This is a genomic window from Rubellimicrobium thermophilum DSM 16684 (genome assembly GCF_000442315.1).
Classification (GTDB): Bacteria; Pseudomonadota; Alphaproteobacteria; order Rhodobacterales; family Rhodobacteraceae; genus Rubellimicrobium; species Rubellimicrobium thermophilum.
Genome location: NZ_KE557321.1, coordinates 80,130 through 135,103 on the forward strand (window position 1 = coordinate 80,130; position 54,974 = coordinate 135,103).

The window sequence follows — 54,974 nt, forward strand, 5'->3', positions numbered from 1 at the left end:
GCATGAAGGGGGCCGTCACCCCGAATCGAATCAGGATATGCCCGATGTCTCCGGCCCCCCGGCCTCCGCTTCCGTCCCGCCCGTCCCGCGCCCTGGCTGCGCGCGGCTGCGGCCTGGGGCTGTCAGACTTCGGGAAGTCCCGCCTCCAGCCGCTCCAGCAGACGGTCGAGCATCGCGTCGCAGCGTGCGATCTGGTCCTCGGTGACGAACTCGTCTGCCTTGTGCCCCTGCGCCATGGAGCCGGGTCCGCAGATCACCACCGGCACGCCCAGCCCCTCGGCGAACAGGCCGCCCTCGGTGCCGAAGGCCACCTTGATCGTTCCGTTCGCCCCGGTCAGGGCCTGCACGAACCGCACCGCCGCGGCATTCGTCGGCGTGCCGAGGCCGGGATAGCGGAACCGTTCCTCGATGACGATCGCGGCCCCCTCGCCGGTCTCCTGCGCGATCCGGTCTGCCTGCTGCCGCAGCTCCGCCACCAGGGCGGACAGGTCGTCTTCCACGACATTGCGGATCTCGAAATCCATCACGCAGTGATTCGGCACGATGTTGAGCGCCACCCCCCCCGCGATCGTGCCGGCATGCACCGTGGTATAGGGGATGTCGTAATCGGCATCGCGCGGCCCCTCGCGTTCGAGACGGGCCTGCATGGCGCGCAGCACGGAGAGAAGATCGGCTGCCAGATGGATTGCATTGAGGCCGAGGGGGGCGAGGGCCGAATGCGCCTCGCGTCCGTGGCAGATCGCGCGCAGGGCGACCTTGCCCTTGTGCCCGGTGGCGACCTGCATGCCCGTCGGCTCTCCCACGATCACGAGGCGCGGCCGCACCGGCGCAGCGGCCAGCATGGCGATGAGCGACGGCACGCCGAGGCAGCCCAGCTCCTCATCGTAGGACAGGGCCAGATGCAGCGGCAGGGCGAGCGGGCGGCGGCTTGCCGCGAGCATGGCCCGCAGCGCACAGGCGACAAAGCCCTTCATGTCGGCCGTGCCCCGCCCGTAGAGCCGGCCATCCCGCCGCGTCAGCACGAAGGGGGGCAGGGTCCAGTCCTGCCCCTCTGTCGGGACGACATCGGTATGGCCCGAGAGCATCACACCCCCGCGGTCGCGCGGTCCGGCGGTGACGAAGAGATTGGCCTTGCCGCCTTCTGCATCGGGCAGCAGCACCGGATCGAGCCCGGCCCCGCGCAGAAGCGTGGCGACATCCTCGATCAGGGCCCGGTTCGGGTTCCGGCTGACCGTCTGATGGGCGATGAGGCGGTCCAGAAGGGTGATGCTGTCCAAGGCTCTGCGTCCCCCGGGGAGCGGGATGTTCCCGGTTCCGGTCTAGCGGCATCGGCGGCGGGGCGACAGGGCCTTGGCAGGCGGTCTGTTCCGCAGGACAGGGGGACCCCGCCCCCTGGCAGGGGGACGGGGCCGGATGACTCGCGCGGCTCAGGCGTGCAGGTCGAAGCGGTCGAGCTCCATGACCTTCGTCCAGGCGGCGACGAAATCGGCGACGAACTTGCCGGCATTGTCGTCCTGGGCATAGACCTCGGCCAGGGCGCGCAGCTGCGAGTTGGAGCCGAAGATCAGATCGACCCGCGTGCCGGTCCAGCGCAGGGCGCCGGTCTGGCGGTCGCGCCCCTCGTAGAGGCCGTCCGCATTGGCCATCGGCGCCCAGACGGTGCCCATGTCGAGCAGGTTGACGAAGAAGTCCGGGGTGAGCTGGCCGGGCCGGTCGGTCAGGATGCCATGGGTGTTGTCTTCGGCATTGGCCCCGAGCGCCCGCATCCCGCCGACGAGGACGGTCATCTCCGGCGCCGACAGCGTCAGGAGCTGGGCACGGTCGATCAGCATCTCCTCCGGCTCGACGGAGAGCGGCCCCTTCTGCCAGTTGCGGAAGCCGTCCGCCTCGGGCTCGAGCGCGGCAAAGGAATGGGCATCGGTCTGGGCTTCGGTGGCGTCGGTGCGGCCGGGGGTGAAGGGCACCTCGATGTCATGGCCGGCCGCGCGCGCGGCGGCCTCGACCGCTGCCGAACCGGCCAGCACGATCAGATCGGCCAGGGAGATCTTCTTGCCGCCTTCGGCCCTGGCGTCGAACTCCGCCTTGATGCCCTCGAGAACCGACAGCACCCGGGCGAGCTCCTCGGGCCGGTTGACGGGCCAGTCCTTCTGCGGGGCCAGGCGGATGCGCGCGCCGTTGGCGCCCCCGCGCTTGTCCGATCCCCGGAAGGTCGATGCCGAGGCCCAGGCCGTGCGCACCAGTTCGGCCGTGGTGAGGCCGGATTGCAGGATGCGCGCCTTGAGGGCGGCGATATCGGCGGCATCGACCAGGGGGTGGTCCACCTCGGGCACCGGATCCTGCCAGATGAGGTCTTCTGCCGGCACCTCGGGGCCGAGATAGAGCCGCTTCGGCCCCACTGTCGCGATGGGTGAGCTTGAACCAGGCCCGCGCGAAGGCATCCGCGAACTCGTCCGGGTTGGCGTGATAGCGCCGGGCGATGGGTTCGTAGATGGGATCGTAGCGCAGCGAGAGGTCGGCCGTCGTCATCATGGGCCGATGCCGGATCGACGGGTCATGGGCATCGGGGATCATGTGCTCGGGCCGGACATCCTTGGCCAGCCACTGCCAGGCCCCGGCGGGAGACTTCACCAGCTCCCATTCATAGCCGAAGAGCATGTCGAAATAGCCCATGTCCCAGGTGGTCGGATTGGGCTTCCAGGCGCCTTCGATGCCGGAGGTGATGGTGTCCTTGCCATGGCCTGTGCCATGCGTGGACAGCCAGCCCAGTCCCATCGCATGCAGCGGGGCGGCTTCGGGCTCGGGACCGACGGCGGTGGCGGGGCCATTGCCATGGGCCTTGCCGAAGGTGTGCCCGCCGGCCACGAGGGCGACGGTCTCCTCGTCGTTCATGGCCATGCGCGCAAAGGTTTCGCGCACGTCGCGGCCCGAGGCGACGGGATCGGGCTTGCCGTCCGGTCCTTCGGGGTTGACATAGATCAGGCCCATCTGCACCGCCGCGAGGGGATTGGCGAGCTGGCGGTCACCGAAATAGCGGCTGTGCTCCTTCTCCGAGGTGGCGAGCCATTCGCCCTCGTCGCCCCAGTAGATGTCCTCCTCGGGCTGCCAGACATCGACGCGGCCGCCGCCGAAGCCGAAGGTCTTGAAGCCCATGGACTCGAGCGCGACATTTCCGGCCAGGATCATCAGATCCGCCCAGGAGATGCGGTTGCCGTATTTCTTCTTGATCGGCCACAGCAGGCGCCGCGCCTTGTCGAGATTGCCGTTGTCCGGCCAGGAGTTGAGCGGCGCGAAGCGCTGGGTGCCCGATCCCGCCCCGCCCCGGCCGTCAGCGGTGCGGTAGGTGCCCGCACTGTGCCAGGCCATGCGGATGAAGAGGGGGCCGTAATGTCCCCAGTCGGCCGGCCACCAGGGCTGGCTGTCGGTCATCAGGGCGCGCAGATCAGCCTTGAGCGCCTCGTAGTCGAGCTTCTGGAATTCGGCCCGGTAATCGAAGGCCGGCCCCATCGGATTGCCGCGGGGATGGTGCTGATGAAGGATGTTCAGGTTGAGCGCCCGCGGCCACCAGTCGCGATTCGTCCGGCCGGAAAAGCGCGCCCGCCGGTGGCCTTCATGCGCCACCGGGCATTGCGCGGCGTCCTTGATGTTTCCGTCCATGCGGTCCTCCATCGTCCAGTCCCTGATTCCGCGGCCGGGAATGGGCCAATCCCGCAAGGGGCCGTCCCGGCCGTCGCCCGCCCTCTAGCAGATCTGTTCCATCGGGTTTAGTTCTATTTTCTGATCCTCTTCATAAGACCAACTGATGATAAACCTCTCGCTTCGCCAGCTGCGCTATTTCGATGCGCTGGTCCGTCATCGCCATTTCGGTCGCGCCGCCGATGCGGCGGCCGTCTCGCAGCCGGCGCTGTCCATGCAGATCCGCGAGCTGGAGGCGGCGCTCGGTTCGCCCCTGTTCGAACGCGGGGCCCGGACCGTCCGTTTGACCCCGCTGGCCGAGACGCTGATACCGCGCGTGCGCGACATCCTGCGGGCCGTGGACGAGATCGGCGAGGTGGCACGCGCCTCGCGCGAGGGGCGGCTCGGCCGGCTGCGGCTTGGCGTGATCCCGACCGTGGCGCCCTATCTTCTGCCGGCGCTGGTGCCCCGCCTCATGCGGATCGAGGCCGGGCTGGATCTCAATCTGCGCGAGACCGTGACACCCCGCCTTCTCGAGGAGGTTCTGGAGGGGCGTCTGGATGCCGCGCTGGTCGCCCTGCCCGTCTCGGAGCCCGAGCTGGAGGAAGTCCCCCTGCTGCATGAGGATTTCCTGCTCGTGCGGCCTGCACGCGATGCCGGCAAGCCGGTGCCGGCCCCGGACCGGCTGCGGGAAATGCGCTTGCTTCTTCTGGAGGAGGGGCATTGCTTCCGCGATCAGGCGCTGGCCTTCTGCGGGATCGAGGGCGGACGGCCTCGCGAATGGCTCGATGGCAGCGCCTTGTCCACACTGGTGCAGATGGTGGGGGCGGGGATCGGTGTCACCCTCCTGCCCGAGATGGCCGTTGCGGTGGAGACCCGATCGGCCAATGTGGCCCTCTCCCGCTTCCAGGGCGTCCCGCCCTCGCGCAGGCTGGGCCTCGTCTGGCGGAGGACGACCCCTCTGGCCCCGGCCCTGACCCGCGTGGCCGAAGCCGTGCGCGAGGCAGGCGAGGCCGTTCTGGCCGCGGTTCGCGAGGGCTAGGGACATCGCCGGGGCACGTGCTCCTTCCTCGGGACGGTCCGGGCGGGGACGGTCTGGGCGCCCGGCTCAAGGGCAGGTCGGATCAGGGCCATTGCGCCGGCTCCGGGCAGAGCCGCGCAGGACCAGAGGAGCCGGCAGGCGCAGACGGACGGCTTCGCGCGCCCCCTCTTCGATCTGACGGATCAGGACATCCACCGTGGCGTCGACCATGGCCTCCACGGGCTGGCGGATGGTCGTGAGGTCATAGGCCGGCCAGGCGGCAAGGGGCACATCGTCGAAGCCCACGACCGAGACATCCTCCGGCACGCGCAGCCCCCGCTCGAACCGCAGCGCGTCCATGACGCCGAAGGCCATGTAGTCGTTGCCGACAAAGATCGCATCGGGCGGATCGGGCCGGTCCATGAGGCGGTGTGCGGCCCGGGCGGCCTCGTCGCGGTCGTAGAAGCCGTCGATGACGGCAAGCGGCTCCTGTCCGGCCTCGGCAAGACCCCGGCGAAAGCCTTCGGCCCGGTCCCGGCCCGTGGAGGACCCCTGCCAGCCGGCGACATGGGCGATGCGGCGATGCCCCCCGGCGAGCAGGAAACGCGCCACGATGCGCCCGCCTTCGAGATTGTCCGAGGTCACCTCGGCATGGGCCTCGCCCTCCTGACCGCGGTTGAAGAGGACGACCGGAATGCCCGCGGATTCGCAGCGGCTGGCGATGTCGCTGGTCAGTGCCACCGAGGCGAAGACGATGCCGTCCACCTGGTAGTCGAGAAGCTCCTGCACCACCTCGGCGGTGCGGCCGCTGTCGGTTCCGGCCAGGAAGACCAGGATGTGATAGCCGCGCGCCTGCAGGGCTCGGGAGAGATGCTCGATGGCCACCGGGTAGAACTGGTTCTCCAGATGGGCGACGACGAGGCCGATCATGCGGCTGCGCCCCGTGATGACTGCGCGGGCCAGGACATTCGGCCGGTAGCCGAGCTGTTCGGCCGCGGCGCGCACCTTCTCGGCCATCCTGCGCGAGACCGGGGCGCCGGGGGTGAAGACGCGGCTGACAGCCGACTGCGAGACCCCTGCGAGGCGTGCCACATCCATGGCCGTGACCCTGACAGGCTGATCGGTCATCCTGCCGTCCACCCCCCGTCGATCAGAAGCGATGCCCCCGTCATCAGCGCCGAGGCGTCCGAGGCTAGGAACAGCACCGGTCCCATGAGATCCTCCGGTTCCCCCAGACGGCCAAGGCGGATCCTCGACAGGATCCAGTCCCGGCGCCGGGGATCGGCAAGCGTCCGTTCGGCCAGGGGCGTCCGGATGAAGGTGGGGCAGAGCGTGTTCACCCGGATGCCATGCGCCCCCATTCGATCGCCATCGCCCGGGTCATCCCCTCGAGCGCATGCTTGGAGGCGCAATAGGCGGCACGGTCGGGGCCGCCCACATGGCCCATCTGGCTCGAGACATTGATCAGGCTGCCGGGGCGACCGGATGCGATCAGCCCTCGTGCGACCTCCCGGCACAGGAAGAAGGCCGCGCGCAGGTTCACGTCCAGCGTGGCATCGAGATCGGCCGGCGAGACCTCGATCGCGGGGGCATGGCGGGCGATGCCGGCGGCATTGACAAGGATGTCGAAGGGGCCCCGCCCTGCCACGAAGGCGGCCGCGGCCTCGCGATCCGTCACATCGAGGGGATGCGCCTCGGCCTGCCCGCCCGCGGCGCGGATCGCGTCGCGCACCCTCTCCAGTTCGGGACGGCGCCGGGCGATCAGCGCCACCTCGGCCCCCGCTTCGGCCAGCGCGGCGGCCGCCGCCAGACCGATGCCGGAGGAGGCGCCCGTGACAAGGGCGCGGCGGCCGTCGAGCCGGAAGGACGGCGTGCGGGGCAGCCTCATGGGCCTACTCCGCCATGTCCTGCACGGGGGCCGGCGCGCCGTAGGGGATGTCGATCCCCCCATGGCGGCGGACGCGCAGGTTGCATTGTTCGGCATGGCCCACGAAGCCTTCGAGAAGGCACAGGCGCGAGCCATGGCTGCTGACCAGGGCGGCGGCCCGGTCCGTGGTGATCCGCTGATAGCTATGGGTCTTGAGGAACTTGCCGACCCACAGCCCGCCGGTATAACGGCCCGCCCGCCGGGTGGGCAGGGTGTGGTTGGTGCCGATCACCTTGTCGCCGTTGGCCACATGCGTTCGCGGGCCAAGGAACAGCGCCCCATAGCTGTGCATGTTCTCCAGATACCAGTCGTCGCGGTCGGTGATCACCTGCACATGTTCATAGGCCAGGTCATTGGCCAGCCCCAGCATCTCCTCGTGGCTGTCGCAGACATAGATGTCGCCATGGTCCCGCCAGCTGGCTGCGGCGGTCTCGCGCGTGGGCAGGATGGAGAGAAGCCGGTCGATCTCGGCCAGCGTGGCTTCGGCCAGGGGAAGGGAATTCGTGATCAGGCAGGCGGGCGAGTTGGGGCCGTGTTCGGCCTGGCCCAGAAGATCGGTCGCGGCCATCTCGGCATCGCAGGCATCCTCGGTGGCGATGACCATGGTCTCGGTCGGGCCGGCGAGGAGATCGATGCCGACGCGCCCGAACAGCTGGCGCTTGGCCTCGGCCACATGGGCATTGCCGGGACCCACCACCATGTCCACCGGCCGGATGGTCTCGGTGCCCAGCGCCATGGCGCCCACGGCCTGGATGCCGCCCAGCACATAGATCTCGTGCGCGCCGGCCAGATGCATCGCGGCCACGATCGCCGGATGGGGCGCGCCGTTCACCGGCGGGGCGCTTGCCACGATCCGGGGCACGCCCGCGACCTGGGCCGTCAGCACCGACATATGCGCCGAGGCCACCATCGGGAACCTTCCCGCGGGAACGTAGCAGCCGACCGACTGCACCGGGATATTGCGATGGCCGAGGATCACGCCGGGCAGCGTCTCGACCTCGATGTCGCGCAGCGCCGCCTTCTGGGCCTCGGCAAAGCGGCGGATCTGGGCCTGGGCGAAGCGGATATCGGCCATGTCCCGAGCCGGGACCTTCTGCATCGCCGCCTCGATTTCGGAAGGGGAGAGGCGGAAGGAGGGCGGGTCATGGCGGTCGAAACGCCACGCCATCTCGCGCACGGCGGCATCCCCGCGGGCCGCAATATCGGCCAGAGCCTGTTCGACGGTCGCCCGCACCCTGGCATCATCCGCTGCCCGTTCGGATTCGGACTTGCCGGTCTTGAGATGGCGGATGGTCATGCGACACCCTCCGAGGTCGCAGCGCCAACAGGCCGTGCCGCGGGGGCACGGGACAGGGGGGGCATCGCGGTCATGGTCGGTCCTCCGGCAGGTCAGATCCTGGGGCATGGCGCCCGCGATCCGATCCTGCGCCTTGTTGCATACGATTGCAACAGACGATCATGATCCGTTGCCCAAGGGGGCAGGGCCCTTGCGCCCTCTTCCGGAATCGGTCCTGCGCCCCGGCGCGATGGCCGGACGCTTCGGCATCGGGGAGGATGGCCATGGCTGTTCTGTCTGCTCCGTCTTTTGCGTCTGCTGCGGCGGGACCGGAATGGCCCTGTCCGTCTGGGGCCATCCTGTGACAGAACGGTTAAGAAAGCGTAGCCGCAACGCGCGCTCTGCAGGAGAATCGGCAACGCCTCCCCAGGGGGGCGAATCGCCCGCGCAAGGGCCTGGCCGGGCCGGGTGCGGCCGCAGGCTGCGCGTTTCGGTCGCGGGCTGCAGGGGCTGTCGGCGTTTGGTCGGGCGGTCCACCCATGCTATTGCCAATGCATCGGAGGGTCGCAACCCTCGCACCGAAGGGGGTCTCTTCGTGCCGATCGATCTCGATGCGGTGATGCTGGCGCGCATCCAGTTCGCCTTCACCGTCTCCTTTCACTTCCTGTTTCCCGCCTTCACGATCGGGCTGGCCAGTTATCTGGCGGTGCTCAACGGGCTGTGGCTGTGGACGCGCGAACACCGCTATCTCGAGCTGTTCCGCTACTGGGTGAAGGTCTTCGCGCTGGCCTTCGCGATGGGCGTCGTGTCCGGGCTCGTGATGTCCTACCAGTTCGGCACCAACTGGTCGGTCTTTGCCGACCGCGCCGGGCCGGTGATCGGCGCGCCGATGGCCTATGAGGTGCTGTCGGCCTTCTTCCTCGAGGCGGGGTTCCTCGGCATCATGCTGTTCGGCCGCGACCGGGTGGGCGAAGGGCTGCACATGGCCGCCTGCGTTGCAGTCGCCCTGGGCACGATCTTTTCGGCCTTCTGGATCCTGTCGGTCAATTCCTGGATGCACACGCCCGCCGGCTACCGGATCGACGAGGCTACCGGCCAGTTCCTGCCCGAGGACTGGTGGGCCATCATCTTCAACCCGTCCTTTCCCTACCGTCTCGCCCATACCGTCACGGCAGCCTATCTGACCACCGCCTTCATCGTCGGCGGAGTGGGGGGCTGGCATCTGCTGCGCGCCCGCCGCCGCGGGGAGATCCCCAGTCAGGCGACGCGCACGATGTTCTCGATGGCGATGTGGATGGCCGCGCTGGTCGCCCCTGTCCAGCTCGTGCTGGGCGACCTGCACGGGATCAACACCCTCCACCACCAGCCTGCCAAGGTCATGGCGATGGAGGGTCATTTCGAATCCCATCCCGAAGGCTGTGCGCCGCTCTATCTCTTTGGCCTGCCCGATCAGGAGGCGCAGCGGCTCGACTACGCCCTGGGCATCCCCTGCCTGTCGAACCTGATCCTCAAGCACGACCTCACCTCGCCCCTGCCGGGTCTCGACACCGTGCCCCGCGACGAGCAGCCGCCCGTTGCCATCGTCTTCTGGTCCTTCCGCGTGATGGTCGGGCTCGGGCTGCTGATGGTCGGCCTCGGGGTCTGGTCGCTCTGGGCACGCTGGCGGGGGCGGCTGTTCGATTCGCCGGCGCTGCACCGCGCCGCCGTTGCGATGGGGCCGTCCGGCCTCGTGGCGGTGCTTGCCGGCTGGATCACCACCGAGGTGGGACGCCAGCCCTATACCGTCTATGGCCTGCTGCGCACCGCCGACAGTGCCAGCCCGCTGGCCGCGCCGGCCGTGGCCTGGTCGCTGGTCGCCTTTGTCGTGATCTATTTCGCGGTGTTCGGAGCGGGGACCTGGTATATCCTGCGCCTGTTGTCGCGCCCGCCGCGCGCCGACGAGCCGCGCCTGCATGATGTGGTCGAGGGGCCGATCCGCTCGGCCGGCATCACCCCCGCCCCCGCCGAGGCCGCCCGTCAGGGCCGGCCGCAGACCATCGGAGGCTGATCCATGCCGCTTGTCGCGGGCCTCTCCTTCGATCTCACCGTGATCTGGGCCTTCCTGATCGCCTTCGCGGTGTTCGTCTATGTCGTGCTCGATGGCTTCGATCTCGGCCTGGGGATCCTCTTCGCCGTCGAGCCGGACCGGCGCGACCGCGACGTCATGATGAATTCGGTCGCCCCGGTCTGGGACGGCAACGAGACCTGGCTCGTTCTTGGCGGTGGCGGCCTCTTTGCCGCCTTCCCCCTGGCCTATGCGGTGGTGCTGCCGGCGCTCTATGTGCCGATCCTCGCCATGCTGCTCGCCCTCGTGTTCCGCGGCGTGGCCTTCGAGTTCCGCTGGCGCACCGAACGCTGGCGGGGCGTGTGGGACATGGCCTTCATCGGCGGCTCGGCGCTTGCGGCGTTGTCGCAGGGGATCGCGCTGGGGGCGCTGCTGCAGGGGATCGCGGTCGATCCGGCGGCGCGGGCCTATGGCGGCGGCTGGTGGGACTGGCTCACGCCCTTCTCGCTCTTCGTGGGCGTGGCCGTCGTCGTGGGCTATGCGCTGCTTGGGGCCTGCTGGCTGGTGATGAAGACCACGGGCCCCCTGCAGGAGCGGATGCGCACCCGCGCCCGCTGGCTCGGCCTGGCCACGGTGGGGTTCATCGGCGCGGTGAGCCTGTGGACCCCCTTCCTGCAGGAGGGCTATTATGCCCGCTGGTTCTCGGGCTGGGGGCTGGTGGCGGCCGGGGGCGTCGCGGCGGCGGTGCTGCTCCTGGCCGCTCTGCTGGAGCGCTCGCTGTCGCTGCACCGGCACGAATACCGGCCTTTCCTGTATGCGCTGGGGCTGTTTGCGGTCTGCTTTGTCGGTCTGGGGGTGGCGATGTGGCCCTATGTCATTCCCCGCAGCGTCACCATCTGGGAGGCGGCTGCGCCGGAGACGAGCCAGCTCTTCATGCTGATCGGGGCGGCGGTGCTGATCCCGATCATCCTGGCCTATACCGCCTATGCCTACTGGGTGTTCCGCGGCAAGGTGGATCCGCAGGCGGGTTATCACTGATGGCGGCGCGGCGACGGCCCGGCCGGCGCGAGATCCTGTGGTTCCTCGGTCTGTGGGCCGCGGGTGTGGGGACGGTCGCGGTGGCGGGCCTGCTGATCCGCGCCATGCTGGCGGGCTGAGGCATCCGCTCAGTCGGCGGGGCGGAAGCCCAGCACAAGCTGGCGCAGGCCGATCACGGCGCCGATCCAGATCGACAGCAGCACCACCGGCGCCGTCACGGCAAGGGCAGCGAAGGCCGACAGGCCCTGGCCCACGCTGCATCCCCCGGCCAGAACCGCCCCCATGCCCATCAGTGCCGCGCCCGCGATCTGGCGGCGCAGCTCGCGCGGGTCCTCGCAGGCCTCCCAGCGGAAACGCCGACGGCGCAGGCAGCCCGCAAGGGATCCGGCCAGCACGCCGGCCACCGATCCCACGGCAAAGGAGGGGCGCGAGCCGCTGGCGGTCATCAGATACAGGAGGCTTTCGCCGACCGGCGCGGCAAAGCTGTGGGAGGCGAGGGGGGCCGCGGCCAGGCCATGGGTGATCACCGCCTGGCTGCCCACGAAGCCCGACGCGATGGCAAGCCCCACGACCATTCCCCAGGCGGTCTGGGCCGGATTCGGACGGTCGCGGGGAGGCAACAGGGCGACGGCAAGGACAACAAGCCCCGCCAGCAGGCCGATCACCTCGGCCGGCAGGCCCAGCAGCCCATCGGCCCTTTGGGCAAGGCCCAGCGGGACCGCGGGCGGATCCGTCACGAACAGCATCACGCGCAAGCGGGCCAGCGGGCCGGAGAGCGTGGCATAGGCCGCAACCCCGAGCACGAGCACGATCATCAGCGCACGCAGATCGCCCCCGCCGAGCCGTGCCAGAGCTCCGAAGCCGCAATTGCCGGCCAGCGCCATGCCATAGCCGAAGATCAGCCCGCCCAGCGCCGCTCCGATCAGCGTGGGTGTTCCCGCGCCGAGATAGGCCACGGCATCGATCTCCAGCAGGCCCGCTGCCGCGGCCGCGAAGGTGGCCAGGATCGCCATGCCAAGGGCCACGGCCCACATCCGCATCCGCGCGGCGTTACCGCCGTAATGCAGATCCTCGATCGCCCCCAGCGTGCAGAAGCGTCCGAGTCGCGCGGCAAGGCCCAGCACGATTCCGCCCCCTGCCCCGACAGCGAACAGGGACCAGTCGACTCCCAGGATATCCAGCATGGCCCCCCCCCCCTCCCGGCCGGCGCCGCGGGGCGCCGTCACGCCTTGCAGTAGAGTTCGTAGATGAGCTCGAGGATGCGCCGGGGGCGGTCGTCGGTCAAACTGTAATAGATCGTCTTGCCGTCGCGTCGCGGACGGACAAGCCCCTCGAGCCGCAGCCGCGCGAGCTGCTGCGAGACGGCCGCCTGTCGTGCCGAAAGCAGACGTTCGAGTTCGCCGACCGATTTCTCGCCGGTCACAAGATGGCACAGGATCAGCAGGCGCCCTTCGTGGCTCAGGGCCTTGAGCACGTCGGAGGCCTGCTGGGCCTTTTCCATCATCTGCTCGAGCTCGGCCTCGGGCAGGGAGTGGTCGAAGGCAGGAAGGGACAGGGCTGTCTCCATCGGGCGGATACGGCGCAACCAACCTATATCAACGATGTGCGCCTCTCAATCCTGTCCGTCCCGCTCCGGCTCGGCCCGGTCGAGCAGGATCCCGAGCAGTCCCCAGAAGAAGTCTTCGCCCGGATAGCCCTCGATCCGGCCCAGTTCGCGACCGGCATCGTCCACCAGGATGAAGGTGGGGGTGAGGCGTGGCCGGCTGTCCAGGATCAGATCCTCCGGCAGGGGGGCATGAAGGTCGATGCGCCGCAGGGGCGCTGCACGCCCCTCTGCGGTCAGGGGATACTCGGGGCCCACCTCGGCATCCCAGCGGGCACACCACGGACAGCCCGCCTGCTCGACCATGACCAGCTCGAGCGCCGGCGCGGGCCGACCCGGGAGGCCGGACAGGACCAGCAGCAGAAGGGCAGACAGGACAGGGCGAGACATGCGCGGGCATCCGGCGGTTGACGGAGCCAGAATAATAAACACAATATAAGATTTGAATACGAAAGGGGTGGAGCCCGTCCATGTTCGACGTGACGCTCACTGCGGCGGCGCTGGCGGGTCTGCTGTCCTTCCTGTCGCCCTGCGTGCTGCCGATGGTCCCCTTCTATCTGGGCTATCTGGCCGGGACGGGCGCGCGCAGCGTGGCGGCCGGCGGGATGGCCACGCGGGCCGTGCAGAGGCGCGCGGTGCTGGGCGCCACAGCCTTTGCTGCGGGTATCCTCGTGGTTTTCGTGTCGCTGGGGGCCACGGCCTCGCTGGCCGGTCAGCTGGTTCGCGAATGGTTCGATGTCCTGCGCTGGCTGGCGGCGGGAATCATCATCGTGATGGGGCTGCATTTTCTGGGACTGCTGCGGATTCCGCTCCTCTACCGGCAGTTCCGGGTCGAACCGGGCGATGTGCGGGACCTCTCGCCCGGCGGGGCCTTCGTGCTGGGTCTGGCCTTCGCCTTTGGCTGGACGCCCTGCGTGGGGCCCGTCCTCGCCGCGATCCTGTTCACGGCGGCCGGCACCGAAACGGCCACGCGCGGTGCCGTCCTGCTGCTGGCCTATGGCATCGGCATGACGCTGCCCTTTGTGCTGGCGGCACTCTTCGTGGGGCCCTTCATGCGGCTGATGGCGCGATTCCGCCGCCATCTGGGCGCTGTCGAGAAGGCGATGGGCCTGCTGCTCGTGACCTTCGGCCTGCTGATCGCGACCAATTCGGTCAACCGGATCGCGCAATGGATGATCGAAACCTTTCCCGCCTTCACGCGGATCGGATGACTCAGGGAGACCGGACCCATGCGCCTTCTGCTGACTGCCCTTGCCTTTCTGGCTGCAACAGCTGCCGTCGCCGAGATCCCCGCCCCCATCCTGGGCGATGACGGCCTGCACAAGGCCTCCTGGCTGCGCGAAACCTTTCGCGACCTGCGCGAGGACCTGGCCGAGGCGGGCGCAGAGGAGCGGCGGATGATGCTGCTGATCGAGCAGCGCGGCTGCATCTACTGCGCGCGGATGCATGAGGAGGTCTTCGTCGCCCCGGAAATCTTCGAACTGCTCAGCGAACGCTACTTCGTCATTCAGATCAACATGTTCGGTGATGTTCCGGTGACCGATTTCGACGGTGTGACCCTGCCCGAGAAGGAGGCGGTGCGCCGCTGGGGGGTGCTGTTCACGCCCACCATGATCTTCCTGCCGCCATCGGTTCCCGAAGGGCAGACCGCGGCCCAGGCGGCGGTGGCCACCATGCCCGGCGCCTTCGACCGCCAGACCACGCAGAACCTGCTGACCTGGGTTCTGGAGGAAGGCTATGCCGGGGACGAATCCTTTCAAGCCTATCACGCGCGCCGCCTGGCCGCGCAGGACAATTGATATTCAAGAAACAAAATCTGTTGTTGCATGAAGGCGTCCCCCCGGTCTAGTCTCGGGACAGGGGCGGGATGACTGCCACGGGAGGAGACATGACAGGACCTTGGTGCCTGGCCGCCGGGATCGCCGCCGCCGCGATCCTTGCAATGGCCCCTCTTGCATCGGCTCAGGGCGTGGTCGCCCCGGGTGACGTCGTCTTCGACGACTATGGCGAGGTGGCCCAGTCCCTGACCGGCGTGCCGGGCAATCCCGAAGCCGGCCGGACCGTGATGGCAACCCGTAGCCTCGGCAACTGCGTGGCCTGCCATCAGGTCAGCGCCATGGCCGATGTGCCCTTCCAGGGCAATGTGGGGCCGTCGCTCGACGGGGTGGCGGATCGCTGGAGCGAGGCTCAGCTGCGTGGCATCCTTGTCGATGCCGACCGCACCTTTCCCGACAGCATCATGCCGGCCTTCTACAAGACCGACGGCTTCATCCGTCCCGGGGATGGCTACACCGGCAAGGCCGCCCCCCCCGATCTGCCGCCCATCCTGACCGCCCAGCAGATCGAGGATGTCCTGGCCTATCTGCTGACCCTGCACGAGAACTGACGAGGGAGGATCCGATGACCCATACCCGCCGAGAGACCCTCCTGATCGGCCTGGGGGCCTTCGCTGCGGCCACAGGTCTGGCCGGGCCGTCGCTGGCCGCCACGCTCGAGGAGCGGATCGACGCCTTCACGGGCGGGGCCGCTATGGCCGAGGGCGGCATCACCCTGACCGCCCCCGAGATCGCCGAGAACGGCAACACCGTTCCCATCTCGGTCGAGGCGCCGGGGGCCGTGGCGATCATGCTGCTGGCGAGCGGCAACCCGAACCCCGATGTCGGCACCTTCCATTTCGGCCCGCTGGCCGCTTCGCAGAGGGCGGCCACACGGATCCGCCTGGCCGCCACGCAGGAGGTGATCGCGATCGCGCAGATGGCGGATGGTTCGTTCCTGCGCACCTCGCGCGAGGTCAAGGTCACGATCGGCGGCTGCGGCGGCTGAGGACGGCGACGAAGCAAGGAGAACAGCCATGGCAGAGAATGTCACCCCGCGCGTTCGCGTGCCCGAGACCGCCACGGCGGGCGAGGCCGTGCTCATCAAGACGCTGATCAGCCATCCGATGGAATCGGGCCAGCGCAAGGATGCCCAGGGCAACACCATCCCGCGATCGATCATCAACCGCTTCACCTGCGACTTCAACGGCCAGAACGTCATCGACGTGACGCTGGAGCCCGCGATCTCGACCAATCCCTATTTCGAGTTCGAGGCGCAGGTGAACGAATCCGGCACCTTCGTCTTCACCTGGTATGACGACGACGGCTCCGTCTACGAGGAGCGCAAGGAGATCGCTGTCTCCTGAACGGGGGGTGATCAGGCGACAGACCGGGAGGGGCGCATGCGACAGGCAGCACGACTGTTCGGCAGCGGGGCCTTGCTGGCCCTTCTGATGGCCGGGTCGGGATCGGCCGATCCGGACCATGATGATCTGATCGTCAATGGCGAGATCGACATGATCGAGCGCGCCCCGGCGCCGCCTTATGTCGAGGCTTTCGACGAGATCATCAGCGGCTGGTCCTTCCGCAGCGACGAGACCCAGGCGCTCCAGATGGACGATTTCGACAATCCCGGCATGTTGGGGGTCGAACGCGCGCGCGTCATGTTCGACACGCCCATGGGCAGCGGCGGGCAGGCCTGCTCCTCCTGCCATGAAACCCCCGAAGCCCTGCGGGGGGTGCGGGCCACCTATCCAAAATGGGACGAGGAGCGGCAGACCGTCCAGACGGTCGAGATGCAGGTCAATGAATGCCTGACCGAACGGATGGGGGCCGAGCCGCTGGGCTATGACAGCCCCGAGATGGTGGACATGGCGGCGCTCATCGCCTCGGTCTCGCGCGGGATGGTGGTGAATGTGGCCATCGACGGCCCCGCCCGGCCCGTCTGGGAGCAGGGACGCGAGCTCTACTATACCCGCTTCGGCCAGCTCGAGCTGGCCTGCGCCAATTGCCACGAGGACAATGCCGGCCGCATGATCCGCGCCGACCATCTGAGCCAGGGCCAGATCAACGGCTTTCCCACCTACCGCCTCAACAATGCCGCCCTGATCTCGGTCCACAACCGTTTCCGCGGCTGCATCCGCGATACCCGGGCGGAAACCTTTCCCGTCGGCAGCCCCGAGCTGGTCGCACTCGAACTCTATGTCGCCTCGCGCGGGAACGGCCTGACGGTCGAAGGACCGGCAGTCCGCAACTGATCCTCCCCGGCCCCGCGTCCCCCCGGGATGCGGGCCGTTCTGCCTCTGGAGACATTCACGAATATGCATAGGTTAGCCCCGTGATCCCGCGTCGCCAGTTCCTTCAGGCCGGTCTTGCGGCCTCTGCCCTCTGGGGCGCCTCGGGCTTTGGCGCCTGGAGCCGGCTTGCCGCCCAGCAGCGCCTGACGCAGGAGGATCTGATCGGACCGCCGGGTCCTGGCAACCTGACCCTGATCCACATCACCGATATTCATGCCCAGACCCAACCCGTCTGGTTCCGCGAGCCCGAGATCAACCTCGGCGTGGGCGAGGCGAGGGGGCAGCCGCCCCATCTGACGGCAGAGGAATTCCGTGCCGCCTTCGGTATCGCGAAGGGATCGGCGCTCGACTATGCCCTGACCTGGGAGGACTTCGTCGCGCTGGGCCGGGAATACGGGCGGATGGGCGGGCTCGACCGCATCGCCACCGTGGTCAAGGCCATCCGCGCCGATCGGCCCGATGCGCTGCTGCTCGATGGGGGGGACACATGGCAGGGCTCGCTCCCGGCGCTGCGCACGGCAGGGCAGGACATGGTCGAGCTGCTGGGCGCCCTGGGCGTCGATGCGATGACCGCGCATTGGGAGTTCACGCTCGGCTCCGACAGGGTGCGGGAGATTGTCGAGACCCAGCTTGCCTGTCCCTTCCTCGGCGCCAACATCTTCGATGCCGAATGGGATGAACCCGCCTTCGCGCCGATGGCCGTTTTTGAACGGGGGGGCACGAAGGTCGCGGTGATCGGGCAGGCCTTTCCCTATCTGCCCGTTGCCAATCCGCGCTGGCTGTTCCCCGACTATTCCTTCGGCCTTCGCCTGGAACGGCTGGCGGAACTTGTCGCACAGGCCCGGGAGGACGGCGCCGGGATCGTCGTCCTGCTCAGCCACAACGGTTTTGACGTGGACCGCAAGGTGGCCCGGGATGTGCCGGGCATCGACGTGATCCTGACCGGCCACACCCATGACGCCATTCCCGAACCGGTGCAGGTGGAGCAGACCTTCCTCATCGCCTCGGGCAGCCATGGCAAGTTCGTCAGCCGGCTGGATCTCGATGTGCGCGACGGACGCATGCAGGGCCTGACCCACCGGCTGATCCCGGTCTTCTCGGATGTGATTGCCCCCGACCCCGAGATGGCCGCCCGGGTCGAGGCCACGCGCGTGCCCTTTGCCGAGGAGATGGCCGAGGTCCTGGGCCATGCCGAATCGCTGCTCTACCGGCGGGGGAATTTCAACGGCACCTGGGACGACGTGATCTGCGATGCCCTGCTGGCCCAGCGGGATGCCGAGATCGCCCTGTCGCCCGGTTTCCGCTGGGGGGCGAGCGTGATGCCCGGCGAGGCGATCACGCGCGAGGATGTCTTCAACGTCACCGCGATGACCTATCCGGCCGCCTACCGGACCGAGATGACGGGCGAGATGCTCAAGGCGGTGCTCGAGGATGTGGCCGACAATCTCTTCAACCCCGATCCCTATTACCAGCAGGGCGGCGACATGGTCCGTGTCGGCGGGCTGGCCTACCGGATCGATGTGGGCGCGCCGATGGGATCGCGCATCTCCGATCTGACCCTGCTGGCCAGCGGCGAGCCGGTCGATCCGGCGCGCACCTATGTCGTGGCCGGCTGGGCCAGCGTCAACGAAGGCACGGAGGGACCGCCCATCTGGGAGGTCGTCGAAGCCCATATCCGGTCCCTGGGCACCATAAGGGCCGAACCGAGAACCCATGTGACCGTCACCGGCATCTGAGAAAGGAGCAAGGCATGAGCGACAGGGATCCGCCCTTCCGCCCCGACCGGCGCCGCCTGCTGACGGGCGCGGCCGCCGCCGGCGGGGCCCTGATCGGGGCCCGGATGGCCATGGCCCAGACTGCGGCCGGAACGCCCGATCCAGCCATCGTGAACCTTCCGCCCTGGACGCGGTATCTGGGGGACGGGGTCGATGCCCGCCCCTATGGCATGCCCTCGCAATACGAGGCCCATGTCGTGCGCCGCCATGTCCCCTGGCTGACGGCCGACCCCATCTCCTCGGTGAACTTCACACCGCTGCATGAACTCGACGGGATCATCACCCCCAACGGGCTGTGCTTCGAGCGCCATCATGGCGGCATCGCCGAGATCGACCCTGCCCAGCACCGGCTGATGATCAACGGCCTCGTGCACAGGCCTCTGGTCTTCACCATGCAGGACATCCTGCGCTTTCCGCGCGAGAACCGCATCTATTTCCTCGAATGCGCGGCCAATACGGGGATGGAATGGGCCGGGGCCCAGCTCAACGGCTGCCAGTACACGCATGGCATGATCCACAATGTCATGTACACGGGCGTGCCGCTGCGCCTGCTGCTCGAGGAGGCGGGGCTGAAGGGATCCGCCACATGGATCCTCGCCGAAGGGGCGGATGCGGCGGCGATGACCCGGTCCATCCCGATCGAGAAGGCGATGGACGACTGCCTCGTGGCCTTCAGGATGAATGGTGAGGCCCTGCGCCCCGAACAGGGCTATCCGCTGCGGCTCGTGGTGCCGGGCTGGGAGGGCAACATGTGGATCAAGTGGCTGCGCCGGATCGAGGTCGGCGATCAGCCCTGGGGCCAGCGCGAGGAGACATCGAAATACACCGACACGCTCGCCGATGGGCGTTCGCGCCGGCACACTTGGGTGATGGATGCCAAATCCGTCATCACCAACCCTTCGCCGCAGGCGCCGATCCGCACCGGTCCGGGGCCGGTGGTGCTGACTGGCGTCGCCTGGTCGGGGCGCGGCACCATCCCGCGGGTGGATGTCACGCTGGATGGCGGCATCAACTGGCACCGGGCCCGCATCTCCGGCCCCAGCCTCGACAAGTCGATGCACCGCTTCTACTTCGAGTTCGACTGGGACGGGCGGCCGCTGCTTCTGCAGAGCCGCGCCCATGACTCCACGGGCTATGTCCAGCCGACCAAGGAGGCCCTGCGGGCCATCCGGGGCGAGAATTCGATCTATCACAACAACGGCATCCAGACCTGGGCCGTGAACGAGGCGGGGGAGGCCGAGAATGTCGAGATTTCCTGAGCCCCTGACCCTGTTCGGACTGGCCGCGGCGGGGACGGGGGCCCTGCTGGGATCGGCTCTTCTGGTGGCCAATGCCCTGCATGACCCGGGGCCGGACCCGGCGGAATTCCCGCCTCTTTCCGGCGCAGCCTGGGCCCAGGATGCCGCCGGCGCCCCGGCGGAACGCCAGGAAGACGTCGCCTCGGCGGACATGACTGCATCCCCCCTTCCGGCAGAAAATCCCGCCCCCTCTCGCGAGGGGGGCTATGGTCTGGGACGCGAAGCCCTGCCCGAAGAGATCGCCGCATGGGACATCGATGTGCGCCCCGACGGACAGGGGCTGCCGCCGGGCTCGGGCGATGTCATGACGGGCGAGGCGCTCTTTGTCGAACGCTGCGCCACCTGTCATGGCGATTTCGGCGAAGGGGCAGGCCGCTGGCCGCAGCTTGCGGGGGGGTTCGGCACGCTTGACAGCGAGGACCCCGTCAAGACTGTCGGGTCCTTCTGGCCCTATCTCTCCACGGCCATCGACTACATCCACCGGGCCATGCCCTTCGGCGATGCGCAGTCCCTCACCGCGGACGAGACCTATGCCATCACCGCCTACATCCTCTATCTCAACGATCTGGTGGATGAGGACTTCGCCCTGAGTCCGGAGACCTTCGCCTCCGTGCGGATGCCCAATGCGGAAGGCTTCTTCGACGATGATCGCGACGTGACAGAGCTGGCGCTCTTCTCCGGCGAACCCTGCATGGAAGCCTGCAAGGATTCGGTCGAGATCACGATGCGGGCGACGGTTCTCGATGTGACGCCGGATGACGGCCTTGCCCCAGCCGAAGCCACGGCAGGCGGGGCCGAGGCCAGTGCCGCCGCCGAAGCGGCCCCCGCGACAGAACCCGCAACTGAACCTGCGGCCGAGCCTGCGGCCGAGGCCGCGGCCGACCCCGCGGCCGAGCCCGTGGCCGAGCCCCCGTCGGTCGAGGCCGATGCCCCGGCCTCTGCTCCCGACATGGCGCTGGTTGCGGCCGGTGAGCAGCTCTTCCGCCGCCGCTGTGCCTCCTGTCATGAGGTGGGCGAGGGGGCGCGGACGCGCACGGGACCTGTGCTCAATGGCGTGGTCGGCCGCCCCATCGCCTCTGCGGAGGGCTTCGGCTATTCGCGTGTGCTCGAGGATGCGGGAGCCGCGGGCCGGGTCTGGTCGGTGGAGGAGCTTGCGGCCTATCTGGCCGATCCTCGCGGGGCCATGCCGGGAACCCGGATGGCCTTCCAGGGGCTGCGCTCCGAGGAGGAGATCGCGGCCGTCATCGCCTTCCTGCAGAGCCATCCCGAGTGAACCGGATTCCGGCGGCTGTCCCCGGCCGCCCCCAGCCAGGAGAACCCTCAGGCAGCCTGCAAGCCTGATTCTGACCTTCGGCCTGATGGGGGCCTCTGCCGCGCTGGCGCAGGAGACGGCCGTCGCCTATGCCTTCGACGGAACCTTCGAGGATGCCGCCTTCGCCGTTGAAACCGCGATCACCAACCGGGGGCTGGTGATCGACTACATCAGCCATGTCGGCGAGATGCTCAACCGCACCGGCGCCGATGTGGGCAGCGACATCGTCCTGTTCGACGAGGCCGATATCTATGTGTTCTGTTCGGCCGTCCTGTCGCGTCGTGCCATGGAGGCCGATCCCCTGAACATCGCCTTCTGCCCCTATGGCATCTTCGTGGCCGAGCGGGACGGCCAGGTGACGATCGGCTACCGCACCTATCCGGACGGCCCGATGGATGAGGTGGAGGCGCTGCTTGATGACATCGCGCGCGAGGCGGCGGGGTCCTGATCGCCGGTCTCAGCCGGCGGGAACAAAGGTATAACCTTCTCCTGATTCCGTGATGCGGCCGATGCCGCCTTGCGGGAAATGGAAGCCGATCACCATCCGGCCCGGCGCGGCCAGATCGGCCAGGAGAGCACTGCGCGTCGCCGCCGCCAGGGCCCTGTCCTGATCCGATGGCAGATGCCAGTCCGGCCGCGCCAGCGCGATGGCGGCATTGGGAACGGCATCGCCCAGCACGATCAGCGCATCCTCTTCTTCGCCCAGGCGGAAGCTCATGTGGCCCGGTGTATGCCCGGGGGTCGCCAGGGCCACCACTCCCGGCAGCAGGCTGTCGCCTGCCTCGAAGGTCTCCAGCATGTCGCCCAGGATCCCGATGCGGCGCAGGGCGCCGGCCGCAAAGGACTGGCGATCGGCGCCGATGCGGTCGATGGTGGCCGGATCGCTCCAGAAGTCGCGCTCGGCCCGGCCCATCAGATGACGGGCGGCGGGAAAGCGTGGCTCGTCGAACTCGTCCAGAACGCCCCAGAGATGGTCGGGATGACCGTGGGTGAAGACCACATGGGTGATGGCAGAGGGATCAACCCCCGCGGCGGCGAGCGCATCGGGCAGATGACCGGTGGTGGTCATGAAATCGGCCCCGGCCCCGGCATCGAAGAGCACCGTCGCTCCGTTGCCCTGCCAGAGCGTGATGTTGCACGGCATGCGCAGTTCGGGCCCGCTCTGGCCTGCGGCGGCGAGCAGGGTCCGGGCCTCTTCTGTCGGCAGACCGTCGAGGACCAGGGCTTCGGGCAGGACAAGATGCCCATCGCTCAGGCTGAGAAGGCGGCCCCCGGCAAGGGGGATCTCCGTCGCGGCCCAGGCGTGGCGCAGGGCGAGGCCCCCCGCAAGGGAGACGATACCGGTGCCGAGCAGGCGGCGGCGGGTGATGGCCATGTCCGCTTCTCCTATTTTGATCCGTGAATGTTATGATATGATGAAGGCGTTGTCATGAGTTCCGCTTTGCCGGCCCGTCCGGTGCGGGCGGGCCGGAACGGAAAGGGCCGGATCGTGCCGGATCAGGCCGGGCTTCCGGCGGACAGCAGATCGATGATCATGCGGATCGCCGTCGCGGCCAGGAACAGGCCGAAACAGATCCGCAAGGCGCGCATCGGGATCGCATGGGCGATGCGGGCGCCCCAGACGGCGAACCCTGTCGTGAAGGGCACGATGAGGGCCAGCGCCGGCAGGTTCACATAGCCGAGCGAGAAGGGCGGCAGCCCCTCCTGCCCGAGTCCGGCCAGGATGTAGACCAGCGTTCCCGGCAGGCCGATCACGAGGCCCAGCGCCGAGGAGGTCCCGACGGCACGGCGGATGTCATAGCCCAGATGACTCAGCACCGGGACGCAGACGGTGCCGCCCCCGATGCCCATCAGGGCCGAGACGCCCCCCGCGAAAAGACCCGTGACGGCCCAGGCGAAGGGCGAGGCATGGCGTGGCGCGGTGGTCGGCATGCCGCGGCCGAAGAGCATCGTTGCCGACACCGCAAGGGCGACCGCGGCAAAGACCGCGATCATCGCACGGCCGTCCAGGACAGCGCCCAGCAGCGAGCCCAGCACGACGCCCATGGCCAGCCAGGGTGTCCAGCGCCGCAGCAGGGCCATGTCCACGGCGCCGCGGCGGTGATGGGCGCGGCTCGAGGATAGCGCGGTGAAGACGATCGTGGCGAGCGACGTGGCCACGGCCACCTGCATGGCTGACGTGCCGCCGAGCCCGGTGGCGGTGAAGGCCAGATAGAGGGCCGGCACGATGACGATGCCCCCGCCGACGCCCAGAAGACCGGCCAGCAGCCCGCCCACAATCCCGGCCGCCACACCCGCTGCGCCAAGCAGCGCAAGGCTGCCGAGGGTCAGTTGCGCGGTCATCGTGTCGCCATCGCACGGAACAGGGCATGCAGACGGAAGACAGGGGGCAGGCGGAACGGAACAGCCGCCATGGGGAGCCTCCCGGCGGGGGACGAGAAGAAATCCGGCGGCCGCGGGGTCGGGCCGGGAGGCGATGATGCCGGGAATCGCGGCCGGGGTGAAGGGGCTTTGCCCGGCCGCTCGACTGCAGGGACGGGGCATGGCAGGGTAGGACGCGGTCCCTGTCCGGAGTCTGCCCATGCATCGCCTTCTGCCTCTTGCTGCCCTGCCGCTTCTGGCGGCCTGTGCCGATGACGGGCTGCGGGTCTATGTCGGCGACCGTCTGATCTATGCCGAGCCCCGGGCCGGGACGGCCGAAGCGACCGCCGCCGAGGACGCCCCGGAGGCCGCCGGAACGCCCGGGGCCGGACAGGGCTGGCGCTTTCCGACCTTCACCACCAACATTCCGGTCTATGTCGGCGACCGGATGGTCTCTCCCGGTACGGGGAGCCCCGCGCGCGAGGAGGGCTGAGGGCGTCCGCCGCCGCGCGGCCGCAGGGCGGCGGGGCCGGGCGGGGACATGCTGTCAGGACAGCGCCTCGACCGCGACGGCCGTCGCCTCTCCTCCGCCGATGCAGAGCGCTGCGATGCCCCGTCGCAGACCCTGCGTCCGCAGCGCATGGACCAGGGTGACGAGGATCCGGGCCCCCGTGGCGCCGATCGGATGGCCCAGCGCGCAGGCCCCCCCATTGACGTTCAGCCGTTCGCGCGGGATGCGCAGCTCCCGCATCGCGGCCATTGCGACCACGGCGAAGGCCTCGTTGATCTCCCACAGATCCACCGTCTCTGCCCCCCATCCGAGCCGATCGAGCAGCTTGCGGACGGCGCCGGCGGGGGCGGTGGTGAACTGGGCCGGGGCCTGGGCATGGGTAGCATGGCCCAGGATCCGGGCAAGCGGCGCGGCACCGGTCGCGGCGGCGATGTCTTCGGCCATCAGCACAAGGGCAGCGGCCCCATCGGCGATCGAGGAGCTGTTGGCCGCCGTGAGCGTGCCCCCTTCGCGGAAGGCCGGGGGAAGGCGGGCGATGCGCTCGGGGCGGGCGCGGGCGGGGCCTTCGTCCTGCGCCAGCTCCTCCAGCGGGACGGTTTCGGCCAGAAAGCGGCCTTCGGCCAGCGCCTCCTGCGCGCGGGAGAGGGATTCAAGGGCATAGCCGTCCTGATCGGCGCGGGAAAAGCCGAAGGCCGTCGCGCAGTCCTCGGCGAAGTCGCCCATCGCGCGGCCCCGCTCATAGGCGTCCTCGAGCCCGTCAAGCACCATGTGATCATGGAGCCGGCCATGGCCGAAGCGATAGCCGCCGCGCGCATGATCGAGCAGATAGGGCGCGTTGCTCATGCTCTCCATGCCGCCCGCGATGACGATGGCCGCGCTGCCGGCGCGGATCATGTCATGCCCGAGCATCACCGCCTTCATGCCCGATCCGCAAACCTTGCCCACCGTGGTGCAGGGAACGGATTGGGGCAGCCCCGCGCCCAGCGCGGCCTGGCGGGCCGGCGCCTGGCCCAGACCGGCCGTCAGCACGCAACCCATCAGCAGCTCGTCCACGCGCTCTGCCGGCAGGGCGGCCCGCTCGAGGGCCCCTCGGATTGCCGCAGCCCCCAGCGAGGGGGCAGAGCGCGAACGCAGCGCACCCTGGAAGCTGCCGATCGGCGTCCGTGCCGCCCCTGCGATGATGACCCCGGTCATGGCCGTCAGCCCTCGCCTGCCTGTTCCCCGATGGGGACGGTAGCCCCCTGGCTCTGGCGGGGACAAGCCCGACAGGACGCATGCCGCGCACATGGATGGCGGATCGCCCTGTCCTGACGGGGCAGGGCCGTCGCCCGTCAGGGCGGCCGCTGTGGCAGGCCCGACGGACCGGAGCCGCCGCAACGCAGCGTCACGGGGGCGTTGACAGCTGCATCCTCTCCGGCAGAGCCTGTGCGACGAAGGGGGCGGGCGGCAGACCCGCAGGGGGGAGGCGATGGCATGAAACTCGGGATCCTGACGGTGCCCTTTGCCGATCTGGCGCTGATGGAGGTGGCGGACTGGGCGGCCGGGGCGGGGTTCGAGTGCCTCGAGATCGCCTGCTGGCCACGGACCGGCGGAGAGGCCCGCCGCTATGCGGGGACAAGCCATCTGGACGTGACGGACCTGCCGCAGACGCAGGCGGACGAGATCATGGCCGCTCTGCGCGAGCGCGGCCTCGCCGTGTCGGCGCTGGGCTATTACCCGAACCCGCTGCATCCCGATGCGGACCGGCGCGAACAGGCCTTCACCCATCTGCGCGCCCTCATCGCGGCGGCCGCGCGGATGGGGGTGGGGGTGGTCAACACCTTCCTCGGCGGAGACCGCAACCTTCACTGGGAAGACAACTGGAGACGAGCCGAGGCTCTCTTTCCCCCGCTCATCGCCGAGGCGCGAGACCACGGGGTGACGCTCGCCTTCGAGAACTGTCCGATGATCTTCTCGCGCGATGAATGGCCGGGCGGACACAACATCGCCTATTCCCCCCGCATCTGGCGGCGCATTCTCGAATGGGACGGTGTGGGGATGAACTTCGACCCCTCGCATCTCGTCTGGCAGATGATCGACATTCCCCGTTTCGTGCGCGAGTTCGGCCCGCGCATGGTCCATGTCCATGCCAAGGACGTGATGATCGACCGCGATGGCCTCTACGAAAACGGGGTGATGAGCCTCGGCATGGGCTGGCAGGTGCCGCGGATGCCGGGGCTGGGGGATGTGGACTGGGCGGCGCTGTTCTCGGCGCTGTGGCAGACGGGCTATGATGGGCCGGTGGTGATCGAGCACGAGGACCGGGTCTTCGAGGGGACCCGGGACAAGCTGCAGCGCGGATTCCTGCTGGCGCGGGATATGCTTCGCCCTTACGTAAGGTGACAGGGCCGGGAACCGGCCAATCCAGGGAGGAACGGCATGACGGAATTCCATCGGGGTGTGGCGCTGGCCGCGCTGTTGTCCGGGCTGGGCGGGATGGCGGCCGCCCAGGAGATGTATACGATCGGCATCTCCAACACCGTGCAGGGCAATGGCTGGCGCGAGGAGATGATCTGCGCGATGAAGGCGCAGGCGCTCGACAGCGGCATGGTCGAAAGTCTCAATATCGCCCATCGCAACACCGATGCGGCGGGCCAGTCCGAGGACATCCGCAACCTCATCCAGGCCGGGGTGGACGCCATCGTGGTCAACCCCGCCAGCCCCGACGGCATCAACGATGCCATCCGGGAGGCGACCGAGGCCGGCATCGTCGTCGTCGCCGTGGACCAGGCGGTGACCGAGCCCTCGGCCTATGTCATCTCCAACAACCAGGAGGAATATGCCTATCTCGGCGCCAAATGGCTGTTCGAACAGCTCGGCGGCGAGGGCGATGTGGTCTACATGCGGGGGGCCGCCGGGGCCTCGGCCGATGATGACCGCCACCGCGGTTTCCAGCGCGCGCTCGAGGAATATCCCGGCATCAACGTGGTCCACGAGGTCTTTACCGGCTGGCAGCAGGACCAGGGCAAGCAGCAGATCCTGGACTTCATCGCCTCTGGCATCCCCTTCGACGGCATCTGGACCAGCGGGATCGACAATGTCATCGTTGATGCCCTGATCGAGTCCGGATCCGAACTTGTGCCCGTGGTGGGGGCGGACAATGCCGGCTTCGTGGGCCAGCTCGCCTCGGTCGAGGGGCTGACGGGTGCGGCCGTGACCAATCCCGGCTCCATCGGGGGCGCGGGCGTGACGCTCGCCCTGCAGATCCTTCAGGGTCAGGCCCCGGCCGAACGCATCGTCCTTGTCGAACCCGAGGTCTGGGACAATGTCACCGAGGAGGGGCGCGCCCGGATCGCCGCGGCGCAGAACCCCGATCTGGATCCCGAATGGCCTGTCAGCGTGTCGATTCCCGGCTGGACGACCTACGACATGGACGAGATCATCGCCTGCCGCGGGCCGGGCGAGTGAGGCGCCCGGACTGAGCGAAGGGGTTCTGCGGCTGCTGCCGGAGAACCCCCACAGGGGAATGCAGGGCCGGTCATGACGGAGAGCGGAGCGGACACGCCGATTCTCGACGCACAGGGCGTGTCCAGACGGTTCGGCGCCGTGCAGGCGCTGCGCGATGCCTCGCTGCGCGTGGGGCGGGGCGAAATCGTCGCCCTGATGGGGGCCAACGGGGCGGGCAAGTCCACGCTGGTCAAGATCCTGACCGGCGCGCTGCGGCCCGATGGGGGATCCATCCGCATCCGGGGGCAGAGGCTCGCATTCGCCTCGCCGGCCGCGGCACGGCGAGCCGGCCTCGTGCCGGTCTATCAGGAACCCGCGCTGATCCCCGATCTCGACATCGCCGACAACCTGCGCCTTGGGGGCACCCCGCGCGAGCCTTTCCTGCATTGGGTGCGTGAGCTGGGGCTGGCGGATCTGCGGCTCGATGCGCCGGTGCGGGGCATGCCGCTTGCCAGCTTGCGCATCCTCGACCTGGCCCGCGCCCTCGCGGCCGAACCGGACCTGCTGCTCCTCGACGAGATGACGGCCGCACTGCCCACCGATCTCGTGGAGCGGGTCCTGGCCGTCGTGCGTGCGCAGGCGCAGGCAGGGCGATCGGTGATCTACATCTCGCATCGCTTTGCCGAGATCGCGGCACTGTGCGACCGGGCCACCGTCCTGCGCGACGGCACGACCGTGGGCGACCTGCCCATCGAGCCCGGCGTCGAGGACCGGATCGGTCTCGCTGATGCTGGGCGAGGGGTTCTCCGCCCCTGTCCCCGTCGCGGCACCGGCGGCCGCTGCCCGCCCTGTCGCGAAGACGCCGCGGCTGCGTGTGCGGAACCTCGCGGCCGGGACCAAGCTGACGGATGTCTCCTTGGACCTCCATGCCGGCGAGGTTTTGGGTCTTGTTGCGCTCGAAGGGCAGGGACAGGACGAGCTGTTCGACGTGCTGGGCGGGTTCCGGCGCCCCCGGGCGGGGGGGATCGAGGTCGAGGGCCGGCCCGCCGCCTTCCGCCATCCCGCCGATGCCATCGCCGCCGGCCTGACCCTCGTGCCGGGGGATCGGGCCCAGGCGCTTCTGATGTCGCGCTCGGTGCGCGAGAATATCGCCCTGCCGCTGTCGGCCCGACCGCGCCGCTGGGGCATCCTGCCGATGCGCGAAGAGGCGCGGCGCGTCGGCACGGCCATCGAGCGGCTCCAGATCGACACCCGCGCCCAGGGCGAGGTGCGGCGCCTCTCGGGGGGCAACCAGCAGAAGGTGACCATTGCCCGCTGGCTGGCCGCCGGGGTGCGGACTCTCCTGCTCTTCGACCCCACGCGCGGCATCGATGTGCGCACCAAGCGGCAGATCTATGCGCTGGTGCGGGACCTGGCAGGGCAGGGCGCCGCGGTGCTGTTCTACACCTCCGAACTCGACGAGATCCGTCTGGCCTGCGATCGCGCGGTCGTCGTCTTCGGCGGACGCGTCGTGGACGAGATCGAGGCCGCCCGTGCCGACCAGGCAACCCTTCTGCGCGCGGCCTATGGGCTGACGGCGCGTGAGCGAGAGACGGCCGATGCCACAGCGAACCGGATGGAGGCGCGGGCATGAAGCGCCTGCTCGAGCGGCACGGCTGGGACATGGCGCTGGCGGCGCTGCTTGCGCTGCTGCTGCTGGCCACCAGGCTGATCCAGCCGAATTTTGGCGCCTCGGGGATCGAGGCCCTGGCGCGCGCTGCCCTGCCCTTCGCCTTTGCCGCCGCGGGGATGGCGGTTGTCGTCATCGCGGGGGGCATCGATCTCTCGATCGCCTCCATGATGGCTGTCGCAGGCGTCACGGCCGCCCGCCTGATGCAGGGCGCCTCGGCCGGCGAGGCCGGGCTGGTGCTTGTCCTCGTGCTCCTGATCGGGGTGGCGATGGGGACGATCAACGGGCTGCTGATCGTGCTCACCCGGCTGCCCGACATCGTCGTGACGCTGGGCATGCTGTTCGTCTGGGAGGGCACCGCCCTCCTGATCCTCAATGCCCCCGGTGGGGCCGCGGCGCCCTGGCTGCGCGCCCTCGTCACCGGGCCGGCCCTTCCGGCCCTGACCCCCATGATCCCCAAGGCCCTCGTCCTTCTGGTCGTCTGCCTCGCGGCCATCTGGATTCCCCTGCGGCGCTCGCGCCTCGGCCTGTCCCTCTATGCCATCGGCAGCGATGCCACGGCGGCCTTCCGGTCCGGCGTCGCCATCGGACGGACGCGCATCGCAGCCTATGCCCTTGCAGGGCTGTTCGCCGCGCTGGGCGGATTGTCCCTGACGGCCAGTGTCGGCATCGGAGAGCCCATCCCCGGCCCCTATCTGCTGGCCTCGGTGGCGGCGGTGGTCCTGGGCGGCGTCGCCCTGACAGGCGGACGCGGGGGACTCCTGGGACCGATCCTCGCGGTCTTCATCCTGCGGGTCATCCGGCTCGACCTCACGCTTCTGGCCATCGACCCGAATGTGACAGCCATCCTGGAGGGCACAATCATGGCTGTGGTGGTGATGCTGGGCGGCCTGCTGCTGATGCGGAGGCGACAGGCATGACCCCCACAACGCAGGACAGACCCTCGATCACGCTCCGCACGGGACGATTCCTCCGCGACTGGCCCGTGGTGACGCTGATCATCCTGCTGCTCGCGCTGGTCGGCCTCCTCGAGCTCATGCGCCCCGGCATCGTCAACGAACGCTGGATCGGCAACACGGTGCGCATCGCCATCCCCCTGGCGATGCTCGCCGCCTGCCAGACCATGACGATGCTGACAGGGAGCATCGACCTCTCGGCCGGGGCGGTCGCCACGATCAGCGCCTTCGTCGTCGCCACCCAGACCCCGCTGCTCGGACCCCATGCCGCCATCGCCATCGCCCTGCTGCCGGCGGTGCTCCTCGGCCTGCTGAACGGCATCGGCGTGGGACTGTTCCGCGTCCACCCCCTCATCATGACGCTGGCCACGGGCCTCATCGGCATCGGATGCCTGCAGGTCTATCAGCGTGGCGTCATCGCCACGGGTTCGGTCATCCCGCCGCTCCTCGAATGGCTGGGCACGGGCCGGACAGCCGGCCTGCCGCATGCGCTCCTCGTCTTCATCCCCTTTGCGGCGCTGCTGCTCTGGGCCGAGAGACGGTCAGGCTTCGGCCGGCTCCTCTATGCCATCGGCGCCAACGAACAGGCCGCGCGGCTATCAGGCGTGCGGGTCTGGCAGGTCCATCTCGCGCTCTATGCCCTGTCGGGCCTTGTCGCGGGACTGGCAGGGCTGCTGTATGTGGGCTTCATCAAGGCCCCTTCGCTCTCGCTCGCGATGCCGCTGCTGCTCCCCTCGGTTGCCGCGGCGGTGATCGGGGGCACCTCGATCTTCGGCGGGCGGGGCAGCTTTGCCGGAACCATCGTCGGGGCGCTGATCCTGCGCGTCCTCGAGACGCTGCTGCAGCTCCTGAGAATGCCCGAAGGGGTGCGCGGTATCCTCTTCGGCCTCATCATCATCCTGGTCACCGCCATCCATGTCCGCCTGACCGGGCGCGACTGAAGCCAGCCACAGGGCCCGATCCATGGGCCCGCCGAAGCGGCGGCCCCGCGGGACAGCAAGACGAACGGGGGAACATGGCGATTCTCTCCTTCGATTCGTGATGCGGAGAGAATCGCATGAAAGGGTTAAGATCCGGTTAATGCCAAAAGAGAAAACCGGATCGGCTCATGCGCCCCCCCCCGTGCCGGGGGGGCGGGCCGAAGGCAATCAGCGGCCCGGCGCCGGACAGGCCCGGCGCCGATGATGCGCGAACGGCGGATCAGCGGTAGGGATAACCGGCTGCCTCCATGGTCGCGGCATACTGCTTGAAGGCCTCGACGACCTTGGCCGCACGCGGCGAGGAGGCCGAGACCTCGTCCCAGAAGCTTTCGGCGTCGTGGACGACCTGGTTCCACTCCTCGGGCGGGATGGCGGTCAGCTCCATCTTCTCGCCCTCCACGCGCAGCTTGGCCTCTCCGCCCCAGTACCAGACGGCGCGGTAGTAATGCGACTGGTCGATCGTCGTCCGGTAGAGCTGCTGCAGATGCGGCGGCACGCGGTTCCAGCTTTCGGTGTTGACGAAATAGGACCCGAACCAGGCCCCCGTCACGGAGTTGGTGAGCGCGTAGTTGCACACATCCGCCCAGCCTACCTCATAGGCTTCGGTGAAGCCGCACCAGGCCACCCCGTCGAGTTCGCCCGTGCGCATCGCCACCTCGACATCGTCCCAGGGAACGGTCACGGGGATGAGGCCGTAGCGCGACAGGAAGCGCCCCGCCGTGGGCACGCCGAAGACGCGCAGACCGTTCATGTCCGCCAGCGAGCGGATGGGCTTGTTCACGGTGAAGATATGGAGCGGGTCCCAGGCGCCGGTGGACAGCCAGGTGACATTCTCGACCTCGGAATAGGCCTCTTCCCAGATCTCCTGCAGGCCGTAGTAGCGGAACAGCGCCGGCACATCGAGCGGATAGCGCGTCGCGAAGGGGAAATAGCCTCCGAACACGGCGATATCGACGGGCGAGGCCATCGTCGCCTCGTCCGACTGCACGGCATCGAGCGTGCCGTTCTGCAGGGCGCGGAACAGCTCGCCCGTGGGTACGAGCTGATCGGCATAATAGAGTTCGATCTCCATCTCGCCATTGGCGGCGGCGTTGAAGGCATCGATCTGCGGCTTGATGACATGGGCGCCGAGAGGCGCGCCCGAATAGGTCTGAAGCCGCCAGCGGATCGGCGCCTGGGCGCGCACGATGGCCGGGGCGGCGAGGGCCGCGGGGGCCGCAAGCCCTGCGGCGGCGAGGAACTTGCGGCGGCTTGCCAGGATGCGCTGCGAAGGGGTCTGGTCGGTCATCGGAGTCTCCCTGTCTGTTGTGATTTTTGCGGTTCGGTCCGTCATCGTCCCGTGACCATGCCGGGCAGCCAGAGCGCGATCTGGGGAAAGAGCATCACCAGCAGGATCGTCGCCGCCATCATGATCACGAAGGGCCAGATCGAGCGGTAGATGTCCACGAGCGTGATCTCCTTCGGGGCCAGACCGCGCATCAGGAACAGGTTATAGCCGAAGGGCGGCGTGATGTAGGCGATCTGGCAGGTCATCGTGTAGAGCACGCCGAACCAGATCATCTGCCCCTCTAAGCCGAGATCGAGCATCTTCACAAGCGGGATGTAGAGCGGCGCCACGATCACCAGCATCGCCGTGTCGTCGAGGAACATCCCCATGACGATGAAGCTGGCCATCATCAGCATGACCGTCTGCCACGGCGTCAGATGCCAGTTGTGGATGAAGAGATTCTCCACCGCGCGCACGGCGCCGATGCCGTCGAACACCGCCGAGAAGGCCAGCGCGGCCAGGATCAGCCACAGGAACATGCAGGAGATGGCCAGCGTCTTGCGCGCCGTCTCGCGCAGGACGCGCCAGCTCAGCCGACGCCTGACCGCCGCCGCCACCGTCGCCGCCGTGGCCCCCACGGCCGAGCTTTCGACCAGGCTCGTGTAGCCGAGGACGAACAGCCCGGTCATGAAGAAGAAGATCAGGAAGGGAAGGATCCCCGCCCGCAGGAGCGCGAGCTTCTCGCGCAGGGGCATCGCCAGATCCGCGTCCGACAGGGTGGGGGCCAGCGACGGGTTGAGCCGCACGCGGGCCCAGACATAGAGGGCGAACATCGTCGCCATGAGCAGGCCCGGCACGACCCCCGCAAGCCAGAGCTGCGAGACGGGTTCGCGCGCGATGACGCCATAGAGCACCATCACCACGGACGGGGGGATCAGGATGCCCAGGGCGGATCCCCCCTGCACCACGCCGGTGATCAGCACCTTGTCGTAGCCGCGGCGGAGCATCTCGGGCAGGGCGATGGCCGAGCCGATGGCCATGCCGGCCACCGACAGCCCGTTCATGGCCGAGATGATCACCATCAGCAGGATCGTCCCGATGGCGAGCCCCCCCGCCATGCGCCCCAGCCAGACATGGAGCATGCGGTAGAGATCCTCGGCGATGCCCGATTCCGACAGGATGTAGCCCATGTAGATGAACAGGGGCAGCGTCAGCATCGGGAACCAGTTGAAGAGCTTGAAGGTGGCGTTGAAGGGCATCTCCACCCCGCCCGTGCCGTAGAGCAGGAGCGCCGCCCCCGCCGCCACGAAGCCCACCGCCGCGAATACCCTCTGCCCGGTCAGCATCAGCCCCAGCATCGAGGCGAACATCAGGAGAGCGATCGCCTCGTAGCTCATCGGCGGGAATCCTCATGATGGGCAAGGGGGTTCTCGGCTGGATCCGGGGGCTGGCCCAGGGGCTCGCCGCGCAGGGCGGCCCAGTGCTTGAAGAACAGCGACAGCGTCTGCAGCAGCATCAGCACGATGCAGGCCACCATCAGCGCCTTGATGGGGATCATGGACGGGTTCCAGATCGAGAAGCGCCGTTCGTCGGTGGCGATCGCATAGCGCAGGCTCGAGATGGAGCCGATCAGCATCACCACGAGATAGAAGCCGAGACAGGCCACGGTCACCAGATCGAGCCGGTGCTTTCCGCGCGGCGACAGATTGGCATAGATCAGATCCATGCGGACATGATCGTCGTTCTTCAGGGTGACGGCCCCGCCCAGGAAATAGTAGGCGGCCAGGGTGAACTGGGCGAATTCCACACACCAGTGCAGCGGCACGCGGATCACGTTGCGCGTCACCGCATCGAGCAGCAGAACCCCGATCATGACGAAGATCAGCCACATCGCGATCCAGCCTGTCGCATCGGCCGCCGCATCCGCCCAGCGGACATAGGTCCGGACCAGCTTCGGCATTCCTCGACCCCCCTTGTCGTTCTCAGGCCAGCTCGACCCGCGCCTGCCCAAGCGGTGCGGTCATCTCCGCAGGCGGCGGGCTGTCGCAGATCAGCATCCCCACCTCGCCGAGGTTGCAGACGCGGAAGGCCGCGCGCCGGCCGAGCTTGGCCGCATGGGCAACGATGACGATGCTACCGGCCCGGCCGATCATGGCACGGGCGATCTGCGCCTCGTCAAAGCTCGAATCCGTCGCCCCCGCCACGGCATCGAGCCCCGCCACCGTCAGAATCGCCCGGTCCGCCTGAAAGCGGGCGATCTGCTCGATCACGAGGGGGCCCACCGTCTCGGCGTCGGAGGCGCGGAAGGCACCGCCCAGCAGGAAGACCGCCGCCGTCGCATTGCGGCCGATCGCCTGGGCGATGTCGAGCGAATTGGTGATCACCGTCAGGCCGTCCGTGGCGCTCAGCGCCTCGGCGCAGGCCAGCGTCGTGGTCCCCGCATCGATGAACAGCGTCTCGCCAGGCTCGATGATCTCGGCCAGACGCCGGGCGATGCGGGCCTTGGCCTCGGCCCCTTCGGCGGCGCGCTCGGCCCGGCTGCCTTCGGCGAAGAGGCGGAAGGGGCGGGCCCCCCCGTGAACCTTCTGCACCGAGCCTTCGCGCGCAAGACGGGCCAGATCACGGCGGATCGTCTCGGCCGACACGCCGAAGCGCAGGGCCAGGGCATCCACCCGTGTCTCGCCGTCGCGGGCGATGATCTCGCGGATCTGGGCCTGTCTCTGATCCGGTCTCACGCCAGCCTCCCTGACCGGAAGGAAACAGAAGCAGCACAGGGGATGTCAACGCCCTTCTTGCATCGATCTGCGCGAATCGGTCACAGCAGCACGGCTATATTGACCGATCGGTCATGAATCGGTCATGATTCGGAAAGAGGAGGGTCCGCCGTGACCGAAAGGGCAACGCAGGACGGCCTGCATGATGCGATCGTCATCGGCGCCGGCGTCGTCGGCTGCGCCATCGCCCGCCGCCTCGCGCTGGAGGGGGCGCGCGTCCTGGTGCTCGAGAAGGCCGCGGACATCCTCGATGGCGCCTCCAAGGGCAACAGCGCCATCCTGCATACCGGCTTCGACGCCCCGCCCGGCTCGCTCGAACAGGCCTGCATCGCCGCCGGCCATGCGGAATACCTGGACATCCGCGAGCGCCTCGGCCTGCCGCTGATCCGCTGTGGCGCGCTGGTGATCGCCTGGAACGAAGAAGAGGCGGCGCGGCTGCCGGCGCTGATGGCGCAGGCGCGCGCCAATGGCGTGGAGCCCGAACCCCTGACGCGGGCCGAGCTGCTGGCGCGCGAGCCGGGGCTGGCGCCGGGACTGGTCGCCGCCTTCCGCATTCCCGGCGAATCGCTGATCGACCCGTGGTCGGCGCCGCTGGCCTATCTGATGCAGGCCGTGGCCAACGGGGCGCAGCTGATGCGGTCTTGCGAGGTCCTCTCGGGCGTCTTCGACGGCGAGGCCTGGCGGATCGGGACGACGCGGGGGCCGGTCGCGGGGCGCCTTGTCGTCAATGCGGCGGGCCTGCATGGCGACATCCTGGAGGCCCGGCTGCTCGGGCAGGCGGGCTTTCGCATCCGCCCGCGCAAGGGGCAATTCGTCGTCTATGACAAGACCGCCGCGCGGCTCGTCTCCCATATCCTTCTGCCGGTCCCGACCGAGGTGACAAAGGGGGTCGTGGTCTGCCGCACCGTCTTCGGCAATCTTCTTGTCGGCCCCACGGCCGAGGATCAGGAGGACCGCGAGAGCGCCGCGCTGGTGCCCGAGACGCTTGCCGCGCTCCGCCGGCGGGGCGAAGCGATCCTGCCGGCCCTCGCCGCCGAGCCGGTGACGGCGATCTATGCCGGGCTGCGCCCCGCAAGCGGTCAGAAGGACTATCACATCCGCCTGCACGAGGGGCGGAACTATGTCGCGGTGGGGGGCATCCGCTCCACGGGGCTGTCGGCGGCGCTGGGCATCGCCCGGCATGTGGCCGATCTGGTCGCAGGGCGGATCGGCGCCGGCTGGACCCCGCCGGCCGATCCCCTCTGGCCGCAGGTTCCGAACCTGACCGAGGGCCTGCCCCGCGACTGGCAGAGGCCCGGCCATGGCGGTATCCTCTGCCACTGCGAACTGGTCACCCGCCGCGAGGTGGAGGCAGCGCTGGAGGGGCCTCTGGGGGCGCGGAGCCTCGGCGGGCTCAAGCGGCGCACCCGCGTCACCATGGGCCGCTGTCAGGGATTCTACTGCTCGGCCGCGCTGGCAGCGCTGACGCGGGGCGCTTCGATCAGCCGATGGGAGAGCCGGTCGATGCCTGACCTGCCGGCGCATGCCGCGGTTGTCGTGGTCGGCGCGGGCCCGGCGGGGCTGGCCGCGGCGGCGCTGCTGGCCGGGCAGGGGGTCGATGTCCTGGTGCTCGAACGCGAAGCGGAGGCCGGCGGGATCCCCCGCCACTGCGCCCATTCGCCCTATGGGCTGCGCGAATGGGGGCGCCTGCTGACCGGGCCCGCCCATGCCCGCCGTCTGACCCGCGCCGCGCAGGAGGCGGGCGCCCGCATCCTGACCGGCGTCACCGTGACAGCCCTGCTGCCGGGGCCGCGCCTTGCCGTCACCGCCGATGGCGGCCCGGGTGAAATCGCCGCGGATCAGGTGCTCCTGGCCACCGGCGCGCGCGAGACGAGCCGCGCCGCGCGCCTGATCGGCGGCACCAAGCCGGGCGGGGTGCTGAATACGGGGGCGCTGCAGGGTCTCGTGCATCTGGACGGGCTGCGCCCCTTCCGTCGGCCGGTGGTCGTGGGGACGGAACTTGTCGCCTTCTCGGCGCTGCTGACCTGCCGGGGCGCGGGCATCCGCCCGGTGGCGATGATCGAGGAGGGGCCGCGCCCCGTCGCCCGTCCCCCCCGCCGCGCTGTTGCCGCGGCTCATGGGCGTGCCGCTGCTTCTGTCCACCGACCTTCTGGCCATCGAGGGGCGCGAGCATGTCGAGGCCGTCCTGCTGCACGGGCCTTGGGGCGAGCGGCGGGTCAAGACGGACGGGGTGATCCTGACGGGCCGCTTCCGCCCCGAGGCCGCGCTGATCCGCGCCAGCCATCTGCGCTGGGATCCCCGCGCGGGCGGGCCCGAGGTGGACGAATACGGGCGCTGCTCGGACCCGGCCTTCTTCGCTGCTGGCAACCTCCTGCGTACGGTCGAGACGGCGGGGCACTGCTGGTCCGAGGGGCGCGCCGTCGCCCGTGCGATCCTGGCCGCCCGCGCCGGGCGGCTGCCCGCGGGGCCGGGCCGGCCGGTGAGCCTTGAGGGCGAGGCGCTGGCCTGGGTCGTGCCGCAGCGTCTGGCCGGCGAGGCGGACGCCGCCCTGGGTGCCCTGCAGATCGGCCTGGCCCGCCCGGCGCGCGGGCGGATCGTGCTGCGCGCCGCAGGGGCCGAACGCGCGGTGCGGGAGGGACGGCTGCTGCCCGAACGGCGGCTGCGGCTGCCGCTGCCGCCCGCCGGCATCGACGCGACCGTTGCGCTGGAGGAGACATGAGCCGCGCCGTCCTGGCCATCGATCAGGGCACCACCAGCACCCGCGCCTTCCTGATGGGCGAGGACGGGCGGTTGCGCCTGCTCCTTCAGCGCCACCATGCGCAGCATCACCCCGCACCCGGCCGGGTGGAGCATGACCCGCTGGAGATTCTCGCCGATCTCTGCCTCTGCTTCGAGGCCGCCCCGGCCGGGGTCGAGGCTGCGGGGCTCGACAATCAGGGCGAAAGCTGCCTCGGCTGGGATGCGGCGACGGGAGAGCCCGTCTCGCCCGTCCTCGTCTGGCAGGACGACCGGACCGAGGCGGATTGCGCAAGGCTGCGGGCCGATGGTGCCGAGGCGCTGACGCGCGCGCGGGCGGGGCTGCCGGTCGATCCCTATTTCTCGGCCTCCAAGCTCGGCTGGATCCTGCGGCATGTCCCGGCCGCGCGCGATCTGGCCCGCCGGGGCGGCTGCGGCTTGGCACTACGGATGCCTATTTCCGCGACCGTCTGACGGGCCGTTTCGAGACCGACCCGACGACCGCCTCGCGCACGGGGCTGATGAATCTGGCGCGGCTCGACTGGGATGAGGATCTGTGCGCGCTCTACGGGGTGCCACCGGACTGCCTGCCGCGAATCGTTCCGTCCACGGGCGATCTGGGCATCCTGCGGGCCGGGGGGCGCGCGATCCCCTTGCGCGCCAGCCTCGTGGACCAGCAGGCGGCGACCTGGGGCCATGGCTGCCGCCGGCCCGGCGACACGAAGATCACCTTCGGCACCGGCGCCTTCGCCTTCGCCCTTGCCGGGGAACGCCCGCCCGCCGATCCGCAGGGGGCGCTGCCCACCCTCGCCTGGGCCCGGGCAGGCGAAGCGCCGATATATGCGCTCGACGGCGGTGTTTATACCGCGGGGGCCGCGGTGGAGTGGGCGCGGGGGCTCGGCCTGTTCGGGGATGTCCTGGCCCTGAACGACCTGCCCGAAGAGCCCGCCATCGCCCGCGGCCTGGCCTTCGTGCCGGCCCTGGCCGGGCTGGCCTGCCCCCACTGGAACCGGCGCGCGCGCGGCGCCTGGCTGGGCATGGACCTCGCCACCGGTCCGCGCGATCTCGTGCAGGCCATGCTCGAGGGGATCGCCTTCCGCATGGCCGAGGTGATCGAGGCGATGGATCGCGTGGTGCCGATCCGCGATCCGATCTCCATCGACGGGGGGCTGAGCGCGAACCCGTGGTTCTGTGGCCTGCTCGCCGCCGTGCTGGGCCGGCCGCTGCGCATCTCGGAGGAGCCGGAGCTGACGGCGCTCGGCACCGCCCGGCTGGCGGCCGAGGCGGCGGGCCTGGCGGTGGTGCTGCGCAGCGAAGGGCGCCTTGTGCAGCCCCCGCGGGACCTGCGCCCCTGGCGCGCCCGCTTTGCCGCCGCGCGCGCCGCCGTGGAGGTCTATGGCATGGCCTGAGGCCCCCCTGAGGCCCCTTGCGCCCCCGCCGCCGTCATGGCCCTGTCGGGCCGAGGCAGGGGAGGGACCGATGGACGCCGCATCGTTTCGCCGGATGGACGGGCTGGGCCTGGCCGCGCTGATCGCCGGGGGCGAGGTCTCGCCCCTTGAGGTGGCAGAGACGGCCATCACCGTCATCGCGGCGCTGAACCCCGCCCTGAATGCCGTGATCGCCGACCGCTTTGCAGCCGCAAGGGCCGAGGCCGCCCGCCTCCCGGCCCCTGGGGGTGCGCTGCGCGGCGTGCCCTTCCTGCTCAAGGATGTGAACCTCTTCTCGTCCGATCTGCCGACGCGCTTTGCCTCGCGCTTCTTCGCCGGGGCGGCACCGGCGGCGCCGGGCGGGGAGAGCCTGATGGTGCAGCGCTGGCGCGCGGGGGGGCTCGTGACGCTCGGGACCACCAACACGCCCGAATTCGCCGGCGACTTCACGACCGAGCCTCTGGCCTACGGCCCCTGCCGCAACCCCTGGGACAGGGCGCGCAGCACCGGCGGATCGAGCGGCGGGGCCGCCGCCGCCGTCGCCTCGGGGATGGTCCCGATCGCGCATGGGACGGATCTGGGCGGCTCGATCCGCATTCCCGCCGCCTGCTGCGGCGTCTTCGGGTTCAAGCCTTCGGTCGGGCTCAATCCGCTCGGCCCCGGATGGGAGGAGATCGCCTCCGGGCTCGATGCCGATCATGTGCTGACGCGGACGGTGCGCGACAGTGCCGCCGCGCTCGACCTGACGGCCGGGCCGGGAGCGGGCACGCGGCTCGGGCGGATGCCCCCGGCGGGCGGCTTTCTCGCCGCGCTCGAGGACCCCCTGCCGCCCCTGCGCATCGGACTGGCGCTGGCCGACCCGCTGGGGCGTCCGGCCGCGCCGCACTGGGCCGCGGCGGCCGAAGCGACGGCGGGGTGGCTGGCCGCCATGGGCCATGCGGTCGAGCCCTGGTCCTGGCCGCCCGAGGCGATGCCGGGGGAATGGTTCGATGCACTCTGGACGATCGATGTGCTGCACCTTGTCAGGGCCCGTGCCGAGGCCCTGGGCCGCTCTCCGCGCGAGGGGGAGATCGAGCCCTTCACGCGCGCCGTGCTCGATCATGCGGCGGGGCTCTCGGCGCTCGACCTGCATCGCGCGCGGCTGGCCATGACGCGGGCAGCCTGGGCCATCGGCCGCGCCATGGAGGGGTTCGATGCGGTGCTGACCCCCGCCCTGGCCGGGGATCCCCCGCCGCTCGGCACCCTGACCTTCGCGGCCTGCGGGCAGAGCCTGGCGGAGTGGAATGCGCGCGGCTTCGCCTTTGCCCCCCATGCGGCGCCGGGGAACCTCGCCGGGCTGCCCGCAGGCGTGGTGCCCGTGGGCGTGGGGCCGGCGGGGCTGCCGCTGGCGGTGCAGGTGACAGGGCGGCCGGGCGGGGATCTCCGGCTGCTCCAGCTCTGCCGGCGGATCGAGGAGGCGGCCGGCTTCGCCCCCCATCTGGCCGCGATGCAGGCGCGGCTCTAGCGGCCCCCCGCGCGTTCGGAGCCGAGCAGGCGCGGCAGGTTGCCGAAGGCGCCGATCAGACCGAACACCAGGGCCGCAAGGGCGACGAAGAGCACCGACACGACCCCCATGATCGGCGTGTAGCCGTAGCGCAGGCTGTTGAAGATCTTGATGGGCAGCGTCTCGACCGTGAAGCCCGCCACCATGTAGGCGATGATGTATTCGTTGAGCGAGAGCACGAAGGCGAAGGCATAGCCCGACAGCACATAGGGCGCCACGAGCGGCAGCACGACCGTGCGCAGCACCTGGCCCCGCGTGGCGCCCATCGTGCGCGCAGCCTCGATCAGCGAGCGGTCGATCGCGGCGAGGCCAAGCGAGATCGTCACCAGCGGCAGGGTGACGAGGAAGATCCCGTGCGACAGGATCGTCGCGGCCATCCGGCCATACATCCCCACCGAGACCCAGAACACGAGGAAGCCCAGGGCCGTGATGACGGGGGGCAGCATGAAGGGGGCGACGCCAAGCAGCGCGAGCATCCGTCCCAGCCATCCGCCCCGGCCCCAGACATGCAGCGCGATCGGCAGGGCCACCGCGACGGCCAGGAGCGAGGCCAGCGTCGCGATGACGACCGAGTTGCGCAGGGGGCCGGTCCAGTCTGCGGCGCGGAACAGCTCGCCATACCAGCGCAGCGAGGGGTCGGCGGGCGGAAAGCGCAGCGCCTGTCCGCCGTTCAGCGAGACCCCCGCGACGATGAGGATCGGCAGCGACAGCAGCAGCAGCAGCAGGCCCACATAGAGGCCTCCGAGGCGATGGGTCATGGCGCGGCCTCCCGCCGCTCTCGGGTCAGGAGCAGCGACAGCCCCACAAGGGTCAGCGCCACGACGAGCAGCAGCACCGCCATGGCCGCCGCAAGGGGCAGGTTCGACTGGTAGATTGCCTGATCGGTGATATGCACCGACAGCGTCCAGTGCTGGGGCCGGCCCAGGAGCTGGGGCAGCAGATAGGCCCCGAGCACGAAGACGAAGACCAGGATCGCCGCCCCCAGGATCGGCGCGCGCAGAAGGGGCAGCGTCACCGTGGCAAAGGTCCGCAGCGGCGAGGCGCCCATCGTGCGCGCAGCCTGCGTCAGTTCGGGATCGAGGCGGGCCACCGGCGGATAGAGGACAAGGACCGCCATAGGGGAAGGACAGATAGACAAGCCCCGTGAGCAGCGCGAAGAGGCCGGGCGTGAAGGCGCGCGGCTCGGGCAGCAGGCCGATCCAGGCAAGCAGGTTGCCACCCCCGCCGGTGCGCGACAGCAGCGTGGAGACGGCAAAGCCGATGATGACCTCCGACAGCGACAGCACCGCAAGCAGGATCACGAGCACGACCGTCTGCATGCGGTGGGACATCCCGGCGAGGATCACCGTGAAGGGCAGGGCGAGCGCCACCGCGATCAGCGCGGCAGCCAGCGCGATGCCGATCGAGGTGGCCAGGATGCGCCCCACGAAGGCCGAGAAGACCCGCGCATAGCCGGTCAGGTCGAATCCCCAGGTGAAGAAGCCGCCCGGCTCGCGTCCGGCCACCGAAACGGCCAGCATGATGCCGAAGGGGATCAGGAAGAGCACGACGAGCACCAGACCGGGCAGCAGGCCGATCCAGGCGGGAACGGGCGATTCGCGGCCGGTCATGGCGCCAGCACCACGACACCGCCCGGCGCGAAGGCGAGCTGGACCGTCTCGCCGATCTGCACATCCGGTCGCTCGCGCGGGGCGAAGAGGGCGGTCATCTCGCGCCCGTCCTGATCGAGCACGATCTGCACGCTTTCGCCCAGATCGCGGATGAAGGTCACGCGGGCCGGCAGGCCCTCTTCGGCCAGGCGCACATCCTCGGGCCGGACGGAGAGAAGGGCGGGGCCGGGGGCCGTCTTGACGCGGTCCTGCGGGGCAAGGGGGATGCGCCGGCCCGAAACCTCGATCATGGAGCGGTCGAGCAGGGTGGCCGGCAGCAGGTTCGAGGAGCCGATGAAGCCCGCGACGAAGGCATTGGCCGGGTCGCGGTAGATCTCCATCGGGGCGCCCATCTGCTGCACCCGGCCCTTGTCCATGACGATCACGAGATCGGCCATGGTCAGCGCTTCCTTCTGGTCGTGCGTGACGACCAGCGTCGTGATGCCGAGCCGGGTCTGGAGCTGGCGCAGCTCCATCTGCATGTGATCGCGCAGGGCGGCATCGAGCGCCGACAGGGGTTCGTCGAGCAGGAACAGCCGCGGATCGACGGCCAGGGCGCGGGCGATGGCGACGCGCTGGCGCTGGCCGCCGGAGAGCTGATGGATGCGGCGGCCGGCCAGCCCCGGCAGGCGCACCAGCTCCAGCAGTTCGGCGGCCCGCCGGTCGCGTTCGGCCTTCGGCCGGCCGCGGATGGCCAGCGGATAGGCCACGTTGTCGCCGACCGAGAGATGGGGGAACAGCGCCAGCGACTGGAACACCATGCCGAAATCGCGCCGGTGGGTGGGGCGGTCGGTGATGTCCTCTCCGCCGACGAGGATGCGGCCCTCGGTCGGGGTCTCGAGCCCGGCGATGAGGCGCAGCAGCGTGGTCTTGCCGCAGCCCGAGGGGCCGAGCAGGCAGATGAAGCGCCCCCCCGGAATGTCGAGAGTGACCCCGTCCACCGCTGCAGCGGGGCCGTAGCGCTTGGTCAGCGAGCGGAGCGCGAGATCGTTCATCGAGGGGCAGGGTCCTTTGCGGGATGGGGCCCGGCCGGGATGCGGCCGGGCCCGGGATCGGGCAGGTTCAGCCGGTGATCATCTCGGACCACTTCTGGTTCACCCAGTCGGCCCTGTCGATGTAGAGATCATAGCGCGGCAGGATCGGCGGCAGGTCCGAGGCCACGGCGGCGAATTCCTCGTCCGTCAGATCGGTCAGGCTGCGGTCCACCGTGGGCGCCGTGCCGACAAAGCGCGACAGCTTTGCCTGAATCTCGGGCCGGGCCATGTAGTTGATGAAGATCTGGGCCTGCTCCTGCATGGTGCTGGCCTTGCTGACGACCCAGGATCCCGAATCGAGCACCGCGCCTTCGGCCGGGAAGGTGGAGCGCACGGGCTGTCCTTCGGCCGCCGCGAGGCCGGTCACGTCGTGGTAATACTGGCCCATCGGGATCTCGCCGGACTGGAGCGCCTGCTGGAACTGGCCCTCGTCGCGATACCAGAGGCGGACATTGGGCTTCACCTCGGCGAGCTTCTCGAGAACCTGCATCACGCCCTCTTCGGTGTCGAGGATGTCGGTGCCGCCGAAGAAGGTGGTCGCCGTGATCTCGAGCAGGAAGGAGTTGGAGGCCAGTGCGAGCAGACCCAGCCGGTCGCGGTTGGCCGGATCCCAGAGCGCCTGCCAGGAGGTCGGCGGTTCGGGATAGACATCGGTATTGGTCACGAGGGTGATGTACCACGACACCGCCCCCGTGCCGTAGAGACGCCCGTCCGGGTAACGGTGGACGAAATGCTCGGGCAAGTTGGCGAGGTTGGGCATCGCCGATTCGTCGAGCGGCAGCCACAGCCCGGACCGTTCGCCCTTGAGGCGGGCGACCTGGGCCATCATGCTGACATCGGCCGGGGCCTGTCCGGCGCGCGCCGCCTGTTCGAGCTGGACAAGCCAGGCCTCGCCCGTGGGTTCGCCGATGGATTCGATGGCGATGCCCGTCTCGGCGGTGAAGTCGGGATAGATGTGCTGATCGAAGCTGTCCTGGAAGAAGCCGCCATAGGTGCCGACCTTGAGGGCCGTGCCCTGCGCGCGCAGGATGGCGGGGGCGGCCAGCGCGGACAGACCGGCGGCGGTGCCGACAAGGAAGCTGCGTCGTTTCATGATGATCTCCCTGCGGGTTCGGGGAGCCGGCGGACGGACCGATTCGGTCGATCCGTTCCCCGCCGGCCCCGTTCTGTCAGGCCATGCTTTAAGATCCGGTCGGTTCCGCGTCCACAGGGCGCATCAGGATGCCCCCCGGCGCTTCAGCCGATATCGAAGCCATGGAGAGGGGCGGGAGGCCTCTGCGGCACGCCGGGCAGGACGCAGAGCATCTCGTAGAGCAGGTTCGCCCCTGTCAGCGCCGTGGTGCCCGTCGTGTCGAAGGGCGGCGAGACCTCCACCAGATCGCAGCCGACAAGGTTCACACCCGCCAGACCCCGCACGATCTGCAGGGCCTGCCAGTCCTGCAGGCCGCCGATCTCCTGCGTGCCGGTGCCGTTGGCCAGGCCCGGGGCCAGGCTGTCGATGTCGAAGGACAGATAGCAGGGGGCATCGCCGATCAGGGCCCGCACCTGCTCCATCAGGCGGCGCAGGTCGCGGCCGGCGATCTCTTCGGCCGTCACGATGCTCCAGCCCTGCGCGCGGCCCCAGGCAAAGTCGTCCGGCGCATAGCCCGTGCCCCGCAGGCCGATCTGCACCACGCGGTCGTTCAGGAGGCAGCCATCCTCCCAGGCGCGGCGGAAGGGCGTGCCATGGGCGACCTTCTCGCCGAACATGGTGTCGTTGATGTCGGCATGGGCATCGACATGGACGAGGGCGACAGGACCGTGACGGTCCCTGATGGCGCGCAGCACGGGCCAGGTCAGCGTATGGTCGCCCCCCAGCGTGAGAGGGATCGTCCCATGGGCGAGGATCTCGCGATAGGCGGCGGTGATGATGTCGCAGCTTGTCTTCAGGTCGAAGGTGTCGATCGCCACATCGCCGATATCGGCGACCTGGAGATGTTCGAAGGGGGCAGCGCCGGTCGCCATGTTGAAGGGGCGGATCATGCGGCTTTCGTCGCGGATGGCGCGGGGGCCGAGGCGCGTGCCGGGGCGATTCGACGTGCCGATGTCGAGGGGGATGCCGACAAAGGCGGCATCGAGCCCTTCGGCCGTTGCCTGCGCGGGCAGGCGCATGAAGGTCGCAGGGCCGCCGAAGCGGGGCATGTCGTTGCCGCCGAGCGGCTGGTTGAAGCGGGTCATGCGGATGGCTCCCTCTGGCGTGGCGCATCGTGACGCATCCGGCGCGGGGGAAGCATGCCGGCACGGGGAAGGCAAGCGGGAGCGCAACAAAGTGCTTTTCCCCTGCGGCACGAGGTTCTATGCCAGAAGGTGCATCCGAAGGGCCACTCCTTCACCGACAAGTCCGGCACCTGGGGGGGCAGCGGCACGTGGGTGGTCGAAGTGATCGCCCTGCCGGACCCGGAGGATCTGCCATGAGCAATCAGACGCAAGACGACGATATCGGGCCGCTCCACGCCCCCGACGAGGCGGCGATGCGGGCTTCGTTCGAGGCGGCGGGCGGGGACGCGCCCTATCTCGGGGACTTCGCCTATGTCGAGGGCGTGGTGCGCGAGTTCATCGCCGAGGTGGCCGCCGCGATCGGGGCGGCGATGCCGACCGCATCCTCAAGGCCACGGACGATTGGGCGGCGCGCTTTGCCTCTCCATCGGGCGGGGAGGTCGGGATCGCCGACTGGCACAACGCCAGGCAGCTGGGCGCCTATATCGTGCGGCACTGGCCCGTCGAGGACGGGCTGTCCCTCGAGGACTCGTTGCGGTCCATGTTCCTGACCGCGGTCCTGAGGATCAAGGACGCAATCGTGGACACGCCGCCGGCAAAAGGGACGACGAATGGCTGAAGTTCATCATCGACATCACGGCGGAGGAGCTGACCGCGACCCTCACCGGCACGTGGGAAGCGGTCTATCCCGAAGAGGATGAGGAGGGATCCTGACGGGGCGACCGCCGGATCGCCCGGCCCGAGGGTCCGGTGACGCGCCACCCCGACCGAGGGGCTTGCAAGATCGTCGAGTTGCCGGGGGCCGGCCTCTGGCCCCCGGCGGGCGGATCGGTTAGCGGGGGGTGTTGCGCGCGGAGGGAGCGGGATGGAGGCGAACGGCGACAGCCCGAAGGGTCTGGCCCTGGCTCTGGCGGTTTATCTGCTGTGGGGCTTCCTGCCGCTCTACATGGTCCATCTGTCCCATGTCCCCCCGGCCGAGGTGATCCTCCACCGTGTGTTGTGGTCCGTGCCCATCGCGGCCGTGGCAGTGCTGTCGATGGGCAAGGGGGGTGCCCTCGGGCGGGCGCTGCGCAGGCCGCGGATGCTGGGCATGGCCGCGGTCACGGCGGCCATCGTGTCGCTGAACTGGGGCATCTATGTCTGGGCCGTGACATCGGGGCATGCGCTCGAGGCGGCGCTCGGCTATTACATCAACCCGCTCTTCAGCGTGTTCCTGGGCGCGGTGCTGCTGCGCGAGAGGCTCGCCCCCGCGCAATGGGCGGCGATCGGGCTGGCGGCGCTTGCGGTCGGCGTGCTGACCTGGGATGCGGGGCGGCTGCCGATGGCGGCGCTGGGGCTGACCCTGACCTGGGGGGCCTATGCCTTCTTCAAGAAATGGCTGCCCATGGGGCCGAGCGAGGGATTCCTGCTCGAGGTGCTGATCCTGTCGCCCTTTGCGCTGCTTTATCTCGGCTGGTTGATGGCGCGGGGGCAGAGCCATTTCCTGGCCGGCGACGTCGCGACCGACGCGCTGCTGCTCGGCTGCGGGGTGGTGACGGCGGTGCCGCTGCTCCTCTACGCCCATGGAGCAAAGCTGCTGCGGCTGTCGACCATCGGCATCCTGCAATACATCTCTCCCACCCTTGTGGCCCTGGTCGCCGTGGCCGTCCTGGGCGAGCATTTCGGGCCGGCGCGCATGGTGGCCTTTCCGATGATCTGGGCGGCGCTTGCGATCTACACGGCCTCATTCCTGCGGCAGGCGCGGGCCGCCGCGTGACGGATACAACGTGACGGAGACACAGAGCGGACGCATGCTGACCATCGCCACCTGGAACATCAACTCGCTGCGTCTGCGCGAAGGGCTTGTGGTCCGTCTGATCCGGCAGGAGGCGCCGGACATCCTCTGCCTGCAGGAATGCAAGGCCCCGGCGGAGAAGATGCCCCTCGCCACCTTTGCCGCGCTGGGCTACCCGCATGCGGTGGTGCGGGGCGAGAAGGGCTATAACGGTGTGGCGATCCTGTCGCGCCGCCCGCTGGAGGATGCGGGGTCCATCGATCTGGGCGGTCTGGGGCAGGCCCGGCATGTGGCGGCGCGTCTGCCCTGCGGGGCCGTGATCCACAATGTCTATGTCCCTGCAGGCGGCGACCTGCCGGATCCGGACGCCAATCCCAAATTCGCCCAGAAGCTCCGGGTTCTGGCGCATCTGCGCGACCATTTCCGCGCCGAGCCGCCCCGCCGCGCGATCCTGGTGGGCGATCTCAACGTGGCGCCGCTGGAGGACGATGTCTGGTCGCATCGCCAGATGCTGGATGTGGTCAGCCATACCCCGGTCGAGGTGGCGGGGCTGACGGATGCGATGGAGGCCGGGGGCTGGACCGATGTCACCCGCGCCGACCTGCCCTCGGGCAAGCTCTATTCCTGGTGGTCCTACCGGGCGGCGGACTGGGCCGCCTCGGATCGCGGGCGGCGGCTGGACCATGTCTGGGCAAGCCGCGATCTGATGCGCGCGGCCCATGACAGCCGTATCCTGCGCGATTGCCGCGGCTGGGAATCGCCGTCGGACCATGTGCCGGTGCTGGCCCGATTCGACCTGTGATCGCGGGCCCCTCTCCCGATGCCCGACCCGGTGCCTGACCGGTCAGCCGCCAGCCCCCCTTGGGTCGGGGAACGTCGAATCGGCCACGAGATCGGCAGCGGGATGTTCCGGATCGGCCACGGTGGCGAGATAGGGCGCAAAGTGGCGCAGCATCGCGGCGCCGGGGGCGATGGCCGGCGGCCCGTATTCGGGGGGCAGCAGAACCAGATCGTCGCCCGGCTGCCAGTCCGCCGGCGTGGCGAGATTGTAGGCCTCGGCCGTCTGGATCGCATCGAGCACGCGCAGCATCTCGTCGCTGCTGCGGCCCACGACCATCGGATATTCGAAGATCGCCCGGATGCGCAGATCGGGGCCGATGATCAGCGTCTTGCGGATGGCGCAGCTCTCGCTCTGCTTCTCGTGGAGCATGCCGAAGAGATTGCAGAGCCGGCCCTCCGGATCGGCGATCAGGGGGAAGGTCACGTGAAACCCGTAGATGCGCGCGATGTCGGCGACCCATTTGCGGCCGGCTTCGGCAGAGGAGGAGGAGAGGGCGAGCATCCTGGCTCCGCGCTGGGCGAATTCGCCCTCCCGCGCGGCCAGTGCGGCGATCTCGGTCGTGCAGACCCCGGTGAAGGCGAGAGGATGGCTGAACAGGACGATCCAGGATCCCTCGGCCCAGTCATGGAAGACGATCGGCCCCTGGTTCGTTTCGGCCCGGAAGTCCGGAACGATGTCCCCGATGCGCGGCAGCCAGCGCACCGAACGGCGATAACTCCATGGCACCTTGGCCTGGTGCGCAAGCCGGGCCTCCTCGAAGAACCTGTAGTCCATGTTGCGTCCCCCTTCTGCGGGCTGGTCCCCGCCGGCCCTGGGGCCGGTGGAGGGGCAGGCCGGCTGCCGGGTTGTGCGACGTGCCCGAGTTGCAGCCTCGGGGTGGAATGCGACCGAAATATGGCAAGGTCGCGCCCTTGTGGTGATGCCAAATGTTACATGCGCCTCACCTTCGGGTAGGTCATGTCCCGTCATGGTTGATCGCGAGGGCGGATGAAGGCCCTCTGATGGCGGAAATGCGGCGAAGATCCGGCCGGGGGCGCCGGGGTCGGCAGGGCCGGCCGGGATCAGATGGAGGAATCCCCCCCGCCCCATGCGGCGATGCGGCGGCAGAGCTCCTCGATGGCGGCCTGAGGCATCTCGGGCGGGCGGAAGCCGCCGGACAGCAGGCAGGGCTCGGGCATGCAGCGCCCGATGGCCTCGCCGTCGATGCGCAGCATCGACCAGTCGGCGAACAGGCGGGCCGGCACCTCGCCGGCGCTGATCAGCTCGATCGCTTCGTGACGGGGGTCGCGCATGATGCGGGTCATGCAGGCCCCCAGAGCGGTGCGGCTGCCTTCGAGAACCTGAAGGAAATGGCGCTCTCCGACCAGCAGGGCGCCGGTCAGCCCGTCGCGTTCGTTGTTGCGGCGCGACGCATGAAGGATCGCCTCGATCCCTCCTTCCCCGTCGTCCAGCCTCCAGGACGAATAGATGAGCCGCATCAGCCGCATCATGCCGATCCTTCGCCACCCGCGCGCCGCCGTCCGGCTGGCGTCATGCTGCCCTTGTAGGCAGGGGCCCTTCCCGCGGCAACGGGCAGAGGGGGATCCTCAGGCGGCAAGCCAGAGGGGAGGCTGCCGGTGCAGGTAACCCTCGCTGAACTGGCCGAGTGCGGCAAGGGCGGCCCAGTCGTGAACCGCGAGCCGCCCGTCGCCGAAACTGATCAGGCCGCGCCGGCGCAGCTCCTGCAGCGATCGGTTGAGATGCACCAGCGACAGGCCCGTCGCGCGGCTCAGATGGACCTGGGTCAGCGGCAGATCGCAGATCCCGCCATGGGCCAGCCCCACCGCCTCGAGCCGCGTCACGATCTCGCAGAAGAGATGGGCCAGCGCGATCACGGCAGGGCGATGGCCCATGTTGACGATCCATTCCCGCGCGATGGAGGAGGCAACCAGCGTCTGGCTCCACAGCAGCGCCGCGAGGCGGGGCTGATCCCGGCAGAGCGCCCGCAGGGCCGAGGCCTCGAGACAGGCGATCCGGCAAGGCGCCAGACTCTCGATGTCGGCACCCAGACGGTTCAGCCAGAGAATCTCCAGATCGGGCCAGTCGCCGGGAATGTGCAGCGCGACGATCTGGCATTTCACCGCATCGAGCATGCGATAGCTGCAGAGCAGCCCTTCGAGCACGAGGGTGATGGGGCCGTCGCTGCCGCCGGCATGGTGCAGGCACTGGTCGGCCGGAATTGCGCGGATCTCGAAGGGAACGGAGGCGATCGCCGCGTATTCGTCGGCCGTGGGCTGGACGAAGCGCTCGAACCAGGCGGCAAGGGGATGGGGGTGACGCAAACGATCCTCACTGTTCCATGGCACGTCCTTTGCGCGAAGGCCTTCGGGGCTGGCGCCGGACGGTTGTCGTTTTCCGCCCTCTATACGCCGCCTGCGGACTGCGTCCATGGGGAAGATGACGCGACGGGAACACAGGACCGGGGCCCGCCGCAGAGGCCTGTCCTGCCCCCCCGCCGGCGCGGGTCAGATCATGCGGATCGCCGACTTGTCCACGGCGAGGGTATAGCCCTTGCGGGCGATGTTCCTGACCAGAAGCTCGCTGACCAGCTGATTGCCGAGCGTGTCGCGCAGCCGCTTGATGCGCGTGGCGCCGGCGGCCTCGTCGCATTGCGAAGGGTCCCGGCCCGAGATGACGGCCTCGATCTGGGCGCCGGACAGCACCTCGTCGTCGAGCCGGGCCTCGGCCAGGACCGAGAGCGTCTCGATGGCGGCCTCGGTCAGCTTGAACTCGAAATTGTTGAGATAGACCGTGTTCGCCTCGCGCGAGATGATGAGCGAGTTGACCTCGATCCCCTTGCGCTCGATCTGGCCCATGCGGCGGTTGAGGATGACCAGCATCACGAGGAAGGCCACCGCCGCGATCATCATGGCCGTGGCGAACAGCAGCAGCACCGCGATGATGACGCGGTAGCTGGCCAGCACCTCGCCGAAGGTCGTATTGGACTGCGCCAGCAGTTCGAGCAGGCGGATCTCTCCGCGGCTGGTGAAATCGCCCTCGACGAAGAGGCGTTCGACCTGGGCGTTGAAGGCATCGGCATCGGGGAGATTGGCGAAGAGCAGGACTGCCGCCAGACCGAGGATGACGACAATCGCGGCAATCCCGATGGCGACGGCCCGTGCCCCCTGTTGGCGGGCCTCAGTAGCGGAGATAGTAGTCGCCAGCGCTCTCACGTCTTGCCTCCAGGCCGGTCTCGTCGAAGGTAGAATCGACTTCGAGGAGATGCCAGCCGTCGGCGGCAAGACGGGGTGCGAGTTCCTCGGCCGCCGAGGCCGTGTCGCAGGGGCCGAAGATTTCGGCCACGCCGTAATGCAGCTCGAAGGGGTCGCGGCGCGAGGCCTTGTAGTCGGCATAACAGGCCGCCGCCGCCTCGAGGGGAAGCGCGATCAGCAGCAGGAGGGCGGCGGGGAGCAGTCTCATGCCGCAAGGAGTGGCAGGAGCGCTCCTGCTATTCAATAGCCCTGCAGGACGGACGGGGTCGGCCGGGCGGGGGCGGCAGCCGGCGGGCTGGGCTGCCCCGGCGCTGACCGATAGCCACGCCATGATATTGTCTGGCATGCCGCCCCGCCGCAGAACCGCGGCAGGAAACGGGCCGGCGCCCCCACGGTCCACCGCTTTCGCGGGGGGGGGCGGACCGGAACGGAGGTTTTCATGGTCCGAATCGTGCAGATCCTCGTGCTGGCCGCGGCGCTGGCGCTGTCTCCGGCCGGCAGGCCGGCCGCGCAGCCGCATCCGGCCGAGCCGCGCAGCCTGACCGAAGGGGAACGCGCGATGCGAAACCTGGCGCTGGGCATCGCGGCGCTGGCTGCGCTGGGGCTTGTCCTGCAGGCCGCCGACGAGGACCGGAAAGAGAAACGCGAGGCCGATTCGCGCCGCCTGCCCCCCGCCTGCCTGACGGACTGGCCGGTGCGGAACGGCAGCGTGCGGCTTCATGACCCCGATTGCCTGGAGGCCCGCTTTGCCCGGGCGGGAGAGCTGCCGCTCGACTGTGCGGTGACGATCCGGTCACGCGGGCGATTCGTCTCGGGTTTCGATCCGGCCTGCCTGCGTGAAGCCGGATGGGAGACGCCGGCACGGGACTGACGAACTTCGGCCGAGGCACCCCCGCCGGGGCGGGGGGCCGGAGTCGAGCAGCGGAGCGGGCCCGACGCCCCAGTGGTCCGCGCCGGGACGGGGGGAGCCCTTCGGGGCTTCCCCCGGCTGGACTCTGTCCTCCGCGCCGGGGCAGATGGGCATCATGGCACCGGATTTCGAGAGGGAAGCCGCGCTCTGGGCCCGGGGGCTGCGGCGCGTGGCAGGCGTGGACGAGGCAGGGCGCGGTCCGCTGGCCGGACCGGTGGTCGCAGCGGCCGTGATCCTCGACCCCGCGCGCCTGCCCGAGGGAATCGACGACAGCAAGCGCCTGCCCGAAGCCCGGCGCGACCGTCTGGCCGCCGCGATCCGCGAGAGCGCCACCGTGGGGCTTGGCCTGGCGGAGGCCGAGGAGATCGACGCGCTGGGCATCGCCTCTGCCACCTTCCTGGCCATGCGTCGCGCGATCCTCGCCCTTCCCCTGGGGCCGGATCACGCCCTGATCGATGGGCCCTGGCTGCCCCCCGATCTGCCCTGTCCGGCGACACCGGTCGTGGGGGGGGATCGGCTGTCGCTTTCGGTCGCGGCTGCCTCGATTGTGGCAAAATCATGGCGCGACAAGAGGATGGTCGCACTCGCGCAACAGCATCCGGGCTATGGTTGGGAAACGAACCGGGGTTATGGATCGAAAAAGCCACATTGCGGCGCTGCGGCGGCTCGGTCCGACCCCATTCCATAGGCGCAGTTTTGCCCCCCTGCGCGAGATGTTGTGTCCAGAGGGATCGAACGGCGAGCCGTAACTTTTTGTTTTTGACGCCGACCGCCAGCCTTGGCACTGTTTCCCACGACCAGAGCGGGGCCAACCCGCCTGTCGAAGCAGAGCGGGACCACCCGCCGGCGAGCAGAGGCAGTGAATGGCAGGAACGGCAGTGGCGGGCACCCTTGACGGGGTGCTCGACAGCATCATCGCAGGCGACTGCATCGAGGTCATGCGGCGCCTTCCAGCGGCCAGCGTGGACCTTGTCTTCGCGGATCCGCCCTACAATCTTCAGCTGAAGGGCGAACTGCACCGCCCCGACAATTCCCGCGTCGAGGGGGTGACCGAGGCCTGGGACCGCTTTGCCGGTTTCGCCGACTATGACCGCTTCACCCGGGCCTGGCTCGCCGAGGTGCGGCGGATCCTCAAGCCCCATGGCGCAATCTGGGTCATCGGCAGCTATCACAACATCTTCCGGGTCGGCGCCGCGCTGCAGGATGCCGGATTCTGGATCCTCAACGACGTGATCTGGCGCAAGGCCAATCCGATGCCGAATTTCCGCGGCAAGCGGTTCACCAATGCCCATGAGACGCTCATCTGGGCCTCGCGCGAGGAAGGGGCCCGCTACACCTTCCACTACGAGGCGCTCAAGGCCCTCAATGACGGCGTGCAGATGCGGTCGGACTGGCTGCTGCCGATCTGCACGGGCCATGAACGGATCAAGGACGCGGATGGCCAGAAGGCCCACCCCACCCAGAAGCCCGAAGCCCTTCTGCACCGGGTGATCCTGGCGACCACCAACCCCGGCGATGTGGTGCTCGACCCCTTCTTCGGCACGGGCACGACAGGGGCCGTGGCGCGGATGCTGGGACGGCACTTCATCGGCATCGAGCGCGAACCCGCCTATCGCCGCATCGCCGAGGAGCGCATCGCCCGCGTGCGCCCCTTCGAGGCCGAATCGATCACGGTGCAGGGCAGCAAGCGGGCCGAACCGCGGGTGGCCTTCGGCACGCTCGTGGAACGTGGCCTTCTGCGCCCCGGCGAGGAGCTGTGGTCCCTGGGCGGACGCCACAAGGCCAAGGTGCGCGCCGACGGCACGCTGGTGGGGCGGGACGTGACGGGCTCGATCCATCAGGTCGGCGCGCATCTGGAAGGCGCGCCCTCCTGCAACGGCTGGACCTACTGGCATTTCCGGCGGGATGGCTGCCTCATCCCCATCGATGTCCTGCGCCAGCAGATCCGGGCGGAAATGGCCGCCACGCACTGATCTCACCGGATCGGCCCGCGCCGCCCCCCCCGGGGGGGAAGGGCGCCGGGCCCCCCTTCCGCCGGAGCCGGCGTGCGCCCTCATGCGCCCGGCTCCCACCTGGCCCCGCGCGACGGCTCGCTACCCGCGCGGGGCCCTTTTCCCTTCACAACCCCCGGCAGCATCAGGACCCCCGCGGCATCGGCAGGGCGCCGGTCCGGTAGGGAGTCCAGTCGGTCACCTCCGGGTAGAAGCGACGGCGCCAGGCGCGCACGCGCGGGTTCATCATGCGCCGCCACAGCGGCGGAACCAGCGCCACCGCCGCCATCAGCGGATAGCCGTAGGGCAGCTGGGGCGCCTCGTCCTCGTCATAGGTCTGAAGGAGGGGAAAGCGGCGGTCGGGCTTGTAGTGATGATCGGAATGCCGCTGGAGATTGATCAGGAACCAGTTGGAGGCGCGGTGCGCCGCGTTCCAGCTGTGGCGGGGCCGGACCGGTTCATAGCGCCCCTCGCCCAGATGCTTTCGCGTCAGGCCGTAATGTTCGATGTAGTTCGTCAGCTCCAGCTGCCAGATGGCGAC

54 protein-coding genes and 4 pseudogenes (1 of these 58 only partly in view) are annotated in these 54,974 nt (G+C 69.4%); 32 read left to right on the top strand and 26 right to left on the bottom strand.

The window, feature by feature from the left end:
• Positions 1–122 precede the first annotated feature (122 nt).
• Positions 123–1,277: an acetylornithine deacetylase gene (gene argE, locus RUTHE_RS08185; RefSeq protein WP_021097901.1), complete on the bottom strand. Its 1,155-nt coding sequence runs from the start codon at positions 1,275–1,277 to the stop codon at positions 123–125.
• 150 nt (positions 1,278–1,427) lie between these two features.
• Positions 1,428–3,654 (bottom strand): annotated as a pseudogene (gene katG, locus RUTHE_RS08190) (catalase/peroxidase HPI).
• A 145-nt stretch (positions 3,655–3,799) separates the two neighbouring features.
• Here katG and RUTHE_RS08195 point away from each other — a divergent pair.
• Positions 3,800–4,714 (top strand): hydrogen peroxide-inducible genes activator, encoded by a 915-nt coding sequence (locus RUTHE_RS08195; protein ID WP_021097904.1) that lies wholly within the window; start codon positions 3,800–3,802, stop codon positions 4,712–4,714.
• A 66-nt stretch (positions 4,715–4,780) separates the two neighbouring features.
• Here the strand turns inward: RUTHE_RS08195 and RUTHE_RS08200 are convergent, their stop codons facing one another.
• The 3 genes and pseudogenes from RUTHE_RS08200 to hisD form a co-directional block, all read right to left on the bottom strand.
• Positions 4,781–5,821, bottom strand: a complete 1,041-nt coding sequence (locus RUTHE_RS08200) for a LacI family DNA-binding transcriptional regulator (RefSeq protein WP_021097905.1) — start codon at positions 5,819–5,821, stop codon at positions 4,781–4,783.
• A pseudogene (locus RUTHE_RS08205) lies at positions 5,818–6,581 on the bottom strand (SDR family NAD(P)-dependent oxidoreductase). The gene RUTHE_RS08200 and the pseudogene RUTHE_RS08205 overlap by 4 nt, the downstream one beginning before the upstream one ends.
• 4 nt (positions 6,582–6,585) lie before the next feature.
• Positions 6,586–7,917 (bottom strand): histidinol dehydrogenase, encoded by a 1,332-nt coding sequence (hisD, locus tag RUTHE_RS08210; RefSeq protein ID WP_021097908.1) that lies wholly within the window; start codon positions 7,915–7,917, stop codon positions 6,586–6,588.
• 598 nt (positions 7,918–8,515) lie between these two features.
• Here hisD and RUTHE_RS08215 point away from each other — a divergent pair.
• From RUTHE_RS08215 to RUTHE_RS17005, 3 genes are read left to right on the top strand one after another with little or no spacing between them, the layout of a single operon-like run.
• Entirely contained in the window at positions 8,516–9,943 is a 1,428-nt protein-coding gene (locus tag RUTHE_RS08215; RefSeq protein WP_040645575.1) for a cytochrome ubiquinol oxidase subunit I, read from the top strand.
• Between the two features lie 3 nt (positions 9,944–9,946).
• On the top strand, positions 9,947–10,978 hold the full coding sequence (cydB, locus tag RUTHE_RS08220; protein ID WP_021097910.1) for a cytochrome d ubiquinol oxidase subunit II: 1,032 nt from the start codon (positions 9,947–9,949) through the stop codon (positions 10,976–10,978).
• Positions 10,978–11,097, top strand: a complete 120-nt coding sequence (locus RUTHE_RS17005) for a hypothetical protein (protein ID WP_021097911.1) — start codon at positions 10,978–10,980, stop codon at positions 11,095–11,097. The genes cydB and RUTHE_RS17005 overlap by 1 nt, the downstream gene beginning before the upstream one ends.
• A 9-nt stretch (positions 11,098–11,106) precedes the next feature.
• On the opposite strand, the gene RUTHE_RS08225 is transcribed toward RUTHE_RS17005, so the two are convergent.
• The 3 genes from RUTHE_RS08225 to RUTHE_RS08235 all read right to left on the bottom strand — a co-directional run bounded on the left by RUTHE_RS08225 (position 11,107) and on the right by RUTHE_RS08235 (position 12,971).
• On the bottom strand, positions 11,107–12,162 hold the full coding sequence (locus RUTHE_RS08225) for a YeeE/YedE family protein (RefSeq protein ID WP_040645522.1): 1,056 nt from the start codon (positions 12,160–12,162) through the stop codon (positions 11,107–11,109).
• Positions 12,163–12,200: 38 nt separating this feature from the next.
• Positions 12,201–12,482 carry an ArsR/SmtB family transcription factor gene (locus RUTHE_RS08230; RefSeq protein WP_425413938.1) on the bottom strand — a complete coding sequence of 94 codons (282 nt, stop codon included), beginning with the start codon at positions 12,480–12,482 and terminating at the stop codon, positions 12,201–12,203.
• Between the two features lie 108 nt (positions 12,483–12,590).
• The gene (locus tag RUTHE_RS08235) at positions 12,591–12,971 is read right to left on the bottom strand and encodes a thioredoxin domain-containing protein (RefSeq protein ID WP_021097914.1); all 381 of its coding nucleotides are present in this window, start codon (positions 12,969–12,971) and stop codon (positions 12,591–12,593) included.
• 80 nt (positions 12,972–13,051) lie between these two features.
• Between RUTHE_RS08235 and RUTHE_RS08240 the strand changes: the two genes are divergently transcribed.
• The 10 genes from RUTHE_RS08240 to RUTHE_RS08285 all read left to right on the top strand — a co-directional run bounded on the left by RUTHE_RS08240 (position 13,052) and on the right by RUTHE_RS08285 (position 21,525).
• Positions 13,052–13,792 carry a cytochrome c biogenesis CcdA family protein gene (locus RUTHE_RS08240; protein WP_021097915.1) on the top strand — a complete coding sequence of 247 codons (741 nt, stop codon included), beginning with the start codon at positions 13,052–13,054 and terminating at the stop codon, positions 13,790–13,792.
• Positions 13,793–13,810: 18 nt separating this feature from the next.
• Positions 13,811–14,380: a thioredoxin family protein gene (locus RUTHE_RS08245; RefSeq protein WP_021097916.1), complete on the top strand. Its 570-nt coding sequence runs from the start codon at positions 13,811–13,813 to the stop codon at positions 14,378–14,380.
• 89 nt (positions 14,381–14,469) lie between these two features.
• Positions 14,470–14,967: a sulfur oxidation c-type cytochrome SoxX gene (gene soxX, locus RUTHE_RS08250; protein WP_021097917.1), complete on the top strand. Its 498-nt coding sequence runs from the start codon at positions 14,470–14,472 to the stop codon at positions 14,965–14,967.
• A gap of 14 nt (positions 14,968–14,981) precedes the next feature.
• Positions 14,982–15,404, top strand: coding sequence for a thiosulfate oxidation carrier protein SoxY (gene soxY / locus RUTHE_RS08255; protein ID WP_021097918.1), 423 nt, complete (start codon positions 14,982–14,984; stop codon positions 15,402–15,404).
• A gap of 28 nt (positions 15,405–15,432) precedes the next feature.
• Positions 15,433–15,762 carry a thiosulfate oxidation carrier complex protein SoxZ gene (gene soxZ / locus RUTHE_RS08260; protein ID WP_021097919.1) on the top strand — a complete coding sequence of 110 codons (330 nt, stop codon included), beginning with the start codon at positions 15,433–15,435 and terminating at the stop codon, positions 15,760–15,762.
• Between the two features lie 36 nt (positions 15,763–15,798).
• Positions 15,799–16,653 (top strand): sulfur oxidation c-type cytochrome SoxA, encoded by an 855-nt coding sequence (soxA, locus tag RUTHE_RS08265; RefSeq protein ID WP_021097920.1) that lies wholly within the window; start codon positions 15,799–15,801, stop codon positions 16,651–16,653.
• Between the two features lie 80 nt (positions 16,654–16,733).
• The gene (gene soxB, locus RUTHE_RS08270) at positions 16,734–18,428 is read left to right on the top strand and encodes a thiosulfohydrolase SoxB (protein WP_021097921.1); all 1,695 of its coding nucleotides are present in this window, start codon (positions 16,734–16,736) and stop codon (positions 18,426–18,428) included.
• Positions 18,429–18,442: 14 nt separating this feature from the next.
• On the top strand, positions 18,443–19,726 hold the full coding sequence (soxC, locus tag RUTHE_RS08275; RefSeq protein WP_021097922.1) for a sulfite dehydrogenase: 1,284 nt from the start codon (positions 18,443–18,445) through the stop codon (positions 19,724–19,726).
• A complete protein-coding gene (locus RUTHE_RS08280) occupies positions 19,710–21,038 on the top strand; it encodes a c-type cytochrome (RefSeq protein WP_021097923.1) in 1,329 nt (442 codons plus the stop codon). Before soxC ends, RUTHE_RS08280 begins: the two co-directional genes overlap by 17 nt.
• Before the next feature lie 85 nt (positions 21,039–21,123).
• Positions 21,124–21,525, top strand: a complete 402-nt coding sequence (locus RUTHE_RS08285; protein ID WP_021097924.1) for a DUF302 domain-containing protein — start codon at positions 21,124–21,126, stop codon at positions 21,523–21,525.
• Between the two features lie 9 nt (positions 21,526–21,534).
• On the opposite strand, the gene RUTHE_RS08290 is transcribed toward RUTHE_RS08285, so the two are convergent.
• Together RUTHE_RS08290 and RUTHE_RS08295 are read right to left on the bottom strand one after the other, a co-directional pair.
• The gene (locus tag RUTHE_RS08290; protein WP_021097925.1) at positions 21,535–22,452 is read right to left on the bottom strand and encodes an MBL fold metallo-hydrolase; all 918 of its coding nucleotides are present in this window, start codon (positions 22,450–22,452) and stop codon (positions 21,535–21,537) included.
• A gap of 122 nt (positions 22,453–22,574) precedes the next feature.
• Positions 22,575–23,420: a sulfite exporter TauE/SafE family protein gene (locus tag RUTHE_RS08295; protein ID WP_021097926.1), complete on the bottom strand. Its 846-nt coding sequence runs from the start codon at positions 23,418–23,420 to the stop codon at positions 22,575–22,577.
• A 238-nt stretch (positions 23,421–23,658) separates the two neighbouring features.
• On the opposite strand from RUTHE_RS08295, the gene RUTHE_RS08300 reads away from it, so the two are divergent.
• Positions 23,659–23,931, top strand: coding sequence for a hypothetical protein (locus tag RUTHE_RS08300; protein WP_021097927.1), 273 nt, complete (start codon positions 23,659–23,661; stop codon positions 23,929–23,931).
• A 54-nt stretch (positions 23,932–23,985) separates the two neighbouring features.
• On the opposite strand, the gene RUTHE_RS08305 is transcribed toward RUTHE_RS08300, so the two are convergent.
• Positions 23,986–25,143, bottom strand: coding sequence for an acetyl-CoA C-acyltransferase (locus RUTHE_RS08305; protein ID WP_021097928.1), 1,158 nt, complete (start codon positions 25,141–25,143; stop codon positions 23,986–23,988).
• 279 nt (positions 25,144–25,422) lie between these two features.
• Here RUTHE_RS08305 and RUTHE_RS08310 point away from each other — a divergent pair, with 279 nt between their 5' ends.
• The 6 genes and pseudogenes from RUTHE_RS08310 (at position 25,423) to RUTHE_RS08330 (ending at position 30,941) form a co-directional block, all read left to right on the top strand.
• Positions 25,423–26,331, top strand: a complete 909-nt coding sequence (locus RUTHE_RS08310) for a sugar phosphate isomerase/epimerase family protein (RefSeq protein ID WP_021097929.1) — start codon at positions 25,423–25,425, stop codon at positions 26,329–26,331.
• Between the two features lie 36 nt (positions 26,332–26,367).
• Entirely contained in the window at positions 26,368–27,396 is a 1,029-nt protein-coding gene (locus RUTHE_RS08315) for an ABC transporter substrate-binding protein (RefSeq protein ID WP_021097930.1), read from the top strand.
• Positions 27,397–27,591: 195 nt separating this feature from the next.
• Positions 27,592–27,903 (top strand): annotated as a pseudogene (locus tag RUTHE_RS17520) (ATP-binding cassette domain-containing protein); the annotation flags it as partial.
• Between the two features lie 388 nt (positions 27,904–28,291).
• Positions 28,292–29,008, top strand: a complete 717-nt coding sequence (locus RUTHE_RS17525) for an ATP-binding cassette domain-containing protein (protein WP_245542211.1) — start codon at positions 28,292–28,294, stop codon at positions 29,006–29,008.
• The gene (locus RUTHE_RS08325) at positions 29,005–29,964 is read left to right on the top strand and encodes an ABC transporter permease (RefSeq protein ID WP_021097932.1); all 960 of its coding nucleotides are present in this window, start codon (positions 29,005–29,007) and stop codon (positions 29,962–29,964) included. Before RUTHE_RS17525 ends, RUTHE_RS08325 begins: the two co-directional genes overlap by 4 nt.
• Positions 29,961–30,941: an ABC transporter permease gene (locus tag RUTHE_RS08330; protein WP_021097933.1), complete on the top strand. Its 981-nt coding sequence runs from the start codon at positions 29,961–29,963 to the stop codon at positions 30,939–30,941. The genes RUTHE_RS08325 and RUTHE_RS08330 overlap by 4 nt, the downstream gene beginning before the upstream one ends.
• Positions 30,942–31,200: 259 nt before the next feature.
• Here RUTHE_RS08330 and RUTHE_RS08335 read toward each other — a convergent pair whose 3' ends face one another.
• The 4 genes from RUTHE_RS08335 to RUTHE_RS08350 form a co-directional block, all read right to left on the bottom strand.
• Positions 31,201–32,238 (bottom strand): type 2 periplasmic-binding domain-containing protein, encoded by a 1,038-nt coding sequence (locus RUTHE_RS08335; protein WP_211217739.1) that lies wholly within the window; start codon positions 32,236–32,238, stop codon positions 31,201–31,203.
• Between the two features lie 71 nt (positions 32,239–32,309).
• Entirely contained in the window at positions 32,310–33,644 is a 1,335-nt protein-coding gene (locus RUTHE_RS08340) for a TRAP transporter large permease (RefSeq protein WP_021097935.1), read from the bottom strand.
• Positions 33,641–34,207: a TRAP transporter small permease subunit gene (locus RUTHE_RS08345; protein ID WP_021097936.1), complete on the bottom strand. Its 567-nt coding sequence runs from the start codon at positions 34,205–34,207 to the stop codon at positions 33,641–33,643. The genes RUTHE_RS08340 and RUTHE_RS08345 overlap by 4 nt, the downstream gene beginning before the upstream one ends.
• 22 nt (positions 34,208–34,229) lie before the next feature.
• Positions 34,230–34,982, bottom strand: coding sequence for a DeoR/GlpR family DNA-binding transcription regulator (locus RUTHE_RS08350; protein ID WP_021097937.1), 753 nt, complete (start codon positions 34,980–34,982; stop codon positions 34,230–34,232).
• A 150-nt stretch (positions 34,983–35,132) separates the two neighbouring features.
• Between RUTHE_RS08350 and RUTHE_RS17010 the strand changes: the two genes are divergently transcribed.
• The 5 genes from RUTHE_RS17010 (at position 35,133) to RUTHE_RS08370 (ending at position 40,688) form a co-directional block, all read left to right on the top strand.
• Positions 35,133–37,511: an NAD(P)/FAD-dependent oxidoreductase gene (locus RUTHE_RS17010; RefSeq protein ID WP_021097938.1), complete on the top strand. Its 2,379-nt coding sequence runs from the start codon at positions 35,133–35,135 to the stop codon at positions 37,509–37,511.
• Entirely contained in the window at positions 37,501–37,740 is a 240-nt protein-coding gene (locus tag RUTHE_RS17015; protein WP_040645528.1) for a hypothetical protein, read from the top strand. Before RUTHE_RS17010 ends, RUTHE_RS17015 begins: the two co-directional genes overlap by 11 nt.
• Positions 37,737–38,231, top strand: coding sequence for an FGGY family carbohydrate kinase (locus tag RUTHE_RS17530; protein WP_021097939.1), 495 nt, complete (start codon positions 37,737–37,739; stop codon positions 38,229–38,231). The genes RUTHE_RS17015 and RUTHE_RS17530 overlap by 4 nt, the downstream gene beginning before the upstream one ends.
• Complete coding sequence (locus RUTHE_RS08365) at positions 38,228–39,166, top strand: FGGY-family carbohydrate kinase (protein WP_281167466.1); 939 nt, start codon at positions 38,228–38,230, stop codon at positions 39,164–39,166. The genes RUTHE_RS17530 and RUTHE_RS08365 overlap by 4 nt, the downstream gene beginning before the upstream one ends.
• A 70-nt stretch (positions 39,167–39,236) precedes the next feature.
• Complete coding sequence (locus tag RUTHE_RS08370; RefSeq protein ID WP_021097941.1) at positions 39,237–40,688, top strand: amidase; 1,452 nt, start codon at positions 39,237–39,239, stop codon at positions 40,686–40,688.
• Here the strand turns inward: RUTHE_RS08370 and RUTHE_RS08375 are convergent.
• Both RUTHE_RS08375 and RUTHE_RS17020 read right to left on the bottom strand, forming a co-directional pair.
• Positions 40,685–41,485: an ABC transporter permease gene (locus RUTHE_RS08375; RefSeq protein WP_021097942.1), complete on the bottom strand. Its 801-nt coding sequence runs from the start codon at positions 41,483–41,485 to the stop codon at positions 40,685–40,687. The genes RUTHE_RS08370 and RUTHE_RS08375 overlap by 4 nt on opposite strands.
• Positions 41,482–41,844 (bottom strand): ABC transporter permease subunit, encoded by a 363-nt coding sequence (locus RUTHE_RS17020; protein WP_021097943.1) that lies wholly within the window; start codon positions 41,842–41,844, stop codon positions 41,482–41,484. Before RUTHE_RS17020 ends, RUTHE_RS08375 begins: the two co-directional genes overlap by 4 nt.
• A gap of 110 nt (positions 41,845–41,954) precedes the next feature.
• On the opposite strand from RUTHE_RS17020, the gene RUTHE_RS17025 reads away from it, so the two are divergent.
• A complete protein-coding gene (locus RUTHE_RS17025) occupies positions 41,955–42,179 on the top strand; it encodes a hypothetical protein (RefSeq protein ID WP_211217732.1) in 225 nt (74 codons plus the stop codon).
• Positions 42,180–42,333: 154 nt separating this feature from the next.
• Here RUTHE_RS17025 and RUTHE_RS08385 read toward each other — a convergent pair whose 3' ends face one another.
• The 3 genes from RUTHE_RS08385 to speB all read right to left on the bottom strand — a co-directional run bounded on the left by RUTHE_RS08385 (position 42,334) and on the right by speB (position 45,627).
• The gene (locus tag RUTHE_RS08385) at positions 42,334–43,371 is read right to left on the bottom strand and encodes an ABC transporter ATP-binding protein (protein ID WP_021097944.1); all 1,038 of its coding nucleotides are present in this window, start codon (positions 43,369–43,371) and stop codon (positions 42,334–42,336) included.
• Between the two features lie 67 nt (positions 43,372–43,438).
• Positions 43,439–44,503, bottom strand: coding sequence for an ABC transporter substrate-binding protein (locus RUTHE_RS08390; RefSeq protein WP_021097945.1), 1,065 nt, complete (start codon positions 44,501–44,503; stop codon positions 43,439–43,441).
• A 143-nt stretch (positions 44,504–44,646) separates the two neighbouring features.
• On the bottom strand, positions 44,647–45,627 hold the full coding sequence (speB, locus tag RUTHE_RS08395) for an agmatinase (RefSeq protein ID WP_021097946.1): 981 nt from the start codon (positions 45,625–45,627) through the stop codon (positions 44,647–44,649).
• A gap of 904 nt (positions 45,628–46,531) precedes the next feature.
• Between speB and rarD the strand changes: the two genes are divergently transcribed.
• The gene (rarD, locus tag RUTHE_RS08400) at positions 46,532–47,422 is read left to right on the top strand and encodes an EamA family transporter RarD (RefSeq protein ID WP_021097947.1); all 891 of its coding nucleotides are present in this window, start codon (positions 46,532–46,534) and stop codon (positions 47,420–47,422) included.
• 34 nt (positions 47,423–47,456) lie between these two features.
• Positions 47,457–48,242 (top strand): exodeoxyribonuclease III, encoded by a 786-nt coding sequence (locus tag RUTHE_RS08405; RefSeq protein WP_021097948.1) that lies wholly within the window; start codon positions 47,457–47,459, stop codon positions 48,240–48,242.
• A gap of 42 nt (positions 48,243–48,284) precedes the next feature.
• Here the strand turns inward: RUTHE_RS08405 and RUTHE_RS08410 are convergent, their stop codons facing one another.
• The 5 genes from RUTHE_RS08410 to RUTHE_RS08430 all read right to left on the bottom strand — a co-directional run bounded on the left by RUTHE_RS08410 (position 48,285) and on the right by RUTHE_RS08430 (position 51,740).
• Positions 48,285–49,055, bottom strand: a complete 771-nt coding sequence (locus tag RUTHE_RS08410; RefSeq protein ID WP_021097949.1) for a redoxin domain-containing protein — start codon at positions 49,053–49,055, stop codon at positions 48,285–48,287.
• 287 nt (positions 49,056–49,342) lie between these two features.
• Positions 49,343–49,768 (bottom strand): BLUF domain-containing protein, encoded by a 426-nt coding sequence (locus RUTHE_RS08415; RefSeq protein WP_211217733.1) that lies wholly within the window; start codon positions 49,766–49,768, stop codon positions 49,343–49,345.
• Positions 49,769–49,867: 99 nt separating this feature from the next.
• On the bottom strand, positions 49,868–50,626 hold the full coding sequence (locus tag RUTHE_RS08420; RefSeq protein ID WP_158453424.1) for a Crp/Fnr family transcriptional regulator: 759 nt from the start codon (positions 50,624–50,626) through the stop codon (positions 49,868–49,870).
• A gap of 159 nt (positions 50,627–50,785) precedes the next feature.
• On the bottom strand, positions 50,786–51,484 hold the full coding sequence (locus RUTHE_RS08425; protein ID WP_051150434.1) for a winged helix-turn-helix domain-containing protein: 699 nt from the start codon (positions 51,482–51,484) through the stop codon (positions 50,786–50,788).
• Entirely contained in the window at positions 51,459–51,740 is a 282-nt protein-coding gene (locus RUTHE_RS08430) for a hypothetical protein (RefSeq protein WP_021097953.1), read from the bottom strand. Before RUTHE_RS08430 ends, RUTHE_RS08425 begins: the two co-directional genes overlap by 26 nt.
• Positions 51,741–51,971: 231 nt before the next feature.
• Between RUTHE_RS08430 and RUTHE_RS08435 the strand changes: the two genes are divergently transcribed.
• The 3 genes and pseudogenes from RUTHE_RS08435 to RUTHE_RS08445 all read left to right on the top strand — a co-directional run bounded on the left by RUTHE_RS08435 (position 51,972) and on the right by RUTHE_RS08445 (position 54,415).
• The gene (locus RUTHE_RS08435; RefSeq protein ID WP_021097954.1) at positions 51,972–52,403 is read left to right on the top strand and encodes a hypothetical protein; all 432 of its coding nucleotides are present in this window, start codon (positions 51,972–51,974) and stop codon (positions 52,401–52,403) included.
• Between the two features lie 145 nt (positions 52,404–52,548).
• Positions 52,549–53,191 (top strand): annotated as a pseudogene (locus RUTHE_RS08440) (ribonuclease HII).
• A 114-nt stretch (positions 53,192–53,305) separates the two neighbouring features.
• On the top strand, positions 53,306–54,415 hold the full coding sequence (locus RUTHE_RS08445) for a site-specific DNA-methyltransferase (protein ID WP_021097956.1): 1,110 nt from the start codon (positions 53,306–53,308) through the stop codon (positions 54,413–54,415).
• 163 nt (positions 54,416–54,578) lie between these two features.
• Here the strand turns inward: RUTHE_RS08445 and RUTHE_RS08450 are convergent, their stop codons facing one another.
• On the bottom strand, positions 54,579–54,974 hold the 3' portion of the coding sequence (locus tag RUTHE_RS08450; RefSeq protein ID WP_021097957.1) for an alkane 1-monooxygenase. 768 nt of this gene lie beyond the right edge of the window; the window shows 396 of its 1,164 coding nt (coding positions 769–1,164); its start codon lies beyond the right edge, outside the window; it ends in the stop codon at positions 54,579–54,581.

Excerpts from the sequence above, each read along its gene's own strand:
- RUTHE_RS08195 (WP_021097904.1), top strand. The coding sequence starts at position 3,800 with ATGATAAACCTCTCGCTTCGCCAGCTGCGCTATTTCGATGCGCTGGTC.
- RUTHE_RS08200 (WP_021097905.1), bottom strand. The coding sequence starts at position 5,821 with ATGACCGATCAGCCTGTCAGGGTCACGGCCATGGATGTGGCACGCCTC.
- hisD (WP_021097908.1), bottom strand. The coding sequence starts at position 7,917 with ATGACCATCCGCCATCTCAAGACCGGCAAGTCCGAATCCGAACGGGCA.
- RUTHE_RS08215 (WP_040645575.1), top strand. The coding sequence starts at position 8,516 with ATGCTGGCGCGCATCCAGTTCGCCTTCACCGTCTCCTTTCACTTCCTG.
- cydB (WP_021097910.1), top strand. The coding sequence starts at position 9,947 with ATGCCGCTTGTCGCGGGCCTCTCCTTCGATCTCACCGTGATCTGGGCC.
- RUTHE_RS17005 (WP_021097911.1), top strand. The coding sequence starts at position 10,978 with ATGGCGGCGCGGCGACGGCCCGGCCGGCGCGAGATCCTGTGGTTCCTC.
- RUTHE_RS08225 (WP_040645522.1), bottom strand. The coding sequence starts at position 12,162 with ATGCTGGATATCCTGGGAGTCGACTGGTCCCTGTTCGCTGTCGGGGCA.
- RUTHE_RS08230 (WP_425413938.1), bottom strand. The coding sequence starts at position 12,482 with ATGATGGAAAAGGCCCAGCAGGCCTCCGACGTGCTCAAGGCCCTGAGC.
- RUTHE_RS08235 (WP_021097914.1), bottom strand. The coding sequence starts at position 12,971 with ATGTCTCGCCCTGTCCTGTCTGCCCTTCTGCTGCTGGTCCTGTCCGGC.
- RUTHE_RS08240 (WP_021097915.1), top strand. The coding sequence starts at position 13,052 with ATGTTCGACGTGACGCTCACTGCGGCGGCGCTGGCGGGTCTGCTGTCC.
- RUTHE_RS08245 (WP_021097916.1), top strand. The coding sequence starts at position 13,811 with ATGCGCCTTCTGCTGACTGCCCTTGCCTTTCTGGCTGCAACAGCTGCC.
- soxX (WP_021097917.1), top strand. The coding sequence starts at position 14,470 with ATGACAGGACCTTGGTGCCTGGCCGCCGGGATCGCCGCCGCCGCGATC.
- soxY (WP_021097918.1), top strand. The coding sequence starts at position 14,982 with ATGACCCATACCCGCCGAGAGACCCTCCTGATCGGCCTGGGGGCCTTC.
- soxZ (WP_021097919.1), top strand. The coding sequence starts at position 15,433 with ATGGCAGAGAATGTCACCCCGCGCGTTCGCGTGCCCGAGACCGCCACG.
- soxA (WP_021097920.1), top strand. The coding sequence starts at position 15,799 with ATGCGACAGGCAGCACGACTGTTCGGCAGCGGGGCCTTGCTGGCCCTT.
- soxC (WP_021097922.1), top strand. The coding sequence starts at position 18,443 with ATGAGCGACAGGGATCCGCCCTTCCGCCCCGACCGGCGCCGCCTGCTG.
- RUTHE_RS08280 (WP_021097923.1), top strand. The coding sequence starts at position 19,710 with ATGTCGAGATTTCCTGAGCCCCTGACCCTGTTCGGACTGGCCGCGGCG.
- RUTHE_RS08285 (WP_021097924.1), top strand. The coding sequence starts at position 21,124 with ATGGGGGCCTCTGCCGCGCTGGCGCAGGAGACGGCCGTCGCCTATGCC.
- RUTHE_RS08290 (WP_021097925.1), bottom strand. The coding sequence starts at position 22,452 with ATGGCCATCACCCGCCGCCGCCTGCTCGGCACCGGTATCGTCTCCCTT.
- RUTHE_RS08295 (WP_021097926.1), bottom strand. The coding sequence starts at position 23,420 with ATGACCGCGCAACTGACCCTCGGCAGCCTTGCGCTGCTTGGCGCAGCG.
- RUTHE_RS08300 (WP_021097927.1), top strand. The coding sequence starts at position 23,659 with ATGCATCGCCTTCTGCCTCTTGCTGCCCTGCCGCTTCTGGCGGCCTGT.
- RUTHE_RS08305 (WP_021097928.1), bottom strand. The coding sequence starts at position 25,143 with ATGACCGGGGTCATCATCGCAGGGGCGGCACGGACGCCGATCGGCAGC.
- RUTHE_RS08310 (WP_021097929.1), top strand. The coding sequence starts at position 25,423 with ATGAAACTCGGGATCCTGACGGTGCCCTTTGCCGATCTGGCGCTGATG.
- RUTHE_RS08315 (WP_021097930.1), top strand. The coding sequence starts at position 26,368 with ATGACGGAATTCCATCGGGGTGTGGCGCTGGCCGCGCTGTTGTCCGGG.
- RUTHE_RS08325 (WP_021097932.1), top strand. The coding sequence starts at position 29,005 with ATGAAGCGCCTGCTCGAGCGGCACGGCTGGGACATGGCGCTGGCGGCG.
- RUTHE_RS08330 (WP_021097933.1), top strand. The coding sequence starts at position 29,961 with ATGACCCCCACAACGCAGGACAGACCCTCGATCACGCTCCGCACGGGA.
- RUTHE_RS08340 (WP_021097935.1), bottom strand. The coding sequence starts at position 33,644 with ATGAGCTACGAGGCGATCGCTCTCCTGATGTTCGCCTCGATGCTGGGG.
- RUTHE_RS08345 (WP_021097936.1), bottom strand. The coding sequence starts at position 34,207 with ATGCCGAAGCTGGTCCGGACCTATGTCCGCTGGGCGGATGCGGCGGCC.
- RUTHE_RS17530 (WP_021097939.1), top strand. The coding sequence starts at position 37,737 with ATGAGCCGCGCCGTCCTGGCCATCGATCAGGGCACCACCAGCACCCGC.
- RUTHE_RS08370 (WP_021097941.1), top strand. The coding sequence starts at position 39,237 with ATGGACGCCGCATCGTTTCGCCGGATGGACGGGCTGGGCCTGGCCGCG.
- RUTHE_RS08375 (WP_021097942.1), bottom strand. The coding sequence starts at position 41,485 with ATGACCCATCGCCTCGGAGGCCTCTATGTGGGCCTGCTGCTGCTGCTG.
- RUTHE_RS17020 (WP_021097943.1), bottom strand. The coding sequence starts at position 41,844 with ATGGCGGTCCTTGTCCTCTATCCGCCGGTGGCCCGCCTCGATCCCGAA.
- RUTHE_RS08385 (WP_021097944.1), bottom strand. The coding sequence starts at position 43,371 with ATGAACGATCTCGCGCTCCGCTCGCTGACCAAGCGCTACGGCCCCGCT.
- RUTHE_RS08390 (WP_021097945.1), bottom strand. The coding sequence starts at position 44,503 with ATGAAACGACGCAGCTTCCTTGTCGGCACCGCCGCCGGTCTGTCCGCG.
- speB (WP_021097946.1), bottom strand. The coding sequence starts at position 45,627 with ATGACCCGCTTCAACCAGCCGCTCGGCGGCAACGACATGCCCCGCTTC.
- rarD (WP_021097947.1), top strand. The coding sequence starts at position 46,532 with ATGGAGGCGAACGGCGACAGCCCGAAGGGTCTGGCCCTGGCTCTGGCG.
- RUTHE_RS08405 (WP_021097948.1), top strand. The coding sequence starts at position 47,457 with ATGCTGACCATCGCCACCTGGAACATCAACTCGCTGCGTCTGCGCGAA.
- RUTHE_RS08410 (WP_021097949.1), bottom strand. The coding sequence starts at position 49,055 with ATGGACTACAGGTTCTTCGAGGAGGCCCGGCTTGCGCACCAGGCCAAG.
- RUTHE_RS08415 (WP_211217733.1), bottom strand. The coding sequence starts at position 49,768 with ATGCGGCTGATGCGGCTCATCTATTCGTCCTGGAGGCTGGACGACGGG.
- RUTHE_RS08430 (WP_021097953.1), bottom strand. The coding sequence starts at position 51,740 with ATGAGACTGCTCCCCGCCGCCCTCCTGCTGCTGATCGCGCTTCCCCTC.
- RUTHE_RS08435 (WP_021097954.1), top strand. The coding sequence starts at position 51,972 with ATGGTCCGAATCGTGCAGATCCTCGTGCTGGCCGCGGCGCTGGCGCTG.
- RUTHE_RS08445 (WP_021097956.1), top strand. The coding sequence starts at position 53,306 with ATGGCAGGAACGGCAGTGGCGGGCACCCTTGACGGGGTGCTCGACAGC.